The following is a 57671-nucleotide window of genomic DNA, read 5'->3' as shown; positions in this document are numbered from 1 at the left end:
ATTCATAAAAATAGGTACAAGCATCAGTCGGCATGATCTCCGCTGCTTGGTGGCTACAATTCGGGCACGTAATCACGGATTCGAGTGTGACGGTCATTCATTAGAGTGTTTTTGTACTGGTGACTTTGTAGCCGGTGGCATCCACCGCTTTTTTGATGTCGGCCAGTGAGGTTTTTTTGCTGTCGTATTTCACGGTGGCAGCTCCTTTTTGGTAAGAAACATCCACCGCCGAAACGCCCTTGATCTTGGTGACCTCCTGCTTGATGTGATGTTCGCAACCTTCGCAAGACATGCCCCTGATGGTCACATAAGCCACTTGTTGGGTGCCTGCCTGTGCGGGCTGCACGGTCGCTTGATTCTTATCCTGGTACAGCCAGTTTGAGTAAGAGGGGAAAGCCAGCAGCAACAATGCTATTGCTGTCATTAAGCCCAAAAATGGCTTTGTTTGCCAAAAGGCGGGTTTCTTCGTTTCGCAATTACATTCCATCGTTTTTTGGGGTTTCAATTGTTCGTACCAAGCCCAACCCAACGCGCCCACCGTGAGCGCGATACTGTAAGGCCGCAAAGGTTCCAGCCAAGCCCACCTACCGGCCGAGCCGGTGGCACCCGCCAGCAAAGTGAGCAAGGGGGCGGTGCAACAGAGAGAAGAAACAAAGGCGGTCAGTAGCCCGGTCAATCCGGCGAGTTTCATAGCTTCGTTATCATTATGGCCCCAAATTAAGCAGTCAGCAAAGGGGCGGTTTGCATCGATTCAAGGTGTTCCAACAGCGAATGTAAAATGCCGGTTGATTCTGTCCGCAATGAATAAAAAACAGTCTGGCCGATTTTGCGGGCCTGGATCAATTGCGCGTCCTTGAGCTTACGCAAATGTTGGGAAACAGCGGGAATGGTCATGCCCAAAATGTCGCTCAAATCGCATACGCACAAATTGCTTTCTTCCCGCAACAGATAAATAATTTTGAGCCGGTTGGCATTGCCTGCCAAATCCAGCACCTGAGCCAATCGGTCAAAGGCCGGCCCGACATATTTTATTCTCTCGGTACATTGACGAATCTGCTCTTGATCGGCAAAAACGCGAACACAGTTTGGGGAATTTTCCATTTTGGAACAAAGGTAAGCAATTTGCTTATTTAAGCAAATTCTTAAATACTTGAATCTATACAGCGGTATTTTTGCGAAAGAGAAGCAATCGATCTTACTAGAAAAATATGAAATCACTCATGCTTACAGGGTTAGCCTGGCTGTTCGTCTTATCCTGCCAGGCTCAGACAAAAACAACAAAGACGATGGAAACCGAAGCCGTTATGAAAAAGAAAATCGCTCTGACCTGCAAACTCACGGACAAAGACCAGATTAAGCGCATGAATGAATTACACCAGACACTTTTTAAGAAAGTGTCGCGCGCCGTAGAGCATCCCAACAGCTACGAGCTGGTTTTTGAGAAGTCAGATAATGCCATCGTTGGCGAGTTGGCCGAGTTTATCAAATTCGAGCGGCTATGCTGCCCCTGGCTGGTCTTTCAGCTGACCTTCCAGCCTGAAGAAGGCCCTATTTCTCTGGAAATGGGTGATTCTGCTGAAACCAAAGAAATGGTCTATTTGGTGATGGAACTCGACAAACTCGACAAGCGCGCCGTTCGATAGATCCTGCTGCGCGGGGCACTTAAAAATGGGTTCCTCTTAATTCCGGAGTGCGTAAAAGAAGATCGTAGATCATAATTGTTCCGAGTTTTGGAAATGGACTCTGACCGTGTGAACTTCCAAAAAATCGGAATGCAGCACAAGTAATTTTCGGCCCGTCAGTTGCCGAATTAAATGCTCGTTGATCGCTTCATCATTGCAATGAACCCGAACCCGGCAAATGCGAAAATCTTCGTTAATCTGAAACTGCACCATTACGATGCCCTGAATGCGGCTGTTTGCACCATGGGGCGGTGTTATCATCCGGGTGAGCTGTTCACCGATGGCGGGCCGCGTTTTCATCTTCCAGTCATCACCCTGGGCGGGGTAATGACTGGAAAAAAGTAGGCTTGCCAGAATCAGGATGGTTTTCATCGCTCATCAGCGGGCAATGCGTAGTGCCTCGGCGTAAGCATCGGGCAATTCGCTTTGTTCAACGGCCTGGGCCGCTTTCTCTACATCGTAGGCGACACGCACGAATTCCACGACAACCCCTTCGCGTGTACCTGGACGCGCCGTTTCATCAACGGTCAACAGCACATAACCGGCCCTCGGATCACCGTCTTTCGGCTTGCCGACGGAACCGATATTGATGGCATGGCGGAAATAAGTCTCTTCCCCCTCCGGTTCCGCGCTGACCACTTTGTGAAAGGGTTTATGCGTATGGCCAAAACAAAGCACATCGGCTCCCGAGCCCTCGATCACGCGGCCCAAACTGCGGTTGCCCCGATCCTCAAACAGATATTCATTCACGCGCCGGGGGCTGCCATGCACCAGCAGCAGCGTGAATGGGGTTTGTTGCTGCCAAAGATGTTCGGGGTCGTTGCCCAATTCAAATTCGACCCGAATATGGGTTGGGAGCGTGCACAGATAGTTTCGTTCATCATCTCCCACCTGGGCATTGGTATAGGCAATGGACACTTTGCCGTTGGCCTTTTCCTGCTCCTCTTTGTAGGCGCATCCGCAATCATCGGAGCTACGACCGATACCATAATCATAATTCCCGGCAATCGTCGGAATACCACGTTTGCGAATGGTGCGGATCACTTCGTTCGGCCAGATGTTGTAACCGACCAGATCACCCAAACAATACACCGCGTCAGGCTGGCGGCTGTCAATGTCGGCCAATACCGCTTCGAGCGCGGGCAGATTGGCGTGAATATCCGAAAACAGGGCAATTTTCATGCGTGTTTTTGAAAGGCTTTTTTATAATGGGGGGCAAACTTCTTCTCTTGTTTCAGCGCAAAATTGACCATCAGAATCAGCACCGGCACTTCGATCAGCGGACCAACCACGGCGGCAAAGGCCGCTCCGGAATTGATACCGAAGACAGCGATGGCCACCGCAATTCCAAGCTCGAAATTATTGCCCGCTGCGGTGAAGGCCAGTGACGTAGATTTGCCATAATCGGCTCCGGCTCGTTTCGAGAGATAGAAGGCCGAAAAAAACATAATGGCAAAATAGATCGTCAGCGGAATGGCGATACGCACCACATCGAGCGGTATAGATACGATCAACTGCCCTTTAAGGCTGAACATGACGACGATAGTAAATAGCAGCGCAATAAGAGTTATAGGGCTGACGGCGGGCAAAAAGCGTTCCTCATACCACTGGCGGCTGAATAGACGCGTGAGGATGATGCGCGAGAACAACCCGGCCAGAAATGGCACTCCCAAATAGATAAAAACGCTCTGGGCTACTTCACCAATCGTAATATTGACCGTGTAGCCTCTCAGCCCGAACAAGGGCGGTAGCACCGTAATAAAAACGTAGGCATAGACCGAATAGAACAGCACCTGGAAAATGCTGTTGAAAGCTACCAGGCCAGCGGCATAGAGCCGGTCGCCTTTGGCCAGGTCATTCCAGACGATCACCATGGCAATGCAGCGGGCAATGCCGATCATGATTAAGCCGGTCATGTATTCGGGTTTATCAGGTAGAAAGACGACCGCCAAACCGAACATTAACAGCGGGCCGATAATCCAGTTTTGTAACAGTGACAGACCGAGGATTTTGGTATTGGCAAACACCTTCGGCAACTCACTGTAACGCACTTTTGCCAGCGGTGGGTACATCATCAGCACCAGGCCAATAGCCAATGGAATGTTGGTCGAGCCGGAATTAAACCCATTGATGAAGCCCTGCGACTGTGGAAAGAAATACCCGATACCCACGCCGATCAGCATGGCCAGGAAGATCCACAGCGTTAGAAAGCGGTCGAGAAACGAAAGTTTAGGCATGAGTGGCTTGGCTCGTTACGTTGTCTTCGATGAATTGTTGGCTGTACGCTTTGATTTGGTCACGTACCGCACGAAACTGCGCCAAACGATCATCACCGGGGGTGTGTGAAGGGTCGGTGAAGCTGTGATGCACCTTCTTAGCCGTGGACGGGAAAAACGGGCATTGCTCACGGGCATTGTCGCAAACGGTAATTACATAATCGAGCGGTAGGCTGGTGTATTCGTCGGCATGGTTAGAGGTGTGATGGGAAATATCAATTCCATCCTCGGCCATGACCTGAATCGCCAACGGATTGACCCCGTGGGGAGCAACGCCCGCGCTGTAAACTTGGCCGCTCTCCCCCGCGAAATGTTGCAGATAGCCGTGAGCCATCTGGGAACGGGCGGAATTGCCCGTGCAAAGCACTAGGATATTTTTCATAAGGCTTTTCTTTTTGTCGTTGTTTCCTCGATTAGCAGCATCCCGAACCTGGCTTGCAGGGTGCAGCAGCGGTCGAACCGTCGGCGGGCTTCTGGGCGAATACGGTCACGCTGTAGATACCTCTATCTTGCTGGCGGTATTCAGCCACTCCATCTGCCGATAGGTAAGTTTGCAGCACATCATCAGGCAGGGTAATTTCGCGCTCCTTCTGAACCTGAATGTTGGTAAATCCGGCATCCTCTACGAGCTGCAAATAAGCGTCCTTCTGAATGGCTCCTGATACGCAGCCCACATACATTTCTGCGTCATGTTGCAAGCCTTCGGGCAACTCGCCTTTCAATACAATGTCAGAAATGCTGAAATGGCCGCCCGGCTTTAGAATGCGGAAGGTTTCGGAAAAGGCTTTCTGCTTATCGGGAACCAAGTTCATCACGCAGTTGCTCACCACCACGTCAGCCAGATTCTCAGTCAAAGGCATGTCCTCAATGTCGCCATAGACGAATTCGACGTTGGTAATGCCCAGTGCTTTGGCATTTTTGCGAGCGCGGTCGATCATGGGCGGGGTCATGTCCAGGCCGATCACCCGGCCCGTTTCGCCGGTTTCAGCGCGGGCCACAAAGCAATCATTGCCAGCCCCTGAGCCCAAATCCACAACCGTATCACCGGGTTTGATCTGGGCGAACTGCGTAGGCAGGCCACAGCCCAATCCCAAATCGGCATCAGCCACGTAGCCGTTTAGCTCCTGGTAATCCTGAGCCATGACAATCGGCACGTTCGCGTCGATCTCCGGGCTGCAACATGATGTCGGGCCACAGCAGCCATTGGCATCAGGTTGTTCAGCAATCGCGCCGTATTTCTGGCGCACGACTTCTTTGATTTGCTCGGCGGTTTCCATATTTTTCTTATTGGTATAATGTAATATTGCGATTGATTTAGGCAAAAAAACACCTGCCGATTGACTAGCAGCAGGTAGCAGGTACGAACGTATCAAATAACGCACCGAACGCATGTTGGGCTTCTTCCCATACAGGGGGATTGATGCAGTAGCACACACGGGGCGGGTTGATTTCGCCCTGAATGATGCCGATGCGTTTTAGCTCCTTCAAATGCTGGGAAACGGTCGCCTGGGCCAAATTCAATTCGCCCACCAGATCACCACAGACGCACGTTTTCTTGGCAATGAGCATTTGCAGGATGGCTACCCGCGCGGGATGCGCGAAGGCTTTGGCTAAATCCGCGATGCGGTTCTGCTTTTCAGTGAATATTTCGGTTTTGGTTAATCCCATGCAGTAAAGGTAACAGAAAATTTATTCATTGCAATATTACGATGGAAAATCTATAAGTGTCATAATAAACGCCTGTTTACGCGCGACGGTCGACGAACATTTGACGTTAGCATCAATTTATGTAGCCTACAGTACAGCCATCACAGTCTGGCCGACGAACACGCTCATGCGGCCGCCGAGCATCATGCCGAAGGCCGCGACAAAGAGCACTCAGACCAAGTAGCCTGATCGCAGTGCATCCCCGCCGTCTCCCGTAAATAAGACCCGTAATCAATTGACCACGGGTCTTATTCGTTATGCATCACTTGAACTTGAGGTTTTGTACCCGCACGGCGTTCAGAATGGCCAGCATCGCTACACCCACGTCGGCAAAGACCGCTTCCCACATCGTGGCCAGCCCACCCGCGCCCAGGATCAGGACAATCGCTTTCACCACCATTGACAGGGTAATATTCTGCCATACAATTCGGCGGGTAGCGCGGCCAATGTCGATGGCGGTAGCAATTTTGGATGGTTCGTCATTTTGAATAATGACGTCGGCGGTCTCGATAGTAGCATCCGACCCTAAGCCGCCCATCGCCATGCCTACGTCGGCCAATGCCACGACCGGCGCATCGTTCACCCCATCGCCCACAAAAGCCAGCTTTGCTTTAGGGTTGCCCACCAACTCGGCTTTGAGCCGCTCGACCTCCCGAACTTTGTCTTCGGGCAGCAGGTCGCCATGCCACTCGTCCACGCCCACCTGTTTGGCGACCGCTTCCACAACAGCCCCTTTGTCACCCGACAGCATGACGGTACGGATACCATCGGCCTTCAGGCGTTTTACTGCGTCGGCAGCATCGGGTTTCACTTCGTCGGCGATGGTGAAATAACCCGCAAACTTTCCGTCGATGGCGGTCATAACGATAGTGAACGGAATTTTCGTTAGCTCCTCATCGAACGGAACGTTGAATTTATGGAGCAGCTTGGCATTACCGGCCAGCATTTCCTTCCCTTCGACGGTCCCCTTCAAACCATGTCCGGCAATTTCTTCCACATTTTCGACTATTACCGACTCGTACCCTTTTCCGGCATGTTCAATGATGGCTGTAGCGACCGGATGAGTCGATTTGCTTTCCAGCGCGGCTGTTAACCGGGCTAATTCGGTTGCGTCGATACCAACGGGTTTGACTTCCTGCACCTTGAACACGCCTTTGGTCAACGTACCTGTCTTGTCCATGACAACAGTTTTGACCTGCGTCATCAAATCCAGAAACACCGATCCTTTGAACAGAATCCCCTGTTTCGACCCGGCCCCAATGCCGCCGAAATAACCCAGCGGAATGGAGATCACCAGCGCACACGGACAACCAATGACCAGAAACACCAAACCCCGATACAACCAGTCAGCAAATTGGTAATCCCCAACAAAGAAATACGGCACGACCGTAATCAGCACGGCCAGCAAACAGATAATGGGCGTGTAGATTTTGGCGAAGCGGGCAATGAACTCCTGGGTCTGAGCCTTGCGGCCGGTGGCCTGTTGCACGAGTTTAAGAATCCGCGACAGCTTGGAATCCTGATAGGGCGTGGTCACATCCATCTCCACCAGCGACTGCCGGTTAATCATGCCGGCCAGCACAGCCTCCCCTTTCCCAATGGTGCGGGGTACGCTTTCCCCCGTCAAAGCGGCCGTGTCGAACGTACCTGAAGAAGAACGCATGGTGCCATCCAGCCCTACTTTTTCGCCGGGTTTAATCTGAATCACATCGCCAACAGCCACCGTCGCGGCTTTTACGGCTTGCGCCTGTCCGTTCTTGAGTACCGTCACTTCGTCGGGACGCACATCGAGCAGGGCTTTGATACTGCGACGCGCCCGTAGTACGGCGGCATCCTGAAACAATTCACCGATGGTGTAAAACAGCATAACGGCCACGCCTTCGGGGTATTCGCGGATACCAAACGCACCGAGCGTTGCCACACCCATCAGGAAAAATTCGGTGAACACGTCGCCACGAAGGATGCTGCTCCAGGCCCGTTTGAGCACTGGCCAGCCAACGGGCCCGTAGGCCGCTACGTACCAGATAAGCCGAATCGGGTCTTTGAACCACCCTTTCGCATAATTATCCAGCGCGATACCGCCCAAAAGCAGCACCAGACTAATGATGGCCGGGGCGTAGGTACGCCAGGTTTGCTCAGGGCCTTTTTTAGCCGGAGCAGCATCGGCTGCGGGTGTGGTGCCTTCTTCGATGAGGTCAACATCGTCACCGTGATCGTGACCGTCTTCGTGGTTATGGTCGTCTGCCATTGTCTTATTAGAATTCGATGAAAAAATTAAGTACGGCCAGCCCAACGAGCGTCAGGCCGGTAATCAGGTTTTCGTTATGCTCGAACCAGTGCGGATTGACCCTACTCAGGCCCCGCCTTCCCAGTGTCACCATCCCCAGCATCCCCGACAGCGTGACCACATTGTAGATCAGGGCTACCTGCATCACGGCTCCCCAGCCCTTCGCGCCCGCGCTCAGGAAATACGCTTCGATTTCCAGACAGGGCGACAAAAACATGGCTACTCCTAACGACAGCAGCAGGGCCGAAAACGAACGGTTTTTCCGAACGGCTCCCGCGTCGATGTGGTCATGTACATGCCGGTGACGTATATGCTGCATTAAGTACCAGAGGCCCAGGGCCAGCAACAGCAACGGAATCGCCCGCTCGGACAGGCTATGGTAGTTTTCGGCCAGTTGCCAGCCCGCCAGACCCACCAGTATCCCCAGCAGCGTCGTGCTGACGGTGTGGGCCAGTCCCGCGATGGCCGTTACGGTCAGCGTTTGCCGAAGGCTCCACCGCTCCGTTTGGCCGATGGTCACAAACGGGAGCCAATGGCTGGGAATCAGGGCGTGTAGCAGGCTCAGCGTCAGGCTACCCATAATGAGTGCTTCCATAGTTCTACTTCTACAACATTCGATGAGCGCAATGGTTGTTCAGTCGCGTTCCCGTTTCGCGGTGTAAAGCATTTGCCGGGAAATAGGGGTAACGGCTTTCTTCTGCCCTTTCGTCACGACGGGCCTGCCTGCCTGACCGGGTACAGTGCCATTTGCCGGACGCCTGGTCCGTTTCGCCGGTTTCCTGACGATGCCGAACAAGACAGCCAGCCGGTACAAACACCACCCCAGCAGGCCCAGCGTGAACGCAACCACAACCAAGAGCTGCACGATAAGAAAGGTCTGAAACATAATTGCGTCAAAGAATAAAGTACGCGGGCGCGGCCATTGGCTGTTCGGCCACAGCCGCGCCCGATAATTGGGTTAAACTCAGTTCGATCCCGTTTGCAATGGCCGTGACCGGCGTATCGGTAGGCATATTCTCAAACGGGTCCTGTAATTGAATGGCACTTTTTTCGATCAGGAAGAACGCCGAGGCAATCAGCGTGACTACGGGCACTTCGACAAAAAACAAATTCTCGACGAAGCCGAACGGTAATATGGCCGTGAACAGGATGATAAACACCTGGAGATAGAACGTATAGGTTTTCGGGAAAACAGTGTTTTTAATGCGCTCACACCGCCCCATCGCGTCGGTAAGCCGGGTCAGCGTACTATCCACCTGAACTACCTGATAGTCGGTCAGGTAGCCATCCGATAACACCTGCCGCAGGTGATCCGCCTGGGCTTGCAGGATGGCCAGTGGGCGGTGCGGGGCTTCCACCACCGGAGCCTGTTCGGCAAGGGGGAGATACGTTTTCACCAGGTCTTCGGTAGGTTGCCCCCGCAACGTTTGCCCCAGCACGTAACACCAGCCAATTTGACGCCGGGCAAAAATCCGAATCGTCTCCGCCGGCGCAGCCTTATCGGGCAGGAACGTGCGTAGCTGACGAATCAGCGTCCGACTATCGTTGACAATGGTACCCCAGATGACGCGGGCTTCCCACCAGCGTTCGTAAGCCTGGTTGGTGCGGAAGGCCAGCAGCAACGAGATGCACGTACCCATCAGAGCCGGAATGGCCAGGGGAATAGCCAAAATCTCTAAACCAACAAAGTGCCGCAGGGTGAATATCAGGTTGGCAAACACAAAGACCGACAAGGCTTCGTAGCGGATATTACCCAGCAAAAACGGTAAGGGAATTGATCGGTTCAATAGCATAGTCTTACGCTTGACGGATTATTGACGTTTATAATAATTGAGTGTAACCGACGAGGCACTGGCCCGCTCGCTCAGGGTATAGAATCCATTGCCCGCTTTATCGAACGCGATGGCTTCGCCCTGCGGCTCGATCTGGTAGGGAACCGGGGCAGGGTTGTCTTTCAGCAGCGCACCATTGATGGTTTCATCCTTGGCGCGTGGCCATCTGGACACACTGACGTACGTCTTGAGCAGTATCTGCTGACCATCGGGGGAAATGCTTCCCGACGTGACAAGACTCAGCGGCACTTCACCTTTAAATGTGGCCGTCGAGACGGTGGACGTACTCTGCGGAAAGGGCAGATGATAAAGCCGGCCTGCGGGCGACTCTTTGGTTACGATCCACAGATCGCGGGTGAGCGGATCGAGCAGGATTGCTTCGGCATCACGCGGCCCATCGGCGTAGCGGAATGCAATCCGGTCAATGGCTGTAATCGGATCACTCAGTGTTTTCGGCTCTACCAACCGGTAGATGTAATTCTGGTCGTTTTGCTTACCATTATCACCAATATCGGCCAGATACAGGTAAGAAAGCCCCGCCTGTGGGCCAAGGCCAACGGCTATGTCCTCCCAATCCCGATTGGCAACGCCGGGCAGAGAAAGCCGCCCCGCCAATTTGCCTTCCGCTGTCAGTAAATTCAGCTGAGCTGGGTTGCCGCTATCTTCTTCGACCCAGAGGTGCCCGTCCATGGTTCGGCTATCAGCTAAACCCGACGCTTCGTCAATAAGTCCCGGCTCAACGGGTACCCGCAGCGGAACCGAAGCAAAAGTAATGGTGGCTGGGCCAGTTGAATCGGCTGGCGTGCAACCGCCTGCGGCTACTACCAGCATAACCAGCAAAATGGAATAAGGATGCATCATCGCGATTGTAGGGTATTATCTTCGCAGTGGTTTACAAGTTGGTTAGTGTGTTGGTGCATTGGCCCGCCCGCTCGGGTTGAAGAGCAATGTGCTGAATGTTGTATTGGGTCGTCAGCCGACCGGCCACATCCCCGATGCGGCCCGTCAGTTCCCCACTCGTCAGCGAGGCATCGGCTACTACGTGACCACTCATGACCACAATACCCGAGGTGAGCGTCCAGATGTGCAGATCGTGTGCGTTGCTAAGTCCCGGCACCGAATTAATGGTCTGCTCCACATCGGATACGTCCAGGTCGTCGGGCGTCGCCTGGAGCAGAATATTGACCGATTCCATCATCAGCGACAGCGTGCGCGGCAGGATAAACAGGCCGATGATCGCGCTGAACAGCGGGTCGGCGTAGTACCAGCCCGTGTAGGTCATCACGAGTCCCGCAATAATGACCCCCACTGAACTGAGCAGATCACTGACCACTTCAAAGTAGGCGCCCTTGACGTTCAGGCTGTCTTTGGCTCCCCGCCGAAGCAGGTAAATACCGAGAATATTGACGGCCAAGCCCACCAGGGCTACCAGCGTCATGTTGCGGCTGTCCACGGCAGGCGGATTGCGAAACCGGCCGTAGGCTTCGTAGAGAATATACAGGGAAATCCCGATCAGGATCAGGGCGTTGACAAAGGCCGACAGGATCTCCAGCCGGTAGAAGCCGTAACTGCGCCGGGCCGTAATCGGCCGGCGACTCATCCAGTTAGCAAACAGGGCCAGCGCCAGGCCAATGACATCGGTGAGCATGTGGGCCGCGTCTGAAAGCAGGGCCAGACTGTTGGTCCAGTAGCCGACGACGACCTCGACTAAAAAATACGTGAACGTCAGGCCAAAGACAATGCGCAGATTTTTATTGAAGCGGCCGGCTGCGGACGCCGGTTGTTGGGGTAGCGTAGTCATTGATTTAAAGGGGCGAACGATGCCGTTCAACTGATTAGGGTTTAAAGGGCAGTTTGACCAGTTGCTCGATCAGCAGGATCAGTACGTGAATGATTTTGCCGTGTACTTCCTGAATCCGGTCGGCAAAACCCACATGGTGAACCCGGATCTCAACGTCGGCCCGGCCCGCCAGCCTTCCGCCGTCGTTACCCGTTAGAAGCACAACCGACATACCTTGCTGACGGGCGGCTTCTACGGCCCAGACTACGTTGGCTGAATTGCCGCTCGTGCTGATACCCAGCAGGACATCGCCCGCCCGACCCAATCCTTCGATGAAGCGGGAAAACACAAACTCATAGCCGTAATCATTGCCCACGCAGGACAGATGGCTTACATCCGCAATGGCCAGACCGGCCAAGCTCTGGCGATCATGACGAAAACGGCCCGATAGCTCCTCGGCGAAGTGCATAGCATCGCAAAGCGAGCCGCCGTTGCCGCAGCTCATAACCATATGGCCTCCTCTAAGCGCGTCCGCCATGAGACGGGCGGCCCCTTCGATGGCCGCCAGATTGGCCGGGTTGTTCATGAACGTGCTGAGAACAGTTTGAGCCTCGGTTAACTCACGCTCAATAAGCGATTGTAGAGTTTGCATAGGAAGGCGCGGGTTTGTTTGTCGTTTATAACAGACTGGAAACGGTGTTAATCGTCAGGGCGATGATGAGCGTATTAAACGCAAAAGACAAGACACCATGCAGCAGCGTCAGTCGGCGAATCGGTTTGGCAGTAACGGCCACATCGGATACCTGAAAGGTCATGCCCACCACAAAGGAATAGTACGCAAAATCGAGGTAGTCGGGCGGTTCTTTCCCCGGAAAGTCCAGCCCCCCCACCTGCCGGGTATCATTAGCATCGTAGTAGTACAGGTGGGCATAGTGCAGCGTGAACGTGCTGTGCATCAACACCCACGAACTAACGACCGTCAGGCCCGACAGCAGCACGTGGCGCGTGGCTTCCGGGGCCGACAGCCCTTTCACCGATCCCAGCAACACCACAACGGCCAGCAGACTCACCAACGCTCCGCCGACGGTAAACAGAAAGATGACCGGACGGCTTTCGTCTTCCCGTTGAGCCACCCGGCAGGCATCCGCCCGGCCGATAATCAGCCAAATGAACACCAGCACGGTTAGTGTGTATCCCAGCCAGGCCAGCAGGATACGGGTCTGCCAGCCGAACCAGCCAACTGTTACCAGCCCAACCAGCGTTCCAACGCCCAGGGCGATCAAAGACCGGGACAAAGCCGATAGCCTCGGCTGATACGTGTTTTCTTTTTTCATGTACCGCGTTCGTTTTCGGTAAACCAGTCCCAGGCGGCTATCTTCTGGTCTAAGGGAAAGGCCCGCAGTTTGGCCCGAAAAATGGTTTGCATGACGGGCGTGATCAGGGTTAGGGTATCCGCCGTACCGACCAGGGCAATGCGGTCAAAATCCGCCGTTACCGTCAGGTCGAACTGTAAATCCCGCCATAGCTCCTCCGGTTTCCAGCCCCGGAAGTATTCCATTTCCCAGTACAGACGGGCTGAGGGGGCACTGTGCAGGGCGGTATCCAGCAGGGGACGCAAATCGTAGTAGTCATCCGCCGTGATGAAGTCCCCCACCAGCAGGGCCAGCCGACCGGGTTGATTGCTGATAATCTTGTACATAAGTAGTCGGGTTACTTAGAATGGGGGTTGTCAGGCCACTATTCCCAGGATCAGAAACAATAAAAAACCCGCAAAAAAGGTGGCCGTCAGCCAGGGCTTCTCCTTTCCTTCGTGGGCTTCGACCAGCAACTCCTCAGTCACCAAGAACAGCAGAGCCGCCAGCCCGAACGATAGCACCAGGTCCAACGCCGTTTCGGACAGGTTCTGCAGCAGGGTGGCTCCCCCCACCGCGCTGACGAAAAACAACGCGGACAAACCCAGCATAATGCTGATAATGCGGGTGCGGGGTACGCTGCCTTCGGTCAGGTAAGTTGCCGTGGCCAGCCCCAGCGACAGCACCTCGACACCCAGCGCAAAGGCCAGCAGAACGCCTTCTTTGGCCCCGGCCGCAAAGCCGACGCCCAGTAACAGCCCGTCGATGACAATGTCGATACCGATAACCAGCAGAAAAGCAACCGGCAACCGGCCCGCCGGTGCTGATTTGGCTGCTTCTCCACCTGTGGAATCAGGGGCGGCCGTTTCAGCCCACTGGCGGATAAGGAGCATCAGCCCGATTCCCAGGCCAAACCCTAAAGCAGTCTGCCAGGGCTCATGCAACCGAACGATGTCGGGCAGAATTTCAACCGCCACGACGGAAAAGACCACGCCGGCGGCAAAATGCAGAATCGCCGAACGTACCTGCACCCCAAACCGGATAAACAGGGCCAGCAGCCCCCCGCCCGTCAGGGCGAGGGTTGGCAACAGGGCGTAGGTGATAATCTGTTGAAAGAGCGGAGTCATAGAAAACCTTTATTTTGTATAGCGAAACAATAAGTACGTAACCAATCCATCTTTATCATGGTCGTAAGTACCATGTTGAATGCGAATAGCCCCGTTTGCCCCTTTCAGACGTCCTGTTTTTTGTAGTTCATCCTCTACTTGCTGGTGGACCGAGTAAATCGATCCGAACGTATGAATAGTAATCGTTCCGATCCGCTCCATCGCAGAGGGCAGATCGCGCTCCAGTAAAAAGACAGTGACACCTGTTGAATCTGCCGGTGTTCCGGCACTCGGCGTGCGTTCAATGGGCCGGTACTGCGGAAATGAAGCGCAGCCAATAGTCAGATAAAGCATCGATGCCGCCAGACAAGTACTTACTACAGGTTTCATTTCAGTCCGGGTTTAGCGTGTAATACACCCGAATCGAAAAATCAAACGATTCCCCGTGGGTCTCGATGCCGATAGTCAGGCTTTCCCAAACCGCAAACGTGCGGCCAATCCGGGCTTCGTCGGGTTTCTCTGGTAGCGCGTACGCATACATTTCTTCACTCCACAGCACCAAATCCGCTTCATCCGCAATGGATAGCGACAGGGCCGGGTAGTGGGCAAACGTTAACTCGTTTTCCGATACCAGGCGATCCACCCGCACACTGCGAATGTCATCGCGGGTGTGCAGGTGAACCTTATTACCCGAAGGCGTGAGCAATACAGAGTCAGTTCGTTCCATGCGGTTAGTGTCCATGTCCGCCCCCTTCATCGCCCCCGGCACTGGCCGACAGTATATCATACGCACCCGCCAGCACGACCTGGGCATCGGCCGCTACGCCGGTGGGCAGGGTGACGGACCTGTAGCCGTTCTGAGCAGCACCCGCCCGCACCGGCACGGGCCGGAATCGGTAGTGAACCAACCCTTCGTGGTCCTCTTTCCCGGCATACACAAAAATCTGGCTGCTATTGCCCGACTGCACCACCGCTGGTTCGGGCAGGGCGGGTTCGGTAGCCGCGCCGGTTTCGACAACCGCCTTGACAAACGTACCCGGACGGAGCGCACCCGAAGCCGGATTGTCTAAACTTGCATAGACCTTCACTGTCCGGTCGGCATTAACTTCGCGGTTGATGAGTTTGATACGCCCGGTTCGTTCGCCCGCTACGCCAACGACGGATAAACGCACCCGCTGCCCGACCTGCATCCGGGCCAGATCACCCTCGAACACCGTCAGTTCGGCCAGCAAACCAGCCGCGTTTGTGAGTTCAAAAAGTACATCGTTGGCCGCTACATAACTGCCCCGGTTCACGTTAACCTGCGTCAGCGTACCGCCGATGGGGGCGCGGACACTCATAGTGCGGGTGATGGTTTCGGGAGTCAGCTTTGCCGCGTTCACGCCCAGGATAGCCAACTGCTGGCGTAAGCCACCTATCCGCGCCCGCAACATACCTAATTGCGACGTTGCCTGTTGCAGCGTTTTAAGCGCACCCACGTTTTCGCGGCTCAACTCACGTTGCCGCTCGTATTCCTGCTGCTGATACGTCAGTTGGCTCTGGGTTTCCAAGTACTCCTGCTGAATGCGGATAAACTCCGGGTTTTCGAGCACGGCCAGCGTTTGACCCTGCCGCACCGGCGTACCCGCCAGTAGATTGGCCGATTTGAGAATGCCGCCGTAGGGCGACGAAACCGACACCTGTTGGCCGGGCGGCACCGTCAGCGACCCGTTCACGCGGATCAACTGGCTCATTTGCCGCTGTTCCAACCGGCCTAATTTTACCCCGACGGTCTGGTACTGGGCTTCGGTCAGTTCAATTAAGCCCGCTTCTTCTTCTTCGGCGCCCTCGACGGGTTGCCCGGTCTTGGGTTCGGCTTCGTGGCCGCTGGCTCCTACGACGGTTGTGTCGGCGTTGCCCCCTTCGGCAGATTGTTTCTTGCAGGCGGTCACGGTAAGCAGCGAAAGCAGGAAAATATGGCTGATAATCAGATGAATTCGTTTCATTAGTCGATGCGTCCCAACAAGAAGTCGAGATTGATTAAGGTTTGATTTAAGTCATTGAGAGCCGCTAAATAGCCGGTCTGAATCTCGCTGACGGTTCGGAGGTTTTGCAGTAATTCGACGTACCCGATTTCGCCCGCCCGGTACGACTTTGTAACCTGCTCCCGAATCAGCGCGGCCTGGGGCAGAGCCGATTCGCGGTAGTAGGTCAGGGCCTGCCGGTCTTTCTGATAACTCTGAATCGTAGTGGCTACTTCACCTTTCAGGCTACGCTCGCGGGCCGTGCGCTGGGCCTCAGCGCGTTGCTGACCAATTCGGGCCGCAGCAACGCGGGCTTTAAGCGGCTTAGCAAACAGCGGGATCGACACGCCCACCTGCCCGTAGGTGAAGCGGTTGCCGAACCCGTAGAACCGATCACCTCCTCCGTCGGGCAGCGTCTGAAACCCCTGGAGTGACTGGTTGGTGAGACCCACCGTGAAGTCGGGTTTGAGCCGGGCCGCTTCCACGTCAGTTTCGCGCCGGGCCACCTCGATCTGACCACCCAACAGGGCCAGTTCGGGGTTTTGCGCCAGCATTGACGAGTCAACGATGGGCAGGGTACGCTCGGTCAACGGCACATCGGGAACGGTTGGCGGGGCAAAACTGGCCAGCAGGGTCTGCAACTGCCGGGCCAGAATCTGCGCGTCTAAGGCGTTTTGGCTCAGAGCGGTTTGGGCCTGTCGGCGTTGCACCTCGGCGGCTGTCTGTTCCAATAACGTCCCCTCGCCCGTGCGCCGACGTACCTCGGCCCCCCGCGCAATGGCCGCAAATAAACTATCTTGGCTACGAAGAAAAACAGCCTGTGACTGCACGTACCAAAGTTGGTAATACGTGGCTTTCACCTGCCGGGCCAGGTCGGCGCGGGTTAATCGGCCTTCGGCTTCGGCCCCGGCCGTGCGGGCATCGGCTAATGAACGCAGCCCCCGCACCAGGGCCGGATTGGGCAACCGCTGCCCGATGGTAAACGACTGGTCGACATAACGGCTGTTGTACTGGCCGAAAGTGGTGGAAATATCGGTTTTGCCCACGTCGCCCGCCGTTGCCCGCAAACTTTGCTGGTAGCCCACATTGAGTTGCGATACCCGCAGTTGGGGGTTATTGCTGCCTGCCTGTTGCAACGCCTGAGCGAGCGAAAGACCGCTCCCGGTTCCGATTTGGCCCACGCCGGGTTGAGCCGTAACCTGAGCATTCGCGGTTAGCGACCCGAACGTACCCAGACCAATCAACCCGATCACCAGCCAGTTAGCTATTGAAACCGCTACCGGTTCGGATATTGCTTTCGGTTGACCGAATTTTTTACCGAACCGCCGTTCGATCAACACGTATAGCACCGGCAACACAAACAGCGTCAACAGCGTGGCCGTAAGTAGCCCGCCGATTACAACCGTTGCCAGCGGCTTTTGCACCTCGGCCCCGGCTGAACTCGACAACGCCATCGGCAGAAAACCGAGCGAAGCCACCGTCGCGGTCATCAGCACGGGCCGCAGCCGCACGGCTGTTCCGGCATAAATGACCTTCACCAAGTCGGTTTCTCCCGCCAGCCGCAGCCGGTTGAATTCGCCGATGAGCACAATCCCGTTCAGTACGGCCACCCCGAAGAGGGCAATGAACCCCACGCCCGCCGAAATACTAAACGGCATATCGCGCAGCCACAAGGCCAAAATACCCCCAATGGCCGCCAGCGGAATGGCTGAGAAAATCAGCAGCGACTGCCGGGCCGAACCAAACGTGAGAAACAGCAGCCCGAAGATCAGGGCTAAGGACACGGGCACCGCAATGGAGAGCCGGTCGCGGGCTTCGATCAGATTCTCGAACTGCCCGCCGTAGGTGACGTAATAGCCGGGCGGGAATTTGATCTGGCTATTAATTTTCTGTTGCAACTCCAGCACCACGCTTTCCACGTCGCGGCCCCGCACGTTGAAGGCAACGGACAGCCGCCGTTTGGCATCTTCGCGCTGAATCTGGTTGGGGCCTGGCCTGAGGTCCACACTGGCCAGTTGCGACAGCGGCACCGCCGGGCCGTCGGGTACGGGAATGGTCAGGGCGCGTACATCCTCAATGCTGCTCCGCCCGCTTTGGGCCAGCCGCACGGTGAGGTCGTAGCGTCGTTCGCCTTCGTAAACTAAGCCCGCACTCTGCCCGGCAAAAGCTGCCGAAACAGTCTGGTTCACCTCGTCCACGCTCAGGCCATAGCGGGCCAGGGCTTCTCGGTCTATCTGCACCACAACCTGGGGCAAACCCGATACCTGCTCCACATAGACATCCGTCGCCCCCGATACCTTGCTGACCAAGCCGTTGATTTGCCCGGCCAGCCGGGTTAGTTCGGCCAGGTCTTCGCCAAAAATTTTGACGGCTACGTCCTGTTTGGCTCCCGAAATCAGCTCGTTGAAGCGCATCTGAATGGGCTGCTGAAAGCCGAACTCCACGCCCGGAATCACTTCGAGGGCTTCGGCCATTTTCGTCGCTAATTCGTCTTTGCTGGTTGCCGAGGTCCACTGGTCCTGGGGTTTGAGGATCACCATCAGGTCAGTTGCTTCGATGGGCATGGGATCGGTCGGAATTTCACCCGCGCCGGTTTTACCGATCACTTCGCGCACTTCGGGAAACTGTTTCTTCAGCAATGCACTGGCCTGCAACACCTTGTCGATGGTTTGACTCAGTGAACTGCCCGTGCGCACCCGGACTTCCACGGCGAAATCACCTTCGTTAAGGTTGGGAATAAATTCGCCACCCAGCGTCGTAAAAAGCCAGACAGCCCCGACCAGCAACGCGACCGACAGGGCCAGCACCAGGGTTTTCATCCGCATGGCTCCGCGCAGGGCAGGTTCGTAGCCCCGCTGGAAGAAGGCCATCATCCGGTCGGAGAAGTTTGGTTTATGCGAGAGATTTTTGCTCAGAAACAGGGCCGACATCATGGGTACGTAGGTTAAGGAGAGAATAAACGCCCCCGCAATGGCAAAGGCCACCACCTGCGCCATCGGCCCGAACATCTTGCCTTCAATCCCGACTAAGGCCAGAATCGGCAGGTAAACGATCAGGATAATGATCTCCCCAAAAGCCGCTGAGTCCCGAATCCGCGAGGCCGATGTATAAACTTCCTCGTCCATTTGCTCCTGCGTGAGCCGGGACAACTTGATGAGTCCCAGATGATGCAGCGACGCTTCCACGATAATCACTGCTCCGTCCACGATCAGGCCGAAGTCGATGGCCCCTAAACTCATCAGGTTGCCCGACACGCCGAAGAGGTACATCATACTGACCGCAAAGAGCATGGCCAGCGGAATCACCGAGGCCACAATCAGCCCCGCCCGCAGGTTTCCCAGAAACAGGATCAAGACGAAAATCACGATCAACGCGCCTTCGATTAGGTTTTTGGTGACGGTGCCGATGGCCCGGCCCACCAGTTCGGAGCGGTCGAGAAACGCGTGAACGTCCACGCCTTCGGGCAGCGTCCGGCGGATCTGTTCCATGCGTGTTTTGACCTGCCCGATCACCGTGTTGGCGTTTTCGCCTTTGAGCATCAGTACCAGGGCACCCACGGCTTCGCCTTCGCCATTGCGGGTCAGGGCACCGTAGCGCACGGCCGAACCAAATTGCACCGTGGCCACGTCGCGAATCAGCACCGGGGTTCGACCCGTAGTGCGCCGAACCACAATCCGCCCAATGTCGTCTAAGTTAGTCACCAGCCCCTCGGTGCGGATGAAATAGGCGTTGGGTTTTTTGTCAATATACGCTCCGCCCGTGTTCTGGTTGTTGCGCGAGAGGGCGGTAAACAAATCGCCGATACTCAAACCATAGGAGCGCAGCCGGTCGGGATCGATGGCGATTTCGTACTGCTTCAGCAAGCCCCCAAAGCTGCTCACATCGGCCACGCCGGGCGTACCCAGCAGTTGCCGACGCACCACCCAATCCTGAATAGAGCGTAGTTCGGTGGGCGAATAGCGGTTCTCAAAGCCGGGTTTGGCGTAGATTACGTACTGGTAAATCTCGCCGAGGCCCGTCGAAACGGGGCCGATGGTGGGTTCGCCCGTACCAGCAGGAATCTGGCTGCGGGCTTCAGTCAGGCGTTCGCTGATTTGCTGCCGCGCCCAGTAGACATCGGTTTTATCGGTAAAAACGATAGTGACCACTGAGAGTCCGAAGCGCGACAGTGAGCGAATCTCGACAATATTGGGAATGGTGGCCATCGTTTGCTCGATGGGAAAGGTAACGAGCCGTTCAATTTCCTGAGCCGCCAGCGCGGGGCTTCGGGTGATGACCTGCACCTGGTTGTTAGTGATGTCGGGCAGGGCATCGATGGGTAGCCGAGAGAGCGAGTAACCGCCCCACACGACCAAGGCCAGCGTAAACAGGCCAATAATGAGTTTATTCCGAATGGAAAAACGAATAATGGAATCCAGCATAAACGAATCTGAACAAATGGATAATAGGAGGATGCCATACACGCGCTAATCCCACAACCAGCTCTATCGAGCCAGGTATTGCGGAGTAATCAGCCGTGAACGGAAAGGGTGTTCAGACCCGGAGTTTGGGGGGTTGCCAGATGGCCGTAAGCGTATCGGACAAGGGAGCCGACACGTAATGAAACGAGACTACATCCATCGGGATGACTTCGACCGAAGGGAGGAGCGAGTAGCTGAAGTGGGTGAAAACGGTAATCGTGGCCGCGCAGCAGGCACAAGTACAAAAAGGCGAACAGGCATCATGCTCGTGGTGATGACCGGCATCCGACTCCGTGGTTGTGGCCGACAAAACCATAGCTATCCCCGACTGCCCGGTAGGGAGCAGCCGTTCATCTGCACAGGGCCAGAGGGACAGGCCCAGGAGATAGACAGACAACAGGAGGGTCAACCACTTCACAGCAACAAAGGTACGCTAAAGACTTATGCAACAGGTAGTCAAAAAGGAAACCGAATAACCCGCTTTTGAACAAAGTAAGCGGGTTATTCAGCAAATCGATAGTTAGGCTGCCATGCTATGCGCCCCTTGTGCCATCTGGCGGCAAGCCTCGGCGCACCGACGGCAGGCTTCGGCGCACTGTCGACAATGATCGGCATGATCGGCGTGTTTTTCGCACTCAGCCGCGCAGGCTTCGCAGATATGGGCGCAAAGCTGGCATACATCAGCCGCGTGGGGACTACCGCTGGCCATGAATGAAATAGCCGTGTAACAGATTTTGGCGCAGTCACGGTCGAGCCGGATACAATCCACCATCATCTTTACGTCCTGTTCGCCGAGACAGGCTTCGGCGCAGGCATCGCAGCTCACGGCGCAATCCTGACAAGCGTCGATACAATCCTGGTACTGCTGGGGGGACAAAGAAGTTGCCATAGTCGTTTTTAGTTTGGTTTACCTTTATTTCAACTGATAATCAGTAGATAGGTTAAATAGACTTTCCCCATTGGCTATTAATTTGGGCAACTTCCATAAATTTTGTAATTACCCTCCCGAATCCTGTAAATCATTCCTGTTTCAAAGCGTTTACCTTTGTTCCCGTAAACGTGTATCCAATGCGAACACCCCTTCATACCCGACTCATTTGCTGCTGGCTGGCCGTTCTGGTTCTAGTGAGTAGTATGGGGTTTGGTATGGTAGAACACTGGTGTCAACTACGCGGCCACTCGAAGACCTTGCTGGAGGCCCAGAGAAATTGCCCCAAACATTGCCAATCTGACGAAGTATCGGCTCCGGTTTCAGGCGAGCCAATCGTCAAAAGAGCAGCCTGCTGCAAGACAACGCTCACTTACGAACACCTTGACGTGAGCAGTTTTGTGGCCGATTATCATCCGTTACCGGCTCCTCAGCCAGCGGCTTTTCTGCCTAGTACCCAGTTCCGGCTTTTGCTGGCGGCTCTGCTGCCTCCCCCTTCAGCGGAACTCGTTCCCTCTTTTGCTGACACCCCGCTTCATCGAACGGGCCGGTTTCGGCTTACCTCCCTCTGTACCTGGCTTATTTGAGCCAACAATTCCTGTAGCTACTTGCTGGCGGACGGATTTAAACGTCCCGGTCGGCGGGTTTTCTGTGCGGTCCCGCTAAACGCGGTTATCCGCCCCCAGATGTGGCTGTACCAGCCAAAGCATCCCTTGCGGTTTGCTTTTGTCTAAACTGAGCAGGTTCTAATCTAAAGGACCGGGCTTTCGTTCGCACATCAGAAATTATTTCCACTAAACTATCTTTTTTCATGAATAACCGGATCACCGGGCGGTCGCTGTCTATGGCGGCCTTATTGCCCATGCTGGGCCTGTCTGCCTGCAACATGCATGATATGTCGTCCATGCAGGCTGAACTAAACATCAACTATCCGGCTGCTTACGTAGTCAACGCCGAGGGAAACAGCCTGTCGGTCATTGATCTGTCAAGCCAGCAAGTAAAGGAAACCATCTCTTTCGGCGAAGCGTCGGGCGGGCATGGCAGCATGACGATGAGTGATATGGTCATGTGGCCGCACCACATTTACCTCTCACCGGATGGCAGCAAACTCGGCGTTGGGGTGCCGGGTATGGACCTCAGCGCAGGCCATACCGGTGGCACGTCGGGCATGAGTGGCCGGGTGCTGGTGGTAGACCCTAAAACGGGCGCAACGACGGTCAATCAGCAAACACCGGTAATGAACCACAACGCCGTGTTTTCGCCCGATGGTTCCGAAATCTGGACCTCGCAAATGGATGATGCCGGCAAGGTATTGGTGTATAATGCGGCTACGATGGCATTAAAGAATACCATCGCCGTGGGCATGGAACCCGCTGAAGTAACGATATCTGCAAACGGGCAATATGCTTTCGTAGCTAATGGTATGAGCAATACGGTCACGGTCATCAAAATCGCCGACAAGTCGGTTGCCAAAACCATTCCAGTGGGTGATGACCCGGTAGGAGCCTGGCCGGGAGCCGATGGCAAGATGTACGTGGACAACGAAAAAGGCCAAAGCATTAGCGTGATCGACGTGGCGACCTTATCCGTTGTGGAAACCGTTAAGCTGGGTTTCACGCCTGGCTACGCGGCCTATCATCCTACCCGCAATGAGCTGTGGGTCAGTCAGGCCGGCACGGGAAACAAGGTAGCCATTTTTGAACGCATGAATAGTGGCTGGATGAAGATGGGTGAGGTTCAGACGGGCCTTGATGCTCATGCCATTGCCTTCTCCAAAGACGGCACAACGGCTTACGTCACCAATCAGGGGGCTGCTACGGTATCAGTCATCGACGTGGCGATGCGGGCCAAAACTAAAGACATTACCGTCGGCAAGAAACCGAACGGCATTGTACTCAAATACTAACACGATATATGAATTCACTACATAAAGTAATTACATCGTTCGCGCTTCTGGCGGGACTCTTTTCACAACCAGCTCTGGCTCAACTGAGCTTACCGGAACCCTCACCATCGGCGACAGTCAAACAGAAAGTTGGCTTTACGGACCTGACCATAGCCTACGCACGTCCGGCGGTTAAAGGTCGAACTATCTTCGGTGGGCTGGTGCCTTACGGTAAAATCTGGCGCACAGGTGCGTCCGATGCCACGATACTCACGATTACCGATCCGCTAACGGTTGGTGGCAAACCCCTCCCTGCCGGTAGTTATTCGCTCTTTACCATTCCAAATCGAGGTGAATGGACCATCATTCTAAACAAGCACATTGGTGGCCACGGGCTGGATGGATACGACGAGAAAAACGATGTGATGCGGTTCTCCGTCAAAACTGATTCGTCGGCCCGGTTTTATGAGTCGTTCACCATTGAGGTGCAGGATGTGGTCCGTAACCAGGCTACCATCTTTCTGACCTGGGCGAATACGTCGGTCCATTTCCCCATCGTCAGCAATGCCGACGAACGGATTACAGCGGAGATTATGAACCGCATTACCGTCAAAAAAGAAGATAAGCCCGGACTGTACTATCAGGCCGCGCTGTACTACTTCGATCAGGAGAAAGATACAAAGCAGGCCCTGACGTGGGTAACGAAGGCGGTCGAACTGAAACCGGCGTTCAACTACCTGCATCTGAAAGCTAAGCTCTTAGCCCGCGCGGGTGACTATAAAGGGGCCATTGCAGCCGCCCGTAAATCGGCAGAGGTGGCTGGTCAGGAAAAATTTACGGAGTACGTCACGCTCAACAACCGGCTCATTGCTGAGTGGGAAAAGAAGCAGTGATTTTATGAAAACGCATAATAGACTCTACGATGTGGGTTTTTGACAGATTACTCAGACCAATTAGGTCAACACGCTCCTCGGAATAATGGCTTTGCACTATGCAGTCAAGCCTGTTTAATCACTCAAACACAAAGAATACCATGAAAACCAAACTAACCGTATTTATGATGTTGGCCCTGCTAGTGGCCCTGCCTTCGCTGTTGTTCGCTCAATCGGCCAACTACAAACAACCGATGAGTATTAACGCCACCGGGCAAATCAAAGACGGGTCCGGCAAAGCTGTTGGCACAGTTTCCAAAGACCAGATGATTATGGATGCGAAAGGCCACAAAATCGCCTTTGTAGATGGACAAGGCAACCTTGTGGATGCGAAGACTGGCAAAAAAATGGGCAAGATGGGCAAAGACGGCAAAACCTACATGAATGCGAATGGCGACCTGATGTTCACAATTAAGGACAACCCGGACAATACGTGCGACATTTTCGATGCGAAGGGCAACAAGATCGGTAATGTATATGATGGCTACAAAGGCTCAGCCTGTGCGCTGCATTGCTTCACCAATGGATTGAATCCCCAAACGCACCGATCCAACTAACCCAAAAACGCCGGCCTAATGAACCGTACCTGGCACCTTCGCATTCGTAAGACCCACCGGTATCTGGGGCTATTTATCGGCATTCAGTTCCTGCTCTGGACGGTAGGTGGCCTGTATTTCAGTTGGTCGAACCTCGACGACATCCACGGCGATCACCTTAAACGACCGGTTGCCGGTTTTTCGGTCTCGCAGTCGCTGGTTTCGCCTTCGGTTCCGTTGCGGGCGTTGCAGCAGCAGGGCGTTGATTTCGTACTGAGCATCAACCTCATCGAGGTATTGACCCAGCCGGTATACCAGTTGAGTTACCGGATGCAGCACGGGGACGGTCACGCGATGAATCACACGCAGTTGTACGATGCCAGGACGGGGCAACTACGGGGCGAATTAACGCAGGCCGAAGCGACGGCGTTAGCCCAACAACGCTTTGCTGGCTCATCGGCTGTTGAACGGATCGAGTACCTGACAACAACCAATGGCCACCATGAGTACCGCGAAAAACCCCTTCCCGCTTATGCCATCACATTCCGGCAACCGGCTCATGCAACGGTTTATGTAGCGGCTCAACTGGGTACGGTGCAAAGTGTGCGAACCGACCCCTGGCGCATTTTCGACGTACTCTGGATGCTCCACACGATGGATTATGAAGGCCGCGACGATTTTAATAACGGGTTGCTCCGGGCTTTTTCGGTACTGGGCCTGTTGACCGTAGCATCCGGCTTTACGCTGTATTTCGTTTCATCTCCCCAATTACGGCGCAAGCCTAAATAGGCGACCAAATCATTGATTACCAACGCTTAAAATAAGCTTAAACAGATCAATTCCATTAAATTATGAAAACCATCCGATTGACAATTGCCGCTGTAACCCTGTCGCTGAGTTCCTTCATCGCGTCGGCGCAGACTACCGCCCCGGCACTTACGGCCTATTACAACGTGAAAGATGCCTTAGTGTCTACCGATGCAGCCAAAGCCAAAACCAGCGCGGCCGAGTTAGTAGCCGCCCTTGGTCAAGTGAATGCAGCCAACCTGTCGGCTACCGATAAAAAGGCAATGGCAACGGCAAAAACCAAAGCGGCTGACATCAGCAAATCGACCGACGTGGACGTGCAGCGCGAAGCCTTCGAGGGTCTCTCGACCAGCATGATCGCCCTGGCAAAAGCGACTAAACCCGCCAAAACTTACGTCCAGTATTGTCCGATGGCTGCTGAGGGTAAAGGTGCCTCATGGTTGAGCGACAAGCGGGAGGTACGTAATCCCTACTACGGCGACAAGATGCTGAAGTGCGGATCAGTAAAAGAAGAAATTTAAGCCGACCCGCTGATGCGGTTAAACCACCCCGAAGATTCCGATTAGGCGGTCTTTGGGGACACTTACAGCCGATGGCCCTACAGGAACTCTTTATTAAAAACATGGTGTGCGACCGCTGTATCTGGGTCGTGCGTACCGAACTGGAACGGCTGGGCTTTTCGGTGGCACGGGTCGAATTAGGCAAGGCCGTGATTGAGGACCAGCCCGACGCTCAGATACGGCCTGACTTAACCAGCATCAGCCCCATGCTTGAACGGCACGGCTTCTCCCTATTAACCGATAAAACGACCCGTGTTGTCAATCAGGTTAAAACGCTGATTATTGAGCTGATTCAGAGCGGCCGTATCGCCGAATTGCGGACAACATTGTCTGATTATTTATCAGACAATGTTGGGCTAGACTACGCGCACCTGAGTCACCTGTTTTCAACAACCGAGAATCTGACGATTGAGAAGTTCTGGATACTTCAGCGGGTCGAGCGGGCCAAGGAACTGCTGAGTTATAACGAAATACCCATAAGCGATATCAGTAAACAACTGGGGTATAGCAGTGTAGCGTATCTGACCAATCAGTTTAAGCAAATAACGGGCCTTACCCCAGCCGCTTATAGAAACCAACATACGGCTGACCGCAATCCTCTCGATTGGATTTAACTGCAAAACACGTAAACCTATGAAAAATAGCATCTTGTCAATCATTTTCTTATTCGTCGCGCTCACGACAACGCTTGCCCAACATCAGCAAGGCAGGGGCGACCACAAACACGCATCTACACATGGGGGAACGGTCAAGTCAGCGGGTGATTACCACCTGGAGTTGTTGCAGAAGGCCGACATGCTCACTGTCTATTTGCTTGATGCCAGTCAAAAAACGCTGCCTACCACCGGAGCCACTGCAACGGCACTGCTGCAAACCGCAGACGGGAATGTAACAACGGTTAAGCTACAGCCATCGGCTAACCAACAGTTCGTGGCCACGTTGAATAAGGCCAAATCGTTCCACAAGGCAGTGGTTACCGTGGCCGTTGGCGGGAAGTCTGCATCCGCTTCATTTGATCTAATGGTTGCCAAAACGACCGATGGTCATGCTCAGCATAATCATTAACCGTTACCGTTAGCCAGGGGCAACTGAGATTTTTCTATGGCGGTTCGCTTGCCTATTTACCCAATGAAACGACTGATCTGTTTGTTATTAAGTTGGATGGCTATTGGCCATACCCTCGCTCAGAAAACGCTTTCCGAAGCGGATGTTATTGATCTCGTTCTGGCCAATAGTCCGGCAATTCGAGCGGTTGATCTGAGCATCCGTCAGTCGGACCAACTGCTGAAAGGGGCCTATTCTATCCCAAATCTGGATGTGTTTACCGACAGCCCAAGCGGTGAATTCTACACCATTGGCGTGAACCAGTCGTTTCAGTTGCCCACGGTTTATAAACGGCAGTACAACCTGCAAAAAGGGCAAACCGGGCTGGCGCAGGCCGAAAAACGAATTACCCAAAACGACATCCGGTTCCGGGTACGTAACCTCTACCTGGCTCTGCAATACGCCGAAGCCCTTCGGCAACAGTATCAGTTGCAGGATAGTGTCTACAATCAGCTTCGGGTAACGGCGGGTCGGCAGTTTGTAGCCGGACAAATCGACTACCTCGCCAAAGCCTTTGCCGAATCGCAGGCGGGAGAAGTCAGGAACCAACTGGCGCAGGCCACCGCCGATGTGCAAACCATTGTCCGGCAGTTAGGGCGGCTGGCGGGTCGCAACGAACTTATTCGGGTGGACAGCCTGGTGCGAAGCCAGGCCGTCTTCGCGCTGGGTAATGTCGATTCGGTAGCAGTGGGGCAGAATCCGGCGCTGGCTTTTCTGCGCCAAACGGAACTCATCAGTGAGCAGCAAATTGGGCTGGAACGCGCCCGGTCATTGCCCGGTATCATGGTCGGATACTACAATCAGTCATCGCGGGAAACGCCCACCCAACTTCGGTTCCGATTCGGGCTGACGCTGCCCGTCTGGTTTGGGCAGTATCGAAGCCGCACGGTGGCCGCCCAAACGGGGTTGCAACTGGCCCGGCAACGTACCTCGGCGCAAGTGCAAACGCTGTCGGTGGATCTGCAACAGGCGCAGGGCGATTTTGAGAAATTCAGGGCCTCCCTCGACTACTACGAAACGACCGGACTTCGGCAGTCCGACGACCTCATCAACACTGCCCGGCGACTGTTTGGGGCCGGACAAAATGACTATGTAAGTTTTCTGCGAACTATCAACGATGCGTACGCCATTCGCTTGCGCTACCTGGATGCGCTTCGGAGTCATAACCAATCGCTGTTGACGATCAACTATTTAACGGGAAATCTATGAGCAAGCTAACCTTATTCACGGCCCTGATCTGGCTGCTGGCCGGTTCGCTACCGGCGACAGCCCACGGGGGTGAGGATCACGGGGCAGCAACCGCCCCTACCGGCAAGGGCATGACGTACTTTACGAGTCAGGCCATCTCGGACAAATACGAATTAGTGTTGCACTACGAGCCATTGGAAGCGGGCGAAACGGGCAAACTACGCCTGTACATCAACGAGTTCGACACCAACCGACCCGTGGAGGGAGCAACGCTGAAACTGAGTAGTCCCGAAGCCGATAAGCTGGCATTGGCCGTAAAACCAATCGGGAAAGGCATTTACGAACTAAGCGGGACATTTCCCGCCAAAAGAACCTACAGCCTTACTGTGAGCCTAAACGCCGGTGGTGCGGCATCCCGACTGGGTGCCGACCTGCTGCTGTTGCCGGGCATCGAGGTGGGGAAAGACCTGCCGGTAGCTACTGCATCGGCTCCCGCCACCACGTCTACCCATTGGTACGAAAACCCTTACCTATTGGGTGGGGGCGGTTTGCTTCTCGGCATGATCCTGATGTTTTTGCTGATGCGAACCCGCAACCGGCGCATGGCAGCGGGGGTGGTGGTGCTGTTTTGTCTGTTGCCAACGGCCAACTGGCAACCCGCCACGGCCCACGGTGGCGAAGACCATGGCGCAGGAGCTACTGGGGGTGGAGCCGCGTCAGGTACGTTTGCCGTTCCGAAAGAGACTCAGTTTTTGTTCAACATCCTGACTCAGCGTCTGGTAACGGGGGAACAGGCCCAAACCACTACTGTGGCCGGTACCGTCATTCCGTCCTCCACGGGGCAGGCCGTGGTGCAGTCTCCGCAGGTAGGCCGCTTAACGTCGCTGTTGGTTCGGGTGGGGCAAACGGTGAGCAAGGGGCAGACGCTGGCTATTGTGGAGCAAACGATTGATGCAGCTACTCAGATTAACCTCCAGGCCGAGCGCAACAATTTACTATCCGAACTGGAGGTAGCCCGTAAAGACTATGAACGGCTTAAAACCATAGAAGACATTGCCGCTAAGCGAGACATCACCGCAGCCGAAGCCCGCCTGAACCGGGCGCAGGCCAACCTGAAGGTTTTCAATAGTATTGCTCAAGGCGGTCGGGGCAATGCCCGTTCCATTGCCTTGCGTGCCCCTGTAGGGGGCATTGTCGGGCCATTTACGGCGGCTATTGGGGCCACCGTGAACGTGGGCGAAACGTTGTTTACCATCACCAATCTGGGCACAATTTATATCGAAGCCCAGGTATTCGATAAAGACTTGGCGGTGCTTCGGCAGGCAAAAGCCTTCGGGGTTGAGGGAGTGAACGATGCGGGCAAAAGGGGGGTAGCCCGACTGCTGTCACAGGCGCAGACAATCAATGCCTCCAACCAGTCGCAGCGGTTGCTATTCGAGATGGACAACGCGGGCGGGGGCTTCAAAATCGGTGAGTTCGTCACCATCCGGGTACAGTCGGCGCAGGGAACGCGGGGGCTGTCGGTTCCCAATGCAGCCATCAGCGAAATGAACGGCAAGCCCGTCGTTTTCATCAAGGACGCGCCCGAAGTCGTCAGCCTGGCCTACGTGACAACGGGGGCCGACAACGGGCAGTTTACCCAAATCCTGAGCGGTGTCGAAGCCGACGAGCGGGTGATTGTCAGTGGCACCTACCAGGCAAAAATGATTTATTTAAACCAGTAAGATTTTCATCAAAACCAATCCAGTCAATGCGTACCCAACTAAAAAACAACGTCATCATACTGATGGCATTAAGTACCGGCCTGTTTGTGAGTTCCTGCAACAAGGCTGATAAATCCGAATCGACCACCGAAACCACCGTGACGACGGACCGCGCTGTTAACACGGCTAGCACGACCGACGCAGATGCTCATGAACACAGTGGCGAACATACCTATGCCTGCCCGATGCACCCCGAAGTGACGGGTAAAGAAGGCGATATGTGCCCCAAGTGCGGCATGAAACTCGAACACAACGACAACGCGGGCAAGAGTAACGGTAAGACGTACCTGATGAATTTCAAAGCCAACCCTGCTACTGTAGAAGCGGGTAAAGCGGCCCTGTTTTCGTTTACGCCGGGGGTGAAGGGCAGCGAAAGCGAACTCGTCCCACTTGAATTGCACCATGAAAAGAAAATTCACCTGATCGTGGTCTCGAAAGACCTGTCGTATTTCGAACACATTCACCCCGATTATCAGGCATCGGGCAGCTACGACATTTCGGTGTTACCAGCGGGCAAAGCCTACTCGGAAGGGCCGGGCAAAAACGAAACCCGTTTTCCAAAGGGCGGTGACTATATCCTGTTTGCCGATTATATGCCCACCGGTGGCAACGCTCAGTTGGAGAAGATAAACCTCTCGGTTGGTGGCACACCCTACACGCCCGTCACGTATTCAGCCCCTAAACTCAGTTCGACGGTAGATGGATATACGCTCGATCTGGTGCCGGAGGGTGGCACGTTTGAGGTCGGCAAGCTGGCTCATATTCAGGGTGTACTGAAAAAAGGCGGTAAGGAACTGGATGCCGCGACGCTCGAAAATTATTTAGGAGCCAAAGCGCATATGGTCGTGGTAGGTATCGACGACAAAAACTACCTGCACGTTCACCCAGAAGTGAAAGACGGCAAATTCGACCTGCACACCACCTTCGAGAAAGCGGGCGTGTATCGGGGCTGGGTACAATTCCAAGCCGATGGCAAAGTCCGCACGACTGATTACGTGATTGTTGTGAAGTAACCCTCACCCCCGGCCCCTCTCCTTCACTAGGAGAGGGAGGGTAATTTGATTATGCTCAATCGACTCATTCATTTTTCGCTGGCCAACCGGCTGTTCGTGGTGGCGTTTGCCGCTTTGGTGCTGGTTTACGGGGTTTATACGGTTGTCAACCTGCCCGTCGATGTATTGCCCGACCTGAACCGGCCCCGCGTGACGGTATTTCTGGAAGCCAACGGCCTGGCTCCCGAAGAACTGGAAACGCAGGTGATTTTGCCCGTCGAAACGGCCCTCAACGGCTCGCCGGGGGTCGAAATTGTGCGGTCGGTGGCCTCGCCGGGGCTGGGGCTGGTATTTGTGGAGTTTGGGTGGGAGACTGATATTTACCGCGCCCGGCAACTGACTGCCGAAAAACTCCAGACCGTACAACTGCCCACCGGCATCACGCCCGTCATGGGACCAATCAGTTCCGTGATGGGCCAGATTATGCTCGTGGGCCTGACGGCGGACACCACCAGCCCCGCCGACCTGCGAACCTTGGCCGATTTTACAATTCGTCGGCGGCTGATGAGCATTGGGGGCGTGGCCCAGGTGATTCCAATGGGGGGCGAACGGCGGCAGTATCAGGTACTCATCAGCACGGCTAAACTCCGGCAATATAGCCTGACGATTGACGACGTGGATGCAGCCATGCAAGGCACCAACCAGAACACGACGGGCGGCTTTTTCGACCGCTACGGCTCCGAAGTGCTGATTCGGAACGTCGGTCGGGTGCAGTCGCTGAGTGATTTGTCAGCCACAGTGGTAGCCAACCGGAATGGCCTGCCTGTACTGCTCTCGCAGATTGCCGAGGTTAAATTTGGCGGAGCGATTAAGCGGGGCGATGCCAGTGTGAACGGCAAGCCCGCCGTGGTCCTGACCGTTGAGAAACAGCCGGGAGCCAGCACCGTTGACCTCACCAAAAAGGTGGAAGCGGCCCTGGCTGAGTTGCAAAAAACGCTGCCGGGCGATGTCAAAATAAACCCGAACCTGTTTCAGCAACGGCACTTTATCGAGACCTCGCTTCAGAATGTCGAGGATGCGTTGCGCGATGGGTTTATTCTGGTGGTAATCGTGCTATTTCTGTTCCTGCTGAATTTCCGCACCACGATCATCACCTTGACGGCTATCCCATTATCGCTGGTCGTCTCGGCCATCATCTTCAAAGCGTTCGATATTTCGATCAACACGCTGACCCTCGGCGGTTTGGCCATCGCCATCGGTGAGCTGGTGGATGATGCCATCGTGGACGTGGAAAACGTCTTCCGTCGGTTGCGCGAAAACCGGCAATTAACCACGCCACGCCCAACCCTCGAAGTCATTTATCGGGCCAGTGCCGAAGTGCGAAACTCTATTGTCTATGCCACGATCATTGTGGTGCTGGTCTTTATTCCCCTGTTTTACATGCAGGGTATCGAAGGCCGTATTTTCGCTCCGCTTGGTATCGCCTACATCACCAGTATTGTGGCTTCGCTGCTGGTGTCGCTTACTGTTACCCCCGCCCTGTGCAGTTATTTACTGGTCAATCCCAGCCGCCCTATTCGTCCGAACCGCACCGGCGGACCGGCGGCACCGTGGCAATTCTGGAAAAAGCGCCGGCAGCGGCCGACCGCCGTTACCCTAACCGCTGAGGATAACGAGGAGCATGAAAGCGGATTGGTGCGCTGGCTAAAACGGAAGGATACACGCCTGTTGCACTGGGGCTTAGCGCGGCCTCGGCTTATTATGGGCGTGGCCATTGCCCTCATTCTTGCCGCAGCGAGTTTAGTGCCGTTTTTCGGGACGGAGTTTCTACCCCCCTTCAACGAAGGTTCCTTTACCATCAACTTCTCTTCCCCGGCAGGTACGTCCCTGGCCGAGTCGAACCAGATTGGCGTGGTAGGCGAAAAGCTGCTGATGCAGGTGCCGGAAGTGCAGTATGTGAGTCGACGGACGGGCCGGGCCGAACTGGACGAACATGCTGAACCACCCGCCAACTCCGAAATTGAAGTCGATCTGAAATCTTCAGAGCGTTCACGCGAGGCTATTTTGGCCGACATCCGCCAGAAAATGGATCAGTTGAAAGGCGTAACGGTGAACATCGGCCAGCCTATTTCGCACCGGCTCGACCATTTACTGTCGGGGGTGCGGGCGCAGGTGGCCATCAAACTCTTCGGTAACGACCTGAACGAGTTACGCACCAACGCCGACCGGATTCGGCAGGTGATCGGCGCGGTGCCGGGGGTAGTCGATGTGCAGATTGAAAAGCAGGTGATGGTGCCGCAGTTGGTGGTTAAACTCAAACGCGATGCCCTGCAACGCTACGGCATTCAGGCGGGCCGCGTGGCGGAGAACCTGGAGGTATTCTATAACGGCAAAGTAACGGGGCAGGTACTCGACGGCCCCAAAACATTCGATATTCTGCTTCGGGTTCAAAACGACGAACGGATTGATATTGAGCGAATTAAACGCGCCGAGATCAGCGATTCACAGGGGAACGCCATTCCGCTGGAACAGGTGGCCGACATTGCCTATACCAGTGCCATCAACTCGATTTCGCACGAGAATACGCTTCGCCGAATCGTGATTTCGTGCAACGTACAGGGCCGGGATTTGGGTAGTACAGTCAGGGAGCTACAAACGAAAGTGGCGCAGGACGTGAAGTTACCAACCGGTTATTTTGTGCAGTACGGCGGGCAGTTCGAGAGTCAGCAGGAAGCGACTCGGCTGATTGGATTGCTCAGTATCTTTTCCATTCTGGGCATTTTTCTGGTCCTCTACAGCCACTTCAAATCGTCGCGTATCGTTCTGCAAATTATGCTCAACGTACCCCTGGCCCTCATTGGCAGCGTGGTGGCGGTGATGCTGACGGGCGGTACGTTTTCGGTGGCCACGCTGGTGGGTTTTATCACCCTGACGGGCATTGCTTCCCGCAACGGCATCATGATGATTTCGCACTACATCCACCTCATCGAGCAGGAGGGCGAAACGTTTTCGGAACACATGATTATCCGGGGTTCGCTGGAACGGCTGGTTCCCGTGCTGATGACCGCTTTAGTAGCCGCGCTGGCCCTGATTCCGCTCACGCTGGATGCATCGGCGGCTGGCAAGGAAATTCTGTATCCGGTAGCCACGGTTATTCTGGGTGGGCTACTGTCGAGTACGCTGCTTGACATCATCGTTACGCCAGTGGTGTTCCATCAGTTCGGCAAGCAGGCGTTGGCCACGTATTTCAGAAACCAAAAACAGGCCCATTTTGGGCTAGACGACGCGCCAAAAGATGCTGTTCCGTTTGCTGAACCGACTAGGCTTACCTAACATGACCGCTACCTACGCCCCAACAGCCCGGTACGCAACCTGGTTGATCCGCTTAAAACTCGTTCGCCGTATACCTGCTAAACTGGCTAAGCTGGTGATAAGCAAAGGGTCCCGTTGGTACTACCGCCAATTAGGCTTTCAGTTTTTGGACAAACCAAAAACAGCCTATCAGCTTGAACCGTATCAGCGCCTTACGTACCCCGCGAATTCGCTCTCGCTCGCTGAGATCACTGACCTGAGCAATCCTGCCAAGGTGTATTTCCCCGCCATTCAGTCAGAAACTGAACCTGTTTCTGTATGGCTTTTAGGGCAGTTCAATGCAACACTTCGACAACTCCCGTATGGGGTCATCCGCAGTCGGAAGTATATTTTTTGTCTGGATATCAACACCGATGACTTCTTCCGAAATGTCCTTCACCGACAAAAACGCCAGCCAGTCAGCACCAAGACCCTGATTGCCCCTTGGAGTCATTACCTGGATGGCGTGGTTTGGGGCGGTTATTTTGACTTCGTGATGTTAGTGGCGGGAAAATTATGCCGCATAAAAGAAGCTATTCCCGAAACCACGTTCAACGAAGCTATCCTCGCTTACCCCCTATTCGATACCGCTTACGAACGAGAGTATCTTTCCCTACTAGATATCGATTCGGCCCGTATCGTGGACAGCCGCACGACGCAGGTACGTTTTGAATACTGTGTATTGGCTAATACGGGCCACTGGTTTTATCCAAACAAAGGGGACATCGACGCGCTCCGCAAATACATCTTACCTAAGCTACCCCCACCGACCGGGAAACGCAATCGAGTGTACATAAGCCGGGCGGGTCGTCGGCGGGTGCTCAACGAATCGGAGCTACTTGACCTGTTGCGACGCTATGACATTGAGGTGATCGAAGACAAGCCGCGTTCAGTAGCTGAACAGGTGGCTATCTACCAAAATGCTGAGTTCATCATTGGTCCACACGGGGCCTCGTTCGTCAATATTCTTTGGTGCCAACCGGGTACCCATCTGTTCGAGTTATTCGCACCGACTTATTTCCCCGATTTCTACCGAAATATGTCTGAGCAACTCGGCCTACGCTATTCCGCTTACTTTCACGGCCCGGCAGGAACGGGAGGGTGGGCTGAAGGATTAGAAGCCAATATGTACGTGTCGATAGTGGAGCTTGATCGGTGTTTGGCTAAGGTGTTTAACAACACTTTGTCTTCAGATAATTAATACTCGACCGTCTATACGAATTTTACAATCTGCCATAAGCAATCTTACAATAAATTGATTTCCAGCAACATTTACCTTTGAATATCATAAAATCCAATCGTATGGTAGCTTGGGGCAACTTATTATACGCATCAGACGAGGCATTCGATACCACGCTTCGGGCTGTACTGAAAGATGAGAACTATTCATTTGAGATTGACGTGTTGTCCGAAGATGAAGCGTGGCAACGGCTAAGTATGCAGTTAGATGCCTACAGCAACCTATTGAAAACAAGTTATTCAAACAACAACTAAATAGTCGCTACGCCCGTAAACTCCGTTTCAGCAACTGCGCGTTCAGGGCTACGATTACTGTACTCGCACTCATTAAGACGGCACCGAGGGCCGGGCTGAGCACAAAATTGGGGTAGAGTACCCCGGCAGCTAACGGAACGGCAATCACATTATAACCCGTTGCCCAAAACAGGTTCTGAATCATCTTGCGGTACGTTGCCGTCCCAAATTCGACCAGGTTAGTAATGTCGGTCGGTTTGCTGTTGACCAGGATGATGTCGGCGGTTTCGGCGGCTACGTCGGTGCCAGATCCTACAGCGATGCCTACGTTGGCCTGGGCTAAGGCGGGGGCATCATTTACCCCATCGCCGGTCATAGCTACAAATTGGCCTTTCGCCTGTAAGTCCTTTACGATGGTTACTTTCTGGTCGGGCAGCACCTCGGCAAATACCCCATCCAACCCCAATTCGGTAGCGACAGCATCGGCTACTCGTTGGTTATCGCCAGTGGCCATGTAAACCTTGATACCCGATTCCTGTAAGCGTCGAACGGCCTCTTTGGAATCATCCCGGATGCGGTCAGCTAAGGCAATGTACCCCGTCAGTAGGTCGTTTATCAGCACGAATACTACCGTTTCGGCTTTACTGCCAGTCGCATCGGCGGGCAGTTCGATCCCTTTTTCTTTCAGATAGCCAGGACTGACGACCACAACCGATTTTCCGTTTACCGTGGCTGAAACGCCCTTACCCGTAATGGATTGAAAGCCGCTGATTGGTGGCAACGCTACATTCCTTTTTTGGGCTTCGCGAACAATGCCCTGAGCAATAGGGTGTTGTGACTGTTGTTCTAAAGCGGCTGTCATCCCTAACAAAGTAGCCTCATCTATACCTTCAGCTAACATCTTGATGCGGGTAACGCCAAACTCCCCTTCGGTCAACGTACCTGTCTTATCGAAGACCATTGCGGTAATTTTTCGGGCTTCCTCAAAGGCAGTCCGGTTGCGAATGAGTAGCCCCTTCTGGGCTGAGATGGCCGTTGAGATGGCTACGACCAGCGGAATGGCCACACCCAGCGCGTGGGGGCAGGCCGTCACCATGACCGTTACCATCCGCTCGACGGCAAAGGCAACGTCTTTACCCAGCCAAAGCCAGGTCACGAGCGTTATTAACCCCACTGACAGGGAGATAATGGTCAACCAGCCTGCTGCCCGGTCAGCCAGTGTCTGGGTTTGCGATTTGGCGGTCTGGGCCTCTTCGACCATTTTGACCACTTTATTGAGGTAGCTATCTTCTCCCCGATGAGTGACTTTGATTTTGAGTGCCCCTTCTCCGTTGACCGCTCCGGCGATGACCGTATCGCGCAGGGCTTTTTGCACCGGCACACTCTCGCCTGTCAACATGCTTTCGTTCACCGCACTATTTCCCTCGACCACTTCGCCATCCGTCGGGATGCGTTCGCCGGGCCGAACCAGCACCACATCGCCAATGGTCAGCGACGTAACGTTTACGTCGCTGATGGTATCGCCACTCACTTTGTGGGCATCCGAAGGCAACATCTGTACGATCAGTTCTAACGAACGTGAGGCTCCGGCAACCGATCTCATCTCGAAATAATGCCCCAGCAGCATAATGTCGATCAGGGTGGCCAGCTCGAAGAAGAAATCCATCCCGCTCAACCACCCCACCAGCACAACGATGCTGTAAACGTAGGCAGTTGTAATCGCTACAGCAACAAGGGTCATCATACCTAACTGCCGATTTCGCAATTCGCCTATCATACCCGTCAGGAATGGCCAGCCGCCATAGCCATAAATGATGGACGCAAGCACCAGCACAACTCCATTTCGGTAGGGAAAGTCAAGCGTGTAACCCGTCAGATCGCGAAACATCATCGACAGGATAACAACCGGCACCGACAGGGCAAGACATACCCAAAACCGCCGTAAAAAATCGGCAATCATGGCCCCGTGATCGTGCCCGCCGTGGCTACCATGACCGCCCGGCTTGCCCTGCCCCATCCTGGAATGATCCATCGTGGCGTGATTCATCGACTTATGTTCCATTCCGCTTCCGCCCTGATGCTGTTCGGGATTGTCGGGGCCACTGTGCCCATCGTGGCCGATGTGTTGCAGGGCTTGCTGTTCAGCGGGTGATTCGGCAGCAGACGCTGCGTGGTTGCCATGCGTCTCATGATTATGCATTTGATCGACAGGCGACTTGCTTGCCTGACGGTGGGCATGTATGGGGGACGGTTCATCATGGATTTCCATTATGTGAAATGACCCAACCGTTGACACTAATTGCTGTATGTCGGCCACAGAAGGAGACTGTTTAACCGTCAGTATGGCTTCGGGTGGGTCAATTGTCAGCAAGGCATCGATGATGCCCTGCTGACCAACCAGCCTGTTTCGGATGGCTTCGGCCTGCTCGTTGGTCGTCAAGCCATGTATCGTATACCGGTACTGGTATGTCATGTTCCTAATTGTGTTAGCTCTACTTGCGCATTCTGATAGCGTAAAACACGCTGTCTTATTCTATTTAACTCGCTGAATGCTAAAAAGGAGCGTACTACAAAAATTCTGCAAGGGCAAGCCCGAATTTTGCAAGCCCCGTCATCGCTCATACGCATAGCTTTGTTTGTTATCGTATAGGTACTCAACCACTCGGCGACCCGATGAAGTAGTGCCTGATAGAGATGGAGACAACAAGGACAAAATTGGTTCAACCGGAGGACCAGTACGCTGGTAACGCAAAACACCAGTCGGGTCTGCTACGAATTCGGGGCATGGTATGCGCCCGATGCATCGACGTGGTTCGGAACGAACTGACCCAGGCTGGTTTCGATGTCCTTGACGTTCAGTTAGGACAGGTTACACTGAGAGATTCGATAACGTCGAATGACCTTGATCGCATTCAAACCATTCTCTTGAAGCAGGGATTTAGTCTGCTTGAGGACCAGCCCAAAGTGAGTGTTCACCAGCGAGCCAAAACGTTTGTCGATGCCTATTTCGCACAAGCTGCTGACCTGAGTGAAAGCAAACTCCGCTTGTCAGCTCAGATTCAGAACGCGCTGGGCATAGATTATGACACCATCAGTGGACAGTTCACAAAAACAGAGGGCATCACGTTGGAACGGTATATCATTGGCCGGCGTATCGACAAGGTGAAAGAATGGTTGGTGTATTCGGACGAGACACTCACCGAAATTGCCCATCGCACCGGTTACAGCAGCGTGCAACATCTCTCTAACCAGTTCCGGCAGCAAACCGGTTTGACCCCTTCGTATTTTCGGCAGGTACGTCAGCAGAAAAAAGCCGTGCAGCAGAGTACCGAGCAATCAGCTTGAAATCTCACAAGTGGTCGGGGTAATTGTATAACGAAGGGGGCGGCAGGCAGGGCGACCTTTGTCAAACAAATTGACGAAACGATGATGACAACTCAGTCCATCACTGCTCATACAAAATCCGCAACTCCGGCTAAGCTAACCCGCCAAACGTTTCCAGTACTGGAAATGACCTGCGCGGCCTGCGCCGTTAGTGTCGAGTCAATGCTTGGTAATACGCCCGGCATCACTAAAGCTATCGTAAACTACGCCAACCAATCGGCTACAGTTGAGTACGATACCAAAGCGATTACCCCGGCTGGAATGCAGCAGGTTCTGCAATCCATTGGCTACGATCTGGTAGTTGATGTGGACGACCCACAGGCGGTACAACAGGAAGCACAGCAGCGGCATTACGAATCCCTGAAAAAACGAACGATTTGGGCGGGTATCCTATCAGTTCCGGTAGTCGTGCTGGGGATGTTCTTTATGGACCGGAACGCCGGACCGCTACCTTACGCCAACTGGATTATGATGGCTCTGTCGGCTCCGGTGGTGTTCTGGCTGGGCCGGTCTTACTTTGTGAATGCCGCAAAGCAGGCCCGCCACGGTAAGGCCAATATGGATACGCTGGTAGCTCTGTCAACCGGGATCGCCTTTCTCTTTAGTGCCTTCAATACACTATATCCTCAGTTCTGGCACAACCGGGGGCAACACCCGCACGTTTATTTTGAAGCGGCTGCGGTCGTGATCGCCTTCATCTCGCTGGGCAAACTGCTTGAAGAACGGGCCAAATCGAATACCTCGTCGGCGATCAGGAAACTGATGGGCCTGCAACCCAAAACAGTACGTATTGTCGAGGAGGGTAGTGAACGCGATTTACCTATTGCTCAGGTACGTGTCGGACAACTTATCGTGGTTCGTCCGGGCGAGAAAATCCCGGTGGATGGCGTTGTCGAATCAGGTACGTCGTTTGTAGACGAAAGCATGATTTCTGGTGAGCCGGTGCCAGTTGAGAAGCGGGTTGGCGAAGCGGTCTTTGCCGGGACTATCAATCAAAAAGGGGCGTTCCGTTTTACGGCACAAAAAGTGGGGGGTGAAACCGTACTGGCGCAAATTATCCGCATGGTGCAGGAAGCCCAGGGCAGCAAAGCACCCGTTCAGAAGTTGGTGGATAAAATTGCCGGTATCTTCGTACCAGTAGTCATTGGCATTGCCTTATTGACATTCGTGGTCTGGATGCTCCTGGGAGGGGAGAATGCTTTTACGCACGCCCTGCTGACTTCAGTAACAGTACTGGTTATTGCCTGTCCCTGTGCGCTGGGGCTAGCCACACCCACCGCCATTATGGTCGGCGTAGGCAAAGGAGCCGACAATAATATACTTATCAAAGATGCCGAGAGTCTGGAATTGGGCTATAAGGTGAACGCCGTCGTGCTGGATAAAACCGGAACCATTACAGAAGGCAAACCAACTGTAACGGATCTTGCCTGGCAGGTGGGCGACGATGAGGTAACTCACCTCTCGTCAATACTGTACGCGCTGGAATCCCAGTCTGAACACCCACTGGCCGATGCGGTAGTCGAGCGGCTACGGGTAAAGGGTATCAAGGGCATGACTCTTGACGGATTCGAGAGTTTGACAGGTAGGGGCGTGTCAGGTCGTTACGGAAACAGGACATATGCCGTGGGTAACTACCGGCTTTTAACTGAGCGTGGTATTGTGGCTGATCCTGCCGTTCAGCAATTGGCAACTGGCTGGCAAAATGAAGCGAAAACGGTTGTGTATTTCGCCGATCAAACCCGCGTTCTGGCGGTGCTGGCCATCGCCGACCCGGTGAAGCAAACCTCCCGCGAAGCCATTGATACGCTCACAAAACGAGGTATTGCCGTGTACATGATGACCGGCGACAACCGCCAAACCGCCGAAGCCGTGGCCAAAGCCGTTGGCCTGAGTGACTTCCGGGCCGAGGCCCTGCCCGCCGACAAAGCCGCATTCGTGAAAGAACTTCAGGCAAAGGGCAAGGTAGTGGCCATGATCGGCGATGGTATTAACGACTCGCAGGCTCTGGCTCAGGCTGATGTCAGTATTGCCATGGGACACGGCTCCGACATTGCGATGGACGTAGCCAAAATGACGCTCATCACTTCCGACTTAAATAGCGTACCAAGAGCATTGCAACTATCGAAGAAAACGGTTCAGGCCATTCGGCAGAATCTGTTCTGGGCATTCATTTATAACCTCATTGGCATCCCGATAGCAGCCGGGCTATTATATCCGATTAATGGCTTCCTACTGAACCCAATGATTGCCGGGGCCGCGATGGCTCTTAGTTCGGTGTCAGTCGTAAGTAACAGCCTGCGACTGCGGGCGGCTAAACTCTGACCTAATCTACCCGTTAATAAATCGAGCTAATTTTCAACTAAAAAGTAACTATTATGGAAACCTTAAATTTCAAAACTAACATCAAATGCGGTGGGTGTATTGCCGCAGTCACGCCCTATCTGAATGCCATTGAGCAACTCGATGGCTGGAATGTGGATACGGCCAATCCTGACAAAATTCTGACCGTGCAGACTACCGATAACCGAATCGGTGAGGTGGTAAAGAAGGCCATTGAAAAGGCGGGGTATAAGGCCGAACCGATTGCAAGGCCGTAACGACGCGGGGCGGTCCACCGTTGCGGTGCCGTCCGACCTGATTTCCAAAAGTTTTGCAACCATTCGGTCTGAATCTTGTAAGCAGGCCCGGCAGACGCTGGGCCTGCTTATTTGTTTTAATGATACTCAACGGATCAAATTATGGAAGCGCATAAGCAACACACGGGCCACGCCCAATATTCTCAACCGGGTCACATCATGTCCAATCATGGGGCTGCTAACGGGCAACCGTATGGAAAGCTGGCTATCATGGGTGTCCTGTCCTTTATATCCATGTACGTCCTGATGTATTCGATGGTTGACCGATTTGCCAACGTCATTCCGAACGTCAATCAGTTCTACATGGCCGGCCTGATGACGATGCCCATGATTATCATTGAAGTCCTGCTGATGTCGGCGATGTACATGGATAAACGGCGCAACGCCATCATCATCGCTGTAAGTGCGGTGGCCCTTGTCGGCTTTTTTCTGTCCATCCGTCAGCAAACGGCTGTATCAGATCGGCAGTTTGTCAAATCCATGATCCCGCACCACGCAGCCGCTATCCTGATGGCCAAAGAGGCTGACTTGAAAGACCCTGAACTTATCAGGCTGAAAGACGAGATCATCACGGCTCAGGAGAAGGAAATCAAGCAGATGAAGAACAAATTAGCCGAACTCGACAAGGAGTAGCCGCTTTGTCAAGACCTCCAAACGGTTTAAAACCACCTCAACCCAATACGATAAGCGGCTCTCCCGTCTGGTAAAGCCGCTTTTTTTAGTATAGATACAATGCGTCCAACAATGAAAAATATCTTATTTACGGCTGTCAATCTCCTGCTTTGGAGTACCGGATACGCGCAACATCTGCAGCACACATCCGGTACGACCAACCAACCGGTTGAGCAGCCGTATAGCCCCGACAAGTCGAATTCGAATTTCCCACGGGTCAACACGTCACTGCCGGTGTCCCGCCCACAGGCACTTGCCCGCGTAAAACCCACCGGCAAGCGGGTCGAGTATGACCTGACGATTGATGAGCAGGCAGTCAACATTACGGGCAAGTCAAAGCAGGCCATGACCATCAATGGAGGCATACCCGGCCCGACGATGCGGTTTACGGAAGGCGACGTGGCCGTGATTCGGGTACACAACAAGTTAAAAACAGAAACCTCCCTGCACTGGCACGGCCTCTTGCTGCCTAACAAACAAGATGGTGTTTCGTACCTGAATACACCGCCCATTCACGCGGGCAGCACCTACACGTTTGAATACCCACTGGTCCAGTCAGGTACGTACTGGTTCCATTCCCATACCCGCTATCAGGAGCAGGTTGGGGTATACGGCTCTATCGCCATCCAGCCCCAAAAGCCTACTTATAAAGTAGATCATGATTTGGTGCTGTTGCTATCGGATTGGACGGATGAGAATCCGGCTTACATTCTAAAGAACCTGAAACGGCGCAACGAGTGGTACTCCATCAAAAAAGGCAATGTCCAATCGCTCAACCGTATTATTCAACACAGAGCGGTGGGGGCGTACTTGCGACAGTCGATGATGAAAATGGCCCCGATGGATATTTCGGATGTGTATTATGATCGGTTTCTCATTAACGGGAAAGATACCGTTCGCTACCCGGAAATTAAGGCTGGTCAAACGGTACGGTTGCGGGTTATTAACGCCAGTGCATCTACGTACTTTCATGTTAATTATGCAGGTGGTGCCATGAAACTGATTTCCGCCGATGGCCTCGATGTTCAACCTGTGGAGGTTGACCGGCGGCTGATCGCTATTGCAGAGACCTACGATTTTATAGTCACTGTTCCTCAGGGAGGTGCCTTTGAAGTGCGGGCTTCGGCTCAGGACGGATCGGGCTACGCAACGGCACTGCTAGGCAGCGGTCTGGCAAAATACGCCCCAGCCATTCCCCGCCCTGACCTCTACAAGTTAACGGCCAATATGAGCCGGATGGGAAGCATGGGCATGGGTACGATGAACATGGGGAAAACCGATACGACCGCCCAGGCTAATATGGACATGAACGGCCCCATGATGCACGACATGCCTGGCATGGGTTCCAAATCCGGTAAAGCGGAGTCTGCTGTGGACCAAATGGATCATAGTAAGATGGATATGGGACAGACCAAACCAGCAAAACCGGCACCCGCTACGTCTAAAAAGTTCGATTCGATGGCCGAAACGTCGGACCGAGGCATGGATCATAGCCAGATGGATATGGGTCAAAAGCCGTCAGCAAAGAAGTCGGCTTCGACAAAAAAGGCCACTAAGCCAATGAAAGCGGCTGGCTCAATGGCTGGAATGGACCACAGTGGCATGAACATGAAAATGGATTCAGTACCCGCTAAGAAAACAGACAGCAAAAAGCCGGATGACATGGCAGAAATGGACCACAGCCAGATGAATATGGATAACATGTCTGGTAATGGGGCAGGAATGCAGGGTATGGATCACGGCGGCATGGCCGATGCCGCGTCGGCGGACCGGTCGGACCGAGGCATGAGTATGATGGACGAGCAGAGCACCATCGACTACAGCATTCTCAAATCGCCCGAACCCATCGTGTTTCCTACCAGCCGCCCGATTCGGGAAATCCCGCTGACCCTGACGGGGAATATGTTCCGCTACATTTGGGGCTTCAACGGGCAACCCCTGTCACGGGCAGACATGATCCAGATACGGCGGGGTGAAATCGTGCGTATCCGCATGATGAACAACACCATGATGATGCACCCCATCCACCTGCACGGGCATTACTTCAGGGTTCTGAACGGGCAAGGGCAGTACTCGCCCCTCAAGCATACGGTGAACGTGTCACCAATGGAGAGCGTCACCATCGAGTTTATGGCCGACGACGATAAAGACTGGTTTTTTCACTGTCACCTGCTCTATCACATGCTCAGCGGGATGGCCCGCGTGGTCAGTTATGGCGACAAACCGGATTCATCAATCGCGGCTATTCAAAAGCTACACCTGCGCGATATGCGCGACAATCAACCGTTTGTCTGGGGCTACCTACAGCCCGGTTATCCCATCAACTATTTCAGTGTCAACGTCTCCAACAACAAAAACGCTATCGTCGCGGGTGGCGACCACGACTGGCGCACGAATCGGTTCGAGTTCGACCTGGACTACGAGCGATATTTTGGCGACTGGTTCCGCGTTTTTGCCGGTATCGACGGGGGTAACGAAGAATTTCTGCGCCGGGTACGTTCCCAGGACGGTAGCCTTCCAATAGGTGACCGGCGTATTGTTCGGGCTGTGGCGGGTATTCGGTACATGCTGCCGTTTTTGATTCAGTCCGAGGTGAAACTTGACATACGGGGCAACGTCCGCTTTCAGCTTAGTGGCCAACAAATGTTGTTTCCCCGGTTAGATTTTCAGTATCAAACGCAATGGCTGGTGGGCGGCTACGTGCGGGCGCACATTGAACTGCAATACACCGTCACCAAAAACCTGTTTATTCATACCGACTACGACACCCGTTATCAAACGGCTGGGGGCGGACTGGGCTATAATTTCTAATCAGTAAAAGCAGAAGCGACCCGCTCAATCTGAATAGACTAAGCGGGTCGCTTCTGTAGCAATTAGTTTAATTACCCTTTCAGACTGGTCTCCAGCTTTTTCAACTCGCCAATCTCCTTCGTTTGTTGGTTGATGACCTTGTTAGCCATCTTCTTCATGGTTGCCGTTTTTCCTTCTTTCAGGAACGCCCGAGCCATATCTACACCCTGTTGATGGTGCTGCGCCATCATACTGGCGAAGTCGTGGTCGGTTTTGCCGTTCATGGAGTGTTTACCACTGTGCATAATCTCCATGCCCGTTTTCCCCAACGTTGACGACGACGGCATGGGTTTATGGCTGCTCAGGAACTGATCAAGTTCCTTAATCTCAATCTGGTTGGTAGCCTTGATCCGGGTTGCTAATGCCTTTACTTGCGCGTTAGTCCCCTGCTTAGTTTCCAGGTCGGCCATATCGACGGCCGACTGGTGATGCATTTTGAGCATCATAGCGAAATCATGATCGGGATCGCCCGTCATTTTCATGCCCATCATCTTGGTCATGCCCGATTGCATAGACTTCATCATGGCATTGCTGGCCGACATCTGCCCGGTTTGCGCAATAGATGCCTGCGCTAAATACATGGCTACACCAATTGCCACCATCTGAAACGAATTAGTTTTCATAAAGGGAAACGTTGATTAGGCCAGCGTAAACACTGGCAGATTAGCAATTAGTAATTTTTGTTGGTTTTCAGCCAGTCTTGCAGCATACCAATTTCTTTCTTCTGGTCCTCGATGATCTTCGTGGCCATTTGCCGGATCTGGGCATCATCACCGTATTTAAGCTCTGACATTGCCATTTCCAGGGCACTCTGATGATGATCGATCAAAAGCTGGGCATAGTCCACATCAGAATCACCCGTAAGGATACGGACATCCTGCGCCCGCATCATTTTCATCATCGACTCCATTTCTTCTGCATTGTACGTTGGACCGGCCGCAATGGGAACTGGTGTGTGCGCCTGTAGGAATTGACTAAACTGGCTGATTTCCGAAGTTTGGGCGGTGATTACCTGTTCCGCCATCGTCTTCATAGCCTGGTTATCGCCTGATTTAAGTTCTTCATTCGACATATCAATGGCCCCCTGATGATGCATCCGCATCATCATCGAGAAATCGTGGTCAGGGTCATTAGTATCCACCATTTTGTCCATCTCTGCCATCATGCGATGGTTGATTTGTTGATACACATTGGCATCATGGGCCTGCGGCTGTAGGCCTTCTTTGGTGTCGCAAGCCAGCATGATCCCTGCCAGGAACAAGACAGACGTTGCCCGTTGAATTGAATTTTTCATATACGTTGAGTACGCTTACTGCGTCATTGATTAACCGCCGACTACCCAGACTGGTTATTACAAGATTACCCCTATGGGATTACAGAATTTTTAGGGTGGTCGACAGCATCTGTTGTCAACGACGGCTTGGCAAATCGGTGTACATTGTTCAACTTAGCCATTTATTAATGGCTCATTGATCCTCTCTATGCCTGCTTCTTCTCTAACTGGCCTGATTGACGAGTACAAACAGAATCCTGACCTGACGTATCAAAGCTGGTTTCTCCACAATGAAGACCGCCTGAAAGCGTTCCGTTCTATCCGGCGTGGGGTGTCGCAGGTTGTCAGCGATATCAAAGACGGTTCCTTTCCAAACGACTTCAAGGGTAGTTCACTCGAATTTGTGCTGAGTTGCATCACCGAGCAGAAGCAACTATTTGAGGGAGCATCCCATCCGTTTTACTGGAAGCCGAAGCTACGCATCCCGGATATTTACGAGAATCAGGACCATAAGCGGTACTTCGGCCAGTTTCTGGAATGCTGCCTGAAGGCGACTAAGCCCGAAACGGTTGTGAACGAGATAAAACGGCTTGATGCGTACAAGATAAAGGGCTTAGGGCCTGCCGTAGCCAACATCCTCTACTTCCTGCATCCGACCTGGGTACCGCCCTTTAATACGGCCATCATCAACGGGTACAACCGACTCTTCAACGAGCGACGTAAGTTGGGGTCGTGGTCGGAGTATTTAGCTATTCGGGACAAGATGATGGCGGTAAATACTGAATACCGGCACGTTTTATCGAATGACTTAGGCGCGTTGGCGGGCCTGTTATTCGAGATTGGAGCTGGCAATGTACTGGTGCCAGGTCTAGCTGACCAACCCGTTGTTGAGCGCGAAAAAGTCGAAAAACAACTATCTAAGCGTCACAAGGAAATCGTCAATGAACAACAGGAGGAGCAAACGCACAGCGAGATGCAGTATCACCTGCTGACCATTGGGCGGGCATTAGGGTACGATGTCGCGGCTGCCCGAAACGATATGTCCCGACAATACAACGGCCATTCGTTTTCGTTTCTGAGCCTGCCCAACTTACCTAAGCTCCCCGTTGCGCCCGAAACCGCCCAAACCATCAGTCTGATTGATATTGTGTGGTTAGAGAAAGGAACAGGACGTATCATCTGCGCCTTCGAGGTAGAGAAAAGTACGTCGATCTACTCGGGTATCCTGCGCCTGACCGATTTAACCTGCTCCCTACCCGACCACGCTACGGCGTTGTATTTAGTCGTTCCCGACAGCCGACGCAAAGAAGTTGAGATGCAGCTAACTCGTCCTTCCATCAGACAGACAAATACACCGATCCGCTATATACTGATGTCGGAGCTACGTACCCATTGCGACGCGCTGTGCAAGTTTGGGGACAGCCACCGGGTATTGGAGAAAATAGCGCGGTCTGTGTAAATCAGGTGATCAAAACAGCACACCTGGTAGCTCGAAAAAGCAACGTTCAGAATCAATGAGCGTGGCTTTTCTGGTGAGTGATTATTTAGTAGACTTGTGTAGTAGAACTAAACTTTCTGGTTAATTCTGTCGCGTACCTCCGTACTAAAAAGTGGTAAACCACGCCCTCACTCATGCGCTGATTACTCACGAAAAACCGGTTGAACAGCATATGAAGTATTGACCGTACAAACTCTGTAAAATCAGGAGTTTGTGCATCGTCCTGCCTACGAATCTGCTGAATCTGCTCGACAAGTGGTCGCCAATCTTCTACCGATTGTACGTCGGGCAATGAACAACCAGCAACACGTTCCTGCCAGGCTCTATACTGCGTGTTCAACTCTTTACGTAACATGTGATTCTGTTTGTTTTCACTCAGAAAACGAACTTGAAGCTGTACTATCAACTCTTGCTTTTGGGAAGCCGATAGACCAAACGCATCAAGTAACTGATCTGCCCGTTCACACGCTACCCACCAGTGCATATCCTCATCGAGTGCTGCCAATTGATTAATCCACAAAAGATTCCATTCACTATCCCGCCAAAACAATCGTTCGGTGAGGGGGATAGTCAGGTGGCCGTATCGTTCTAACTCACGTTGGTATGTATCGACAACGGTAGAGTGTACTAGGCCCATTTCCTGCCACGGAGCCAGTTGCCGGGTAAGTTCCGTCAGAATGAGGTGATAGGTACTTTCCGAGCCATGAAAACGGAGTCGAAGGTGATGTTCGGGGTCGTAATATCGAATAAAAAACCAATGGTCGATCCACTGCTCCGCCATCGCTCTCGTAACCATCGGGCCTACTACTTGTCTCAGCACATCGTTGGCGGTTAACTCGCCGACGTACACCTTCACGTACAGCCACTCGCTGCCTGGCCCAAAGGAACGATGTATCTGAGTAGTGTCGACCCTAAACGGAGAGTGCCGGGGTGGGGGCGGAGCCTGCGGCAACCCAAATGGAATTACTAATTCACTTGAGTACCGCTGCCCGGCACGGCTGAGCCAGCACTGCGCCGGACTACCAAGCCACTCAGCAACGCGAACGCTGTCGCGCTTGCTCAATTCGGCAAATAATATCTGTTGGCAGGGTGGACTACTCAGGTCGAGTAGCAGCTCGTGGTCACCTTCTACCAACGTAATCAACCGGGGAAGCGAAAGACATTGCTGAAGGTCGTCAGCCATCACTGTAGCCGATAGCCAGTGTTCCCGTAGGGTGAGGCTCCACTGCGCTCTTGCCAGAATAAGATGCTTATAAACGATTCGTGGCAGCCGGGGCTGACCGTCCAACATACCCCACGACCAACGCATCGAGAATCCCTCATCCTGATGGCTCAGGTCAGTGAGAAATCGGTACACATCGTCGGACTGATGGTAATTGTGGGCAGTGGTATTACGCGGCATTACTCTTTGATTATACCGCTTAGACCAGAGTTCAACTGTTGTTCCATCTATTGTCCTCACCCAAAGGTCTTCCAGCGCAATTGTGTACGTGTCGTCAACGGAGGAGGGAGTAACGTAGGGGATTTCGTACCTCCGTAGGGCCGGGCGACTTAGTACGTTCCCCATACGCCCTGCCGGTAAATGGGCGATTTCGGCCAGTAGGTCATTGGAACACTGTTGAGCCTCCCAATCGGTGAGTTGCCTGAGCTGATGGGTCAATGTCTGGTGGTGGCTACCAAACCGGGCCATTAGAGAAGCCGCAGAAGGGCCTGATACGCTTTTTAGCAGAAACTGGTAGTGGCCAGCGTCAATTGCTGTTTCATCGGCTCCATACAACTCACCCAGAACAGCCCAGCTACGGGCCAACGGCTTGTCTGGGACCGACTGTGCCGTTTTGTTCAGGTCTTCATCAGTAATAAGCTGAATAGACTGTCCTGTTTCCAGAAAATCCGTTAGTTTATCAAGCCGCAACCCGTCCAAACGGTCAGCTTTGGGTGCTACAGGGATAGCTTGATCATTCAGTGAATTCAATAGCGACAACTGACCAGCCCGAGGCCCTGAATCGCCGTACCCAATGCCGGTTTCATGATCAAGTGACTTTAACAGGGGTACTGCCTGACTTCCGTAGCGGTCGTTCAGTCGCTGAGCGAACGACGACAGAGCTTGCGACTGATTGTCATTGCGTAGGGAACTCAGTTGTAATAGTTCCTGGCCAAGTTGCTCAACAACCGACTGGTTCAGTATTACTTCCTCTGTAGGTCGAAATAGGTCAATCTGGCATACTCCCTTCTCGGTATAGCCTTCACCGACCTGTTTTCGCATCCGTTCTTCTGTATGATGAGTTACCAGCGTGGTTACAGTCCCTCTTTGTAGCTGCTCCTGAATCACTCTGATTTCGGATGTTAACGACTGAGCTGCAGGTATGTCAGTAAGACGTTGGAGTAGTTGCCCGAAAGTATCATCTCCGGTGATCGATGATTCCAATTCACTAATCAGGATATGGGCATCGATTAGTTCATCCACCAGCACCTGAGCAACTTCTGGCTCTTCCCTGATAGTGTCGATAAGGAAAGCCACGATGCTGCGTCCCTGCGCCCCTTCAGCGCAAGCATGGACGAAACTCAGCACGGCTTCGATTGTGTCATCACACTCTACGGAGTTAATGTAGAAGGTCCGTTGGCCCGCCTGTAGGGTATAGTCTGAATATCGAAGCTGCGTGCCTAACCGATACAGGCTGTTATTAACCTTGTAGCGAAGTGCCAGGCGAATCTGGGGTTGTTCAACGAGTCGGTCAACCAGTGCTGATAGCCAGGCTGAATCCGGACGGATACACAGCTCAGGTACGTCCTTACCCACAGTACCGATAGTTTCTGTACCAACTGTAGCCACACTCACACCAGCAAACATGCCAAAAGGCGTACTCCGGCTACTCATCCGCAAGATGTACCGCCACAACGCCAGCCGGGCATCCTGACCTGGCAATACTGCCGGTTGTTTCTGCCAGCGTAGCCATACCTTGTGTAGAGTGGGAGAAGCAATCTGTAACGCCTGTTCCACTGCCAACTGGTTCAGCCAGTTCCACAGCACTTGATCGGTTTCTTCTTCGGTCAGAGGCAACTGGTTGAGTGATGAATCAATGGGTAGGAGAGGGGAGCGAACCAGCGCGAACGAATGGGTAACAAGCTTCAGACGCATAAAAGCAGCACGTACAATAAGGCCCGTCAGTACACTACCGACGGGCCTTGACTGATTAACAAGTGAAGATGATGGTTAAATCAATCGTCGTTGGGTACTTAACGGGCCGGGGGTTTGATACAGGCATCCGGGTTCCAACCGCCTTAGTTTTCAGACGTTTTGCAGAAGTTGACATGGGTTAAAAAGTGAAAAAGTGAACAATAAAAAAAAACAGGTACTCGCACGATTAAAGGGCCATTCGGATGATGTTGCTGACCACAGAGCGGTACGTAGTGCCAACCGGAACGCGCTGACCACTCTGCATTTCGATCTGTTGACCATCCGCCTGCCGGATTCTGGCCGTATTGACAATGAACGACCGACTGACTCGGATGAACAGGGGTGCAGGCAGTAGCTTTTCCAGAGCTGAAACCCGCTGATGACTGACCAGGGTCCGATCAGCCAGCGTGATCTTGACATAGTCGCTCATAGCCTCGACAAGGATAATGTCCTGACACGCCACGTTCACCATCGTTTTGCCTTCCTTGATAGCCAATTGGCTAGATGCAGGTGCGGCAACTGTAGCTGACCCGGCCACTCCCGTTTCTACTGCATGAATGCGCTCATGTACCTTCGTAATGGCACGTACAAAACGGCTGAACGTGACAGGCTTAAGCAGAAAGTCCACGACATTATTCTCAAAGCCCTCGAAAGCAAACTCCTGATAACCCGATACCACGATGACCCAGGGAGCTTTACCCGGAAGACTACGGAGGAGTTCATAACCGTTCATTCGGGGCAGGTTAATATCCAGTAGCAGCAGGTCTGGCTTCAGAGACTGATACAATTCAATAGCCTGTAGGGCATTACTGGCCACCCCGACTATTTCCAGATTAGGAATCTGCGCAACATGGTCGAGCAACAGTTCCTGAGCCAGGGGTTCATCATCAATTAGTAAACAGCGTAGGTACGTATTCATGAGTTGCAATGGTTTCGCTCTTTCTCTTGAGCGGAATAGTCAGTCGGACGTAATACCGCTCCGACTGATCTTGTAAAACCAATTCATAATTTTGTTCCGGGTAAAGCAACGCTAACCGGCGTTTGACATTAGTGAGTCCGATGCCGCCATCGATAGTCGGACTGACCGACGTTTCACTTTTGTTATTAGCTACCGTAAAGGCCAGGATACCGGTGTCGGCTAATTCTGTAATTAGACTGATTTGTACCCACCCGCCTTCATAAACGGCGTTTAGCCCGTGTTTAAAGGCATTTTCGACGAACGTTACCAGCAGCAGGGGAGGAATTAGCCATTGCCGCATCGGTTCGGTTGGTTCCGGTAGCGAACACTCGACAGCCTCGGGCTGTGAATGTCGAATCCGTTCCATGTCGATATACCCCTGAAGAAAAAGCAGTTCATCGTGCAGAGGTACAAACTCCTGACTGGTACGGTAAAGCGTGTAACGCATCAGCGTTGAGAGATTGGCCAATGTTTCGGCGGCCCGGCTATCCCGTCTATGAATCAGAGCATAAATGTTGTTGAACGCATTCAGCAGGAAATGCGGATTGATCTGCTGCCGTAGAAACTGTAAATCCTTTGTAGCATTCTCCTTTTCGAGCAGAACGTTGTTCAGTTCCAGTTGTTGCCGCTCCTTCTCAATCGCCAGTTGAGCTTGGTTTCGGGCATATCCATCCCGTATCGCTTTAATTAAGAGAGGAATCAGAATGTAGGAAATGAATAACCCAAAGACAAAAAACAGGATCGACGGATCGATGAGGTAATCGTACCACCGTGCCTGCATAAAGAGGTCAACTCGTCGGGCAAGGTACTTAGGCAGAGGAGCATAATGCGCCTGCGCCAGCCGCAGTAAACTGTACGTGTTGAGACACATCAGGCCATAGTATCCACCTAATGCTCCCGCCGTCAGCAGCAGGTGCTGAACTAAGCTACGCGGTTTATAAAGTATCTGTGGAATCAGCACGTAACCCAGTAGTCCAAACGATAGCAGGGTCGTTAGAAAGTGATGCGCATTGACAACGTATAAGAGTTCATCGTTGGGTTGGTCAGCGAAGGCACGTCGAAACTGGCTTAGCGTTAATACGCAGCTCAAGCCCCAAAAAATAACATGCCACAACACCCTTTTCCAGGTGATAGGACGCCGAAAGGCAATGACCCTTTGAGCGTCCTTGTGTAGAAAAGACACCACTGGTAAACTTTAAGTAAGGGTGATACTAATTCGTTTTACCAAGTCTGCGGATGCCAACCAACAATACCGCCTGTGCGCCGATTTCTTCGTTTTTTCGGCCTGGTGCCGCAGTTGCTCTGATCAAAATATGTTCAGGTTGCTTGCAGTTCATTTCCAGTTTCGTATAAATGCTCCAGGTATGATTGGGACCGGTGATCCAGTCAGCAGATTGCTCAGCTCCTTCTATTGGAAACGCGCTTACCAGTGACAGGCTATGCTCTACGTAGGCGTACCCCTGAGGTATAGCAACCTCTTTTTCTATGGTCACTGTCGGAAGCCTATTCTTGTTGAGAACCTCAATGGGGACTGTCAGCGTAGAATCTGGGGCTAAGCTCTTTACATTCAACAATGTAGCGGGAGCCGTTACGGTTGCAAGGTTGGCGAACGCTACTGTACTTACTGGCAGGGCCAGCTTGACAAATAGGGAAGCAAAAGACATAAAAAACAGTAAGATTTACTCTATTTACAACATCAACATAATAGACTAACGTTTTTTATAGCTCTGTGATTATCTAAATTATTTAAATAATTACCTTTTTTTCGATATTATTGAGTATCAATAACTTGTAAAAGCATCTAAAGATGCTAATCGAACAGCGTTTGGGGAAAATCTTGCTCAGGCTTGTTTTTGTTTGTTTGAGACAAAGAAGGAATTACTCCCAATTCTTCGTCAAGCGGTTCCGGCGGTTTGGGACGGGCGTAGAGCTGCTGCTTTCCGGTCTGGGTAATCAGGCTGAAATTGTTCAAAAAGTTTTCTATTTCCTTGTGCTGGTGGGGATGCTCACGACTGATCTCACGGGTGTCTACGAAAATGAGATTATAACGCTGCTGCGTTATAACGCCCTGACCATCCCGTTGGGGGTTTAGCAGGTGTTCCTGTGCATTGGCAAATTCCTGCTCTGAGCTACGATACTTATAGTTAAGCGTTACGTACTGATAGTCCCGCTTGTAGTTAGAAACTGCAAAATCGTAGTGGTCCAGGTTATTCAAGACTTCTTGCCATGTCTTGATCTCCTGTTCCATCATGCCAATCTTACCACGCTCATCCGAAAGAGCAGAACCGGTTAGCTTGTCAATCTTATCCAGCTTGATAGCCCGCTTGACAGTTAATTCATTGATGTAGTTGCTGACGCGTTCTTCCTTATCGTCTCGAGTCAAATCATTATTCTTTAGCAGAATATACTTGTGTTTCTTGAAAAACGTCAATCGGGTTGCTGGCTGGCCAAAGTTGACCAGTTTGATAGTACGGCAGTCAAAGTGTTCGTAATCAGCAAAAAGTGACTGATCGCGCGCATCTACGAAGTAGATGACACCGGTTCCGTTCCATTCACCCTCAATGTCCCAGGTATTACGATCTGGTTGGAGCTTATTGACTACCATCATTAGTTGAGTGAGTGCTCGTAACTGGCGAGCGTAATCAGCCGGTTCGTAGGCCTTTCGTTTACGGGATGATTCTTCAGAAGCCATAAATAGCAATTGTAGTGGTTGTATAAGTTTACTTTTAAAGTAAACTTAATATGTTCTCTCAACCAAATCTTTTTGATGGCTCCGCACTATTTATTGGATTTTTTTAGCAAACACCTCTCGTTGCCGAACCTCAAGAATCAATAATTGTATTTTTTAAAATTGTTCTGAGATTGATAATAGTAACTGTGGGTAAAACTATGTTAAACTACTGATTAATAAATAGTAACGATGTGGATAAGTGTATCAATAGCAATGGATTAGAGTAGTAAGGCAATAAATTTAAGTAGTAAGGCAATGAAAATAAGTCAACATTTGACCCTAAAGGCAATAGCTTAGAGTTGCATGGGCAATAGATCTAAGTCGGAAAGGCAATGAATTTAAGTCGAGAGGCAATAAAGTAGAGTAAGATGTAATATTCTAAAGGGTGAAGAGTCGATATGATCTTTCAGGCAAGAAATAAGCGGTTTAAATGTTTAATTTTTTACACATATTTTGTGAAGGTAAAATGTTGATAGTCAGTAACTTAACCTAATTACGGCAAGATCTTAGAGTGTGAAAGACCCAATTTTTGATGCAAACACCGGCAAGAGCATTTTGATTAGTCTTGCTTTTGTGATTTAGTTGTCTCTACTTAGGCTTATGAACGAGGAGATAGTTATTCGTGAACCACTCACATTGCTGCTGGGGCGGTCCGAGTTTTCGCTTCATGAGCGTCGCTTGTATTGGAATATTCTCAAGGCACTGAAAGGTGAACAGACATTTGACGTTAAGTCCTACCGTGTTGAGGACCGACAGTTTCGTATTCACTACTCAGATGTTTTTGTTGGAGAAAATTCACACGCGCAGACGAATGTCATTTTAAAAATATTGGATCGGGTCACTTCGCGGAAGATCAAAATCTTCGACCAGGACCGGGGCAAGTATACCTTTATCGTTCCAATCCCTTACATTCATTATGAGTCTCACAAGGGCTATTTTGATATCGTCGTCAATTCGATGGTGTTGCCTTACTTTATTGACTTGAGTAAGGGTTACTCACAGTACGAACTGAGTGCGGCCGTTTCCCTGAGTAGCGAATACTCACAACTGCTGTTTCCACGCCTGACCCGCTTCATTGATACTGGCCTTTGGCGAGTCGAGGTGACAGAGCTTCGTGAACTACTCAATGCTCAGAAATATGTCCGCTACTCGAACTTTAAACAGATGATCCTGTCGAATGCACTTTCTGAAATTAATCGGAAGACGTACCTCGATATTGTTATCACGGAGCAGAAAGAGGGCCGGGCGGTAAAGTGGCTCAACTTTATCATTCGCCGAAAGAGCAAGACCAGTCCGAAAGCGACGTACTACGCGCTTGTTAACAAGGATTTGCAGAAAGCCAGTGAGCTGTCATTTGCTGACAAACAAAAGAAGGCGGCTGAGTTCCTTTACAATTATCAGTTTACAGATAGTCAGAAGAAAACGATTCTCAGTAGTGAGCAGTACCTTAATGAGTTTCTTCGCTTAGATAGCATGATAACGCACGGAGCGGTTACGGTAACCACTACACCTACGCGCTATATCGCCGGGATTTTGTTCAAAGACCCATCGGGCCCCAAACCCAAGAAGCAGAAGAGTGGCTAAACTGCTTATGAGACCTATGTCTCGATGGCTTGTAAGATCTGTCCAAATTCGTTGTTAAGCAGGTTGCGCCAGGCAGGATTACGAGCAGTTGGGCCATCCCAGGTAAATGTGACAAGGTCGAACGACTCGCCGTATGGCTTTGGCCGCTGACTCTCAGGATAATGCTCAATGAATAGTAAACGTGTTGAATCGAGGTTGCAGCGGTTGACGACTTCCGTAGCAATTAGCTCCGCTGCATTGGTAACGCTCATCCCTACGCCCGTCTCAGAAGCTATCACCAACGGAATATCCCGGTAAACGGTAATGAGGCAGGAACTAGGAAAGCCATTAGGGGCGCGGTAGTCAAGTGTAAACTGTTCTTTGTTCATGTGATGATGAGTGTAAAATTCGTCACCGAAGACAAACGTGGACGTAGCGTATAGCTGTTCTAAGATAGCAATAAGATCACTGTATGCAAGATAGTAGGTAAATTTTATGTCCGATAAACTTTTCTTATCGGACGTAACTAATATTGTGATAGATTACCCCTAAAACAAACCATCTGTATAAATCCTATCCATTCTGCTATCTCTGACTCCGTGCTAATCGTTGACTGCCTAACCCGTCTGTTTTGGGATTTTACCAGCGAGGATGTTCAATACCTACGGTCGCAGCACCACGAATTGGATCATGTTTGGAAAACTTACATTGAGCCACTATCTGGCGAAGCAACCTTCCACGAACTCTGGCGTTGCTGGATGCTCAAACTTGGTGCTGACAGTAAACAGGTGCTGATTGACCATGCCCTGAACCGTTTCGGTGAGGAAATTGCACAAAGCCTCCTGCTCACCCAGCGTATAAAAAGCATGGTGCAGCAACGAAATGGCCTTTAATCAGAATAAACATTCCATTTTATCATGCATTCCG

General features: G+C 52.7%; 57 protein-coding genes (1 of these 57 running past the window's edge). 23 read left to right on the top strand and 34 right to left on the bottom strand.

The window, feature by feature from the left end:
- The 3 genes in view from F7231_RS27530 to F7231_RS25745 are tightly spaced (at most 26 nt apart) and all read right to left on the bottom strand, a layout consistent with a single transcriptional unit that may run on beyond the window.
- A protein-coding gene (locus tag F7231_RS27530) for a GDCCVxC domain-containing (seleno)protein (protein WP_166694119.1) crosses the window boundary here: on the bottom strand, positions 1 to 97 show its beginning. It extends 113 nt beyond the left edge of the window; the window shows 97 of its 210 coding nt (coding positions 1-97); its start codon is at positions 95 to 97; the stop codon falls past the left edge of the window.
- A 3-nt stretch (positions 98 to 100) separates the two neighbouring features.
- Positions 101 to 691, bottom strand: a complete 591-nt coding sequence (gene merTP, locus F7231_RS25750) for a mercuric transport protein MerTP (protein ID WP_166694118.1) — start codon at positions 689 to 691, stop codon at positions 101 to 103.
- A gap of 26 nt (positions 692 to 717) precedes the next feature.
- Positions 718 to 1101, bottom strand: a complete 384-nt coding sequence (locus F7231_RS25745) for an ArsR/SmtB family transcription factor (protein ID WP_166694117.1) — start codon at positions 1099 to 1101, stop codon at positions 718 to 720.
- 107 nt (positions 1102 to 1208) lie between these two features.
- Here F7231_RS25745 and F7231_RS25740 point away from each other — a divergent pair, with 107 nt between their 5' ends.
- Positions 1209 to 1643, top strand: a complete 435-nt coding sequence (locus tag F7231_RS25740) for a hypothetical protein (protein ID WP_166694116.1) — start codon at positions 1209 to 1211, stop codon at positions 1641 to 1643.
- Positions 1644 to 1712: 69 nt separating this feature from the next.
- Here F7231_RS25740 and F7231_RS25735 read toward each other — a convergent pair whose 3' ends face one another.
- The 22 genes from F7231_RS25735 to F7231_RS25630 all read right to left on the bottom strand — a co-directional run bounded on the left by F7231_RS25735 (position 1713) and on the right by F7231_RS25630 (position 21374).
- Positions 1713 to 2054 carry a hypothetical protein gene (locus F7231_RS25735; RefSeq protein WP_166694115.1) on the bottom strand — a complete coding sequence of 114 codons (342 nt, stop codon included), beginning with the start codon at positions 2052 to 2054 and terminating at the stop codon, positions 1713 to 1715.
- 6 nt (positions 2055 to 2060) lie between these two features.
- Entirely contained in the window at positions 2061 to 2864 is an 804-nt protein-coding gene (locus F7231_RS25730; protein WP_166694114.1) for a metallophosphoesterase family protein, read from the bottom strand.
- Positions 2861 to 3919 carry an ACR3 family arsenite efflux transporter gene (gene arsB / locus F7231_RS25725; protein ID WP_166694113.1) on the bottom strand — a complete coding sequence of 353 codons (1059 nt, stop codon included), beginning with the start codon at positions 3917 to 3919 and terminating at the stop codon, positions 2861 to 2863. Before arsB ends, F7231_RS25730 begins: the two co-directional genes overlap by 4 nt.
- On the bottom strand, positions 3912 to 4340 hold the full coding sequence (locus F7231_RS25720; RefSeq protein WP_166694112.1) for an arsenate reductase ArsC: 429 nt from the start codon (positions 4338 to 4340) through the stop codon (positions 3912 to 3914). Before F7231_RS25720 ends, arsB begins: the two co-directional genes overlap by 8 nt.
- A gap of 31 nt (positions 4341 to 4371) precedes the next feature.
- Positions 4372 to 5235 carry an arsenite methyltransferase gene (locus tag F7231_RS25715; RefSeq protein WP_166694111.1) on the bottom strand — a complete coding sequence of 288 codons (864 nt, stop codon included), beginning with the start codon at positions 5233 to 5235 and terminating at the stop codon, positions 4372 to 4374.
- Between the two features lie 64 nt (positions 5236 to 5299).
- Positions 5300 to 5626 (bottom strand): ArsR/SmtB family transcription factor, encoded by a 327-nt coding sequence (locus tag F7231_RS25710; RefSeq protein ID WP_166694110.1) that lies wholly within the window; start codon positions 5624 to 5626, stop codon positions 5300 to 5302.
- 301 nt (positions 5627 to 5927) lie between these two features.
- The gene (locus F7231_RS25705; protein WP_166694109.1) at positions 5928 to 7913 is read right to left on the bottom strand and encodes a heavy metal translocating P-type ATPase; all 1986 of its coding nucleotides are present in this window, start codon (positions 7911 to 7913) and stop codon (positions 5928 to 5930) included.
- A gap of 7 nt (positions 7914 to 7920) precedes the next feature.
- Positions 7921 to 8547 carry a hypothetical protein gene (locus F7231_RS25700; protein ID WP_166694108.1) on the bottom strand — a complete coding sequence of 209 codons (627 nt, stop codon included), beginning with the start codon at positions 8545 to 8547 and terminating at the stop codon, positions 7921 to 7923.
- Positions 8548 to 8586: 39 nt separating this feature from the next.
- Positions 8587 to 8838 carry a hypothetical protein gene (locus F7231_RS25695; protein ID WP_166694107.1) on the bottom strand — a complete coding sequence of 84 codons (252 nt, stop codon included), beginning with the start codon at positions 8836 to 8838 and terminating at the stop codon, positions 8587 to 8589.
- Positions 8839 to 8845: 7 nt separating this feature from the next.
- Complete coding sequence (locus tag F7231_RS25690; RefSeq protein ID WP_166694106.1) at positions 8846 to 9745, bottom strand: bestrophin family protein; 900 nt, start codon at positions 9743 to 9745, stop codon at positions 8846 to 8848.
- Positions 9746 to 9763: 18 nt separating this feature from the next.
- On the bottom strand, positions 9764 to 10645 hold the full coding sequence (locus F7231_RS25685) for an SdiA-regulated/phytase-like domain-containing protein (protein WP_166694105.1): 882 nt from the start codon (positions 10643 to 10645) through the stop codon (positions 9764 to 9766).
- A gap of 31 nt (positions 10646 to 10676) precedes the next feature.
- Positions 10677 to 11585: a cation diffusion facilitator family transporter gene (locus F7231_RS25680; protein WP_166694104.1), complete on the bottom strand. Its 909-nt coding sequence runs from the start codon at positions 11583 to 11585 to the stop codon at positions 10677 to 10679.
- Between the two features lie 34 nt (positions 11586 to 11619).
- Positions 11620 to 12216, bottom strand: coding sequence for a D-sedoheptulose 7-phosphate isomerase (lpcA, locus tag F7231_RS25675; protein ID WP_166694103.1), 597 nt, complete (start codon positions 12214 to 12216; stop codon positions 11620 to 11622).
- Positions 12217 to 12241: 25 nt separating this feature from the next.
- Positions 12242 to 12898, bottom strand: coding sequence for a DUF1345 domain-containing protein (locus F7231_RS25670; protein ID WP_166694102.1), 657 nt, complete (start codon positions 12896 to 12898; stop codon positions 12242 to 12244).
- Positions 12895 to 13263 carry a SpoIIAA family protein gene (locus F7231_RS25665; RefSeq protein WP_166694101.1) on the bottom strand — a complete coding sequence of 123 codons (369 nt, stop codon included), beginning with the start codon at positions 13261 to 13263 and terminating at the stop codon, positions 12895 to 12897. Before F7231_RS25665 ends, F7231_RS25670 begins: the two co-directional genes overlap by 4 nt.
- 30 nt (positions 13264 to 13293) lie before the next feature.
- Complete coding sequence (locus F7231_RS25660) at positions 13294 to 14043, bottom strand: ZIP family metal transporter (RefSeq protein ID WP_166694100.1); 750 nt, start codon at positions 14041 to 14043, stop codon at positions 13294 to 13296.
- A gap of 9 nt (positions 14044 to 14052) precedes the next feature.
- Positions 14053 to 14412, bottom strand: a complete 360-nt coding sequence (locus F7231_RS25655; protein WP_166694099.1) for a hypothetical protein — start codon at positions 14410 to 14412, stop codon at positions 14053 to 14055.
- Between the two features lies 1 nt (position 14413).
- Positions 14414 to 14749 carry a hypothetical protein gene (locus F7231_RS25650; RefSeq protein ID WP_166694098.1) on the bottom strand — a complete coding sequence of 112 codons (336 nt, stop codon included), beginning with the start codon at positions 14747 to 14749 and terminating at the stop codon, positions 14414 to 14416.
- 4 nt (positions 14750 to 14753) lie between these two features.
- Positions 14754 to 16007 (bottom strand): efflux RND transporter periplasmic adaptor subunit, encoded by a 1254-nt coding sequence (locus F7231_RS25645; RefSeq protein ID WP_166694097.1) that lies wholly within the window; start codon positions 16005 to 16007, stop codon positions 14754 to 14756.
- Positions 16007 to 20446, bottom strand: coding sequence for a CusA/CzcA family heavy metal efflux RND transporter (locus tag F7231_RS25640; protein WP_166694096.1), 4440 nt, complete (start codon positions 20444 to 20446; stop codon positions 16007 to 16009). The genes F7231_RS25645 and F7231_RS25640 overlap by 1 nt, the downstream gene beginning before the upstream one ends.
- Before the next feature lie 112 nt (positions 20447 to 20558).
- Positions 20559 to 20903: a DUF6660 family protein gene (locus F7231_RS25635; protein ID WP_166694095.1), complete on the bottom strand. Its 345-nt coding sequence runs from the start codon at positions 20901 to 20903 to the stop codon at positions 20559 to 20561.
- A 102-nt stretch (positions 20904 to 21005) separates the two neighbouring features.
- Positions 21006 to 21374, bottom strand: a complete 369-nt coding sequence (locus tag F7231_RS25630) for a four-helix bundle copper-binding protein (RefSeq protein ID WP_166694094.1) — start codon at positions 21372 to 21374, stop codon at positions 21006 to 21008.
- 179 nt (positions 21375 to 21553) lie between these two features.
- Here F7231_RS25630 and F7231_RS25625 point away from each other — a divergent pair, with 179 nt between their 5' ends.
- From F7231_RS25625 to F7231_RS25560, 14 genes are all read left to right on the top strand, one after another.
- The gene (locus F7231_RS25625; RefSeq protein WP_166694093.1) at positions 21554 to 22000 is read left to right on the top strand and encodes an HYC_CC_PP family protein; all 447 of its coding nucleotides are present in this window, start codon (positions 21554 to 21556) and stop codon (positions 21998 to 22000) included.
- A 224-nt stretch (positions 22001 to 22224) separates the two neighbouring features.
- The gene (locus tag F7231_RS25620; protein WP_166694092.1) at positions 22225 to 23319 is read left to right on the top strand and encodes a YncE family protein; all 1095 of its coding nucleotides are present in this window, start codon (positions 22225 to 22227) and stop codon (positions 23317 to 23319) included.
- Between the two features lie 8 nt (positions 23320 to 23327).
- A complete protein-coding gene (locus F7231_RS25615; protein WP_166694091.1) occupies positions 23328 to 24191 on the top strand; it encodes a DUF2911 domain-containing protein in 864 nt (287 codons plus the stop codon).
- A gap of 140 nt (positions 24192 to 24331) precedes the next feature.
- The gene (locus F7231_RS25610) at positions 24332 to 24787 is read left to right on the top strand and encodes a 5-fold beta-flower protein (protein WP_166694090.1); all 456 of its coding nucleotides are present in this window, start codon (positions 24332 to 24334) and stop codon (positions 24785 to 24787) included.
- Positions 24788 to 24805: 18 nt separating this feature from the next.
- Complete coding sequence (locus F7231_RS25605; RefSeq protein ID WP_166694089.1) at positions 24806 to 25555, top strand: hypothetical protein; 750 nt, start codon at positions 24806 to 24808, stop codon at positions 25553 to 25555.
- Between the two features lie 62 nt (positions 25556 to 25617).
- Entirely contained in the window at positions 25618 to 26094 is a 477-nt protein-coding gene (locus F7231_RS25600) for a DUF3347 domain-containing protein (protein WP_166694088.1), read from the top strand.
- A gap of 71 nt (positions 26095 to 26165) precedes the next feature.
- Positions 26166 to 26747, top strand: a complete 582-nt coding sequence (locus tag F7231_RS25595; RefSeq protein WP_166694087.1) for a helix-turn-helix domain-containing protein — start codon at positions 26166 to 26168, stop codon at positions 26745 to 26747.
- 19 nt (positions 26748 to 26766) lie between these two features.
- The gene (locus tag F7231_RS25590) at positions 26767 to 27198 is read left to right on the top strand and encodes a hypothetical protein (RefSeq protein ID WP_166694086.1); all 432 of its coding nucleotides are present in this window, start codon (positions 26767 to 26769) and stop codon (positions 27196 to 27198) included.
- Between the two features lie 63 nt (positions 27199 to 27261).
- Positions 27262 to 28446: a TolC family protein gene (locus F7231_RS25585; protein WP_166694085.1), complete on the top strand. Its 1185-nt coding sequence runs from the start codon at positions 27262 to 27264 to the stop codon at positions 28444 to 28446.
- Positions 28443 to 30149, top strand: coding sequence for an efflux RND transporter periplasmic adaptor subunit (locus F7231_RS25580; protein WP_166694084.1), 1707 nt, complete (start codon positions 28443 to 28445; stop codon positions 30147 to 30149). The genes F7231_RS25585 and F7231_RS25580 overlap by 4 nt, the downstream gene beginning before the upstream one ends.
- 26 nt (positions 30150 to 30175) lie before the next feature.
- Positions 30176 to 31201, top strand: coding sequence for a DUF8832 domain-containing protein (locus tag F7231_RS25575; RefSeq protein WP_166694083.1), 1026 nt, complete (start codon positions 30176 to 30178; stop codon positions 31199 to 31201).
- Between the two features lie 51 nt (positions 31202 to 31252).
- Entirely contained in the window at positions 31253 to 34513 is a 3261-nt protein-coding gene (locus F7231_RS25570; RefSeq protein WP_166694082.1) for an efflux RND transporter permease subunit, read from the top strand.
- A gap of 1 nt (position 34514) precedes the next feature.
- A complete protein-coding gene (locus F7231_RS25565) occupies positions 34515 to 35732 on the top strand; it encodes a glycosyltransferase family 61 protein (RefSeq protein WP_166694081.1) in 1218 nt (405 codons plus the stop codon).
- A 101-nt stretch (positions 35733 to 35833) separates the two neighbouring features.
- Positions 35834 to 36025 (top strand): hypothetical protein, encoded by a 192-nt coding sequence (locus tag F7231_RS25560; RefSeq protein WP_166694080.1) that lies wholly within the window; start codon positions 35834 to 35836, stop codon positions 36023 to 36025.
- A gap of 7 nt (positions 36026 to 36032) precedes the next feature.
- Here F7231_RS25560 and F7231_RS25555 read toward each other — a convergent pair whose 3' ends face one another.
- Positions 36033 to 38204, bottom strand: coding sequence for a heavy metal translocating P-type ATPase (locus tag F7231_RS25555; protein ID WP_229370406.1), 2172 nt, complete (start codon positions 38202 to 38204; stop codon positions 36033 to 36035).
- Between the two features lie 584 nt (positions 38205 to 38788).
- Here F7231_RS25555 and F7231_RS25550 point away from each other — a divergent pair.
- From F7231_RS25550 to F7231_RS25530, 5 genes are all read left to right on the top strand, one after another.
- Positions 38789 to 39349 (top strand): helix-turn-helix domain-containing protein, encoded by a 561-nt coding sequence (locus tag F7231_RS25550; RefSeq protein WP_229370404.1) that lies wholly within the window; start codon positions 38789 to 38791, stop codon positions 39347 to 39349.
- Positions 39350 to 39430: 81 nt separating this feature from the next.
- On the top strand, positions 39431 to 41710 hold the full coding sequence (locus F7231_RS25545; RefSeq protein WP_166694078.1) for a heavy metal translocating P-type ATPase: 2280 nt from the start codon (positions 39431 to 39433) through the stop codon (positions 41708 to 41710).
- Between the two features lie 53 nt (positions 41711 to 41763).
- Positions 41764 to 41985 carry a heavy-metal-associated domain-containing protein gene (locus F7231_RS25540; protein WP_166694077.1) on the top strand — a complete coding sequence of 74 codons (222 nt, stop codon included), beginning with the start codon at positions 41764 to 41766 and terminating at the stop codon, positions 41983 to 41985.
- Between the two features lie 198 nt (positions 41986 to 42183).
- Entirely contained in the window at positions 42184 to 42657 is a 474-nt protein-coding gene (locus tag F7231_RS25535; RefSeq protein ID WP_229370374.1) for a DUF305 domain-containing protein, read from the top strand.
- Between the two features lie 111 nt (positions 42658 to 42768).
- A complete protein-coding gene (locus tag F7231_RS25530; protein ID WP_166694075.1) occupies positions 42769 to 45507 on the top strand; it encodes a multicopper oxidase domain-containing protein in 2739 nt (912 codons plus the stop codon).
- 71 nt (positions 45508 to 45578) lie between these two features.
- On the opposite strand, the gene F7231_RS25525 is transcribed toward F7231_RS25530, so the two are convergent.
- Positions 45579 to 46169, bottom strand: a complete 591-nt coding sequence (locus F7231_RS25525; RefSeq protein ID WP_166694074.1) for a DUF305 domain-containing protein — start codon at positions 46167 to 46169, stop codon at positions 45579 to 45581.
- A gap of 47 nt (positions 46170 to 46216) precedes the next feature.
- Positions 46217 to 46840 carry a DUF305 domain-containing protein gene (locus F7231_RS25520; RefSeq protein ID WP_166694073.1) on the bottom strand — a complete coding sequence of 208 codons (624 nt, stop codon included), beginning with the start codon at positions 46838 to 46840 and terminating at the stop codon, positions 46217 to 46219.
- A 187-nt stretch (positions 46841 to 47027) separates the two neighbouring features.
- Here F7231_RS25520 and F7231_RS25515 point away from each other — a divergent pair, with 187 nt between their 5' ends.
- On the top strand, positions 47028 to 48278 hold the full coding sequence (locus F7231_RS25515; protein ID WP_166694072.1) for a type II restriction enzyme NmeDI-related protein: 1251 nt from the start codon (positions 47028 to 47030) through the stop codon (positions 48276 to 48278).
- Between the two features lie 85 nt (positions 48279 to 48363).
- Here F7231_RS25515 and F7231_RS25510 read toward each other — a convergent pair whose 3' ends face one another.
- From F7231_RS25510 to F7231_RS25490, 5 genes are all read right to left on the bottom strand, one after another.
- Positions 48364 to 51453, bottom strand: coding sequence for a lantibiotic dehydratase (locus F7231_RS25510; protein ID WP_166694071.1), 3090 nt, complete (start codon positions 51451 to 51453; stop codon positions 48364 to 48366).
- Positions 51454 to 51679: 226 nt separating this feature from the next.
- On the bottom strand, positions 51680 to 52411 hold the full coding sequence (locus F7231_RS25505) for a LytR/AlgR family response regulator transcription factor (protein ID WP_166694070.1): 732 nt from the start codon (positions 52409 to 52411) through the stop codon (positions 51680 to 51682).
- On the bottom strand, positions 52380 to 53540 hold the full coding sequence (locus F7231_RS25500) for a sensor histidine kinase (protein WP_229370372.1): 1161 nt from the start codon (positions 53538 to 53540) through the stop codon (positions 52380 to 52382). The genes F7231_RS25505 and F7231_RS25500 overlap by 32 nt, the downstream gene beginning before the upstream one ends.
- 121 nt (positions 53541 to 53661) lie before the next feature.
- Positions 53662 to 54114 (bottom strand): hypothetical protein, encoded by a 453-nt coding sequence (locus F7231_RS25495; protein WP_166694068.1) that lies wholly within the window; start codon positions 54112 to 54114, stop codon positions 53662 to 53664.
- Positions 54115 to 54260: 146 nt separating this feature from the next.
- Entirely contained in the window at positions 54261 to 55142 is an 882-nt protein-coding gene (locus F7231_RS25490) for a hypothetical protein (RefSeq protein ID WP_166694067.1), read from the bottom strand.
- Between the two features lie 639 nt (positions 55143 to 55781).
- On the opposite strand from F7231_RS25490, the gene F7231_RS25485 reads away from it, so the two are divergent.
- Positions 55782 to 56765 (top strand): replication initiation protein, encoded by a 984-nt coding sequence (locus F7231_RS25485; RefSeq protein WP_166694066.1) that lies wholly within the window; start codon positions 55782 to 55784, stop codon positions 56763 to 56765.
- Positions 56766 to 56779: 14 nt separating this feature from the next.
- Here F7231_RS25485 and F7231_RS25480 read toward each other — a convergent pair whose 3' ends face one another.
- Positions 56780 to 57133: a hypothetical protein gene (locus tag F7231_RS25480; protein WP_166694065.1), complete on the bottom strand. Its 354-nt coding sequence runs from the start codon at positions 57131 to 57133 to the stop codon at positions 56780 to 56782.
- Positions 57134 to 57343: 210 nt separating this feature from the next.
- Here F7231_RS25480 and F7231_RS25475 point away from each other — a divergent pair, with 210 nt between their 5' ends.
- Positions 57344 to 57637: a hypothetical protein gene (locus tag F7231_RS25475; RefSeq protein ID WP_166694064.1), complete on the top strand. Its 294-nt coding sequence runs from the start codon at positions 57344 to 57346 to the stop codon at positions 57635 to 57637.
- Positions 57638 to 57671 lie beyond the last annotated feature (34 nt).

It is taken from the genome of Fibrivirga algicola (assembly GCF_011742925.1).
Taxonomy (GTDB): domain Bacteria; phylum Bacteroidota; class Bacteroidia; order Cytophagales; family Spirosomataceae; genus Fibrella; species Fibrella algicola.
Note: the sequence above shows the minus strand (reverse complement) of the source record. Positions and strands in the feature narration are given on the sequence as shown.

What these genes read in the sequence shown, in the direction of transcription:
- merTP (WP_166694118.1), bottom strand. Translation starts at nt 691, where the DNA reads ATGAAACTCGCCGGATTGACCGGGCTACTGACCGCCTTTGTTTCTTCT.
- F7231_RS25745 (WP_166694117.1), bottom strand. Translation starts at nt 1,101, where the DNA reads ATGGAAAATTCCCCAAACTGTGTTCGCGTTTTTGCCGATCAAGAGCAG.
- F7231_RS25740 (WP_166694116.1), top strand. Translation starts at nt 1,209, where the DNA reads ATGAAATCACTCATGCTTACAGGGTTAGCCTGGCTGTTCGTCTTATCC.
- F7231_RS25735 (WP_166694115.1), bottom strand. Translation starts at nt 2,054, where the DNA reads ATGAAAACCATCCTGATTCTGGCAAGCCTACTTTTTTCCAGTCATTAC.
- F7231_RS25730 (WP_166694114.1), bottom strand. Translation starts at nt 2,864, where the DNA reads ATGAAAATTGCCCTGTTTTCGGATATTCACGCCAATCTGCCCGCGCTC.
- arsB (WP_166694113.1), bottom strand. Translation starts at nt 3,919, where the DNA reads ATGCCTAAACTTTCGTTTCTCGACCGCTTTCTAACGCTGTGGATCTTC.
- F7231_RS25720 (WP_166694112.1), bottom strand. Translation starts at nt 4,340, where the DNA reads ATGAAAAATATCCTAGTGCTTTGCACGGGCAATTCCGCCCGTTCCCAG.
- F7231_RS25715 (WP_166694111.1), bottom strand. Translation starts at nt 5,235, where the DNA reads ATGGAAACCGCCGAGCAAATCAAAGAAGTCGTGCGCCAGAAATACGGC.
- F7231_RS25710 (WP_166694110.1), bottom strand. Translation starts at nt 5,626, where the DNA reads ATGGGATTAACCAAAACCGAAATATTCACTGAAAAGCAGAACCGCATC.
- F7231_RS25705 (WP_166694109.1), bottom strand. Translation starts at nt 7,913, where the DNA reads ATGGCAGACGACCATAACCACGAAGACGGTCACGATCACGGTGACGAT.
- F7231_RS25700 (WP_166694108.1), bottom strand. Translation starts at nt 8,547, where the DNA reads ATGGAAGCACTCATTATGGGTAGCCTGACGCTGAGCCTGCTACACGCC.
- F7231_RS25695 (WP_166694107.1), bottom strand. Translation starts at nt 8,838, where the DNA reads ATGTTTCAGACCTTTCTTATCGTGCAGCTCTTGGTTGTGGTTGCGTTC.
- F7231_RS25690 (WP_166694106.1), bottom strand. Translation starts at nt 9,745, where the DNA reads ATGCTATTGAACCGATCAATTCCCTTACCGTTTTTGCTGGGTAATATC.
- F7231_RS25685 (WP_166694105.1), bottom strand. Translation starts at nt 10,645, where the DNA reads ATGATGCATCCTTATTCCATTTTGCTGGTTATGCTGGTAGTAGCCGCA.
- F7231_RS25680 (WP_166694104.1), bottom strand. Translation starts at nt 11,585, where the DNA reads ATGACTACGCTACCCCAACAACCGGCGTCCGCAGCCGGCCGCTTCAAT.
- lpcA (WP_166694103.1), bottom strand. Translation starts at nt 12,216, where the DNA reads ATGCAAACTCTACAATCGCTTATTGAGCGTGAGTTAACCGAGGCTCAA.
- F7231_RS25670 (WP_166694102.1), bottom strand. Translation starts at nt 12,898, where the DNA reads ATGAAAAAAGAAAACACGTATCAGCCGAGGCTATCGGCTTTGTCCCGG.
- F7231_RS25665 (WP_166694101.1), bottom strand. Translation starts at nt 13,263, where the DNA reads ATGTACAAGATTATCAGCAATCAACCCGGTCGGCTGGCCCTGCTGGTG.
- F7231_RS25660 (WP_166694100.1), bottom strand. Translation starts at nt 14,043, where the DNA reads ATGACTCCGCTCTTTCAACAGATTATCACCTACGCCCTGTTGCCAACC.
- F7231_RS25655 (WP_166694099.1), bottom strand. Translation starts at nt 14,412, where the DNA reads ATGAAACCTGTAGTAAGTACTTGTCTGGCGGCATCGATGCTTTATCTG.
- F7231_RS25650 (WP_166694098.1), bottom strand. Translation starts at nt 14,749, where the DNA reads ATGGAACGAACTGACTCTGTATTGCTCACGCCTTCGGGTAATAAGGTT.
- F7231_RS25645 (WP_166694097.1), bottom strand. Translation starts at nt 16,007, where the DNA reads ATGAAACGAATTCATCTGATTATCAGCCATATTTTCCTGCTTTCGCTG.
- F7231_RS25640 (WP_166694096.1), bottom strand. Translation starts at nt 20,446, where the DNA reads ATGCTGGATTCCATTATTCGTTTTTCCATTCGGAATAAACTCATTATT.
- F7231_RS25630 (WP_166694094.1), bottom strand. Translation starts at nt 21,374, where the DNA reads ATGGCAACTTCTTTGTCCCCCCAGCAGTACCAGGATTGTATCGACGCT.
- F7231_RS25625 (WP_166694093.1), top strand. Translation starts at nt 21,554, where the DNA reads ATGCGAACACCCCTTCATACCCGACTCATTTGCTGCTGGCTGGCCGTT.
- F7231_RS25620 (WP_166694092.1), top strand. Translation starts at nt 22,225, where the DNA reads ATGAATAACCGGATCACCGGGCGGTCGCTGTCTATGGCGGCCTTATTG.
- F7231_RS25615 (WP_166694091.1), top strand. Translation starts at nt 23,328, where the DNA reads ATGAATTCACTACATAAAGTAATTACATCGTTCGCGCTTCTGGCGGGA.
- F7231_RS25610 (WP_166694090.1), top strand. Translation starts at nt 24,332, where the DNA reads ATGAAAACCAAACTAACCGTATTTATGATGTTGGCCCTGCTAGTGGCC.
- F7231_RS25605 (WP_166694089.1), top strand. Translation starts at nt 24,806, where the DNA reads ATGAACCGTACCTGGCACCTTCGCATTCGTAAGACCCACCGGTATCTG.
- F7231_RS25600 (WP_166694088.1), top strand. Translation starts at nt 25,618, where the DNA reads ATGAAAACCATCCGATTGACAATTGCCGCTGTAACCCTGTCGCTGAGT.
- F7231_RS25595 (WP_166694087.1), top strand. Translation starts at nt 26,166, where the DNA reads ATGGCCCTACAGGAACTCTTTATTAAAAACATGGTGTGCGACCGCTGT.
- F7231_RS25590 (WP_166694086.1), top strand. Translation starts at nt 26,767, where the DNA reads ATGAAAAATAGCATCTTGTCAATCATTTTCTTATTCGTCGCGCTCACG.
- F7231_RS25585 (WP_166694085.1), top strand. Translation starts at nt 27,262, where the DNA reads ATGAAACGACTGATCTGTTTGTTATTAAGTTGGATGGCTATTGGCCAT.
- F7231_RS25580 (WP_166694084.1), top strand. Translation starts at nt 28,443, where the DNA reads ATGAGCAAGCTAACCTTATTCACGGCCCTGATCTGGCTGCTGGCCGGT.
- F7231_RS25575 (WP_166694083.1), top strand. Translation starts at nt 30,176, where the DNA reads ATGCGTACCCAACTAAAAAACAACGTCATCATACTGATGGCATTAAGT.
- F7231_RS25570 (WP_166694082.1), top strand. Translation starts at nt 31,253, where the DNA reads ATGCTCAATCGACTCATTCATTTTTCGCTGGCCAACCGGCTGTTCGTG.
- F7231_RS25565 (WP_166694081.1), top strand. Translation starts at nt 34,515, where the DNA reads ATGACCGCTACCTACGCCCCAACAGCCCGGTACGCAACCTGGTTGATC.
- F7231_RS25560 (WP_166694080.1), top strand. Translation starts at nt 35,834, where the DNA reads ATGGTAGCTTGGGGCAACTTATTATACGCATCAGACGAGGCATTCGAT.
- F7231_RS25555 (WP_229370406.1), bottom strand. Translation starts at nt 38,204, where the DNA reads ATGCATAATCATGAGACGCATGGCAACCACGCAGCGTCTGCTGCCGAA.
- F7231_RS25550 (WP_229370404.1), top strand. Translation starts at nt 38,789, where the DNA reads ATGGTATGCGCCCGATGCATCGACGTGGTTCGGAACGAACTGACCCAG.
- F7231_RS25545 (WP_166694078.1), top strand. Translation starts at nt 39,431, where the DNA reads ATGATGACAACTCAGTCCATCACTGCTCATACAAAATCCGCAACTCCG.
- F7231_RS25540 (WP_166694077.1), top strand. Translation starts at nt 41,764, where the DNA reads ATGGAAACCTTAAATTTCAAAACTAACATCAAATGCGGTGGGTGTATT.
- F7231_RS25535 (WP_229370374.1), top strand. Translation starts at nt 42,184, where the DNA reads ATGTCCAATCATGGGGCTGCTAACGGGCAACCGTATGGAAAGCTGGCT.
- F7231_RS25530 (WP_166694075.1), top strand. Translation starts at nt 42,769, where the DNA reads ATGAAAAATATCTTATTTACGGCTGTCAATCTCCTGCTTTGGAGTACC.
- F7231_RS25525 (WP_166694074.1), bottom strand. Translation starts at nt 46,169, where the DNA reads ATGAAAACTAATTCGTTTCAGATGGTGGCAATTGGTGTAGCCATGTAT.
- F7231_RS25520 (WP_166694073.1), bottom strand. Translation starts at nt 46,840, where the DNA reads ATGAAAAATTCAATTCAACGGGCAACGTCTGTCTTGTTCCTGGCAGGG.
- F7231_RS25515 (WP_166694072.1), top strand. Translation starts at nt 47,028, where the DNA reads ATGCCTGCTTCTTCTCTAACTGGCCTGATTGACGAGTACAAACAGAAT.
- F7231_RS25510 (WP_166694071.1), bottom strand. Translation starts at nt 51,453, where the DNA reads ATGCGTCTGAAGCTTGTTACCCATTCGTTCGCGCTGGTTCGCTCCCCT.
- F7231_RS25505 (WP_166694070.1), bottom strand. Translation starts at nt 52,411, where the DNA reads ATGAATACGTACCTACGCTGTTTACTAATTGATGATGAACCCCTGGCT.
- F7231_RS25495 (WP_166694068.1), bottom strand. Translation starts at nt 54,114, where the DNA reads ATGTCTTTTGCTTCCCTATTTGTCAAGCTGGCCCTGCCAGTAAGTACA.
- F7231_RS25490 (WP_166694067.1), bottom strand. Translation starts at nt 55,142, where the DNA reads ATGGCTTCTGAAGAATCATCCCGTAAACGAAAGGCCTACGAACCGGCT.
- F7231_RS25485 (WP_166694066.1), top strand. Translation starts at nt 55,782, where the DNA reads ATGAACGAGGAGATAGTTATTCGTGAACCACTCACATTGCTGCTGGGG.
- F7231_RS25480 (WP_166694065.1), bottom strand. Translation starts at nt 57,133, where the DNA reads ATGAACAAAGAACAGTTTACACTTGACTACCGCGCCCCTAATGGCTTT.